This window comes from Ruegeria sp. SAZA006, from assembly GCF_059613465.1.
Map to the genome: position 1 here is coordinate 1 of NZ_JBXWSO010000003.1, position 55,310 is coordinate 55,310.

A 55,310-nucleotide genomic window follows, 5' to 3' on the forward strand; every position below is an offset into this window, starting at 1 on the left:
CTCTGGGCAGGACGGGCCACAGGTCGCGGGAATGAAGGTCCCCTTTTGCGATCTCATCTGTTACACGCTGCACGGCCACGAATTCACACTTTCCGCCCTTTTTCAGTGCCCATCCATCTTCGGGCTGGATCTATGGCTTCGAAGTCTTTGTCCGGGTTGCCCCGAACCCGTGGTTCCTTCGGCACCGGGAACGGATAGTTTAGGTGCGTGGGCGACCTCAGATCGAGCACCGCTGCGCGGGGTCGGTTACTCGGACGGGATGAATGTATGTCGCTTATGTATGCTGCCATTGATCCTCTGTAGGAAAACTCTTCCAGGGCGGTGCCTTCAATGCAGCAAGGGGCGCATCGCCAGCGCCTCGGCGCGGTCGAGCATCCGGGCGACGGTGCGCAGGCTCAGGCGGCGGTGGGCCATTGCACCGGTCTCGAAGATGGCAGCGAGGGCGTCGACAGCAGGCGCGGGAAGGCCACGCCGGGCGGCTTCGTTCATTGCGAAGTCCCGTAGCTGCCCCGTGGTCAGATCCGGCAGGTCCAGCACCACGCAGCGGCTCTGGAATGGTTCCGGCAAACCCTGCCGGCTGTTCGCCGTCATCACCCAGTTCACCCAGGACATGTCCATCTTGACCTGAAAGAACGGGCATTCCCAGGTCGCTGCCGTCATCCGCTCCAGCAGCGGCAGCAGGGCGTCAGTGAGCGTATGGCGCGAGCCTTTGTTGGAGTGAACCTCGTCGGCCTTCTCGATCTCGTCGATGATCACCAGCGGCCCGGCATGCCGGCTGTTCAGGACCGTGTTGACCAGCTTGCCCGCATGGGCGCTGCCCCAGCCGCGCTGGGATCCGGTGAGCGCGAACGACGCCGGCTCCCCGGTTGCGTCTATCTTGGTCGCGGGCACTTCCAGATGATGCGCCAGCCGCCGGGCCCAGAAACTCTTGCCGATGCCGGGCGGGCCGTTCAGCACCAGCGGGGTGAAACGGACACTGGGCAGGCGCTCGCGTGCCGAGGCCCGCAGCCCGTGCCAGACAGCTTCGGTGGCGGGCGCCATCCAGGGCATCTCGGCGTGCAGCGCAGCGGCGATCTCGTCCGCCTCGTGTTCGGTGGTGACGCGGATGACCGGCAGTCCGCCGCGCAAGGGCGTCAGCTTCGCTCGATTTTCCTCGCTGAGGTGAGACAGGCCGGACAGGGCGTCCAGCCGCTGCACGTACCGGTGCGCTCGACGCCGGATCTTCCGCCGCTCGGCCTCATTCAGATAGTCGAAGAACTGGTCCATCTTGTCGCGGTCGCCTTCATCGTCACCGATCTGCGCCGCCTGGTGTTGCCTGCGGAGGGCGCGCAGGAATGTCTTCAGGCGCCGCTCGACCTCGTGCAGTGTCGGCAGGTCGTCTTCGAACCGCAGCGCATGAAATGGAATCGTGGTCGTGGCACGGGGCATCGCAGAATCCTTTCGTGGCGCGACGGGGCTTGCCGCGCTGGTGTCCACACCGCCGGGGCGGGCGGGGCTGATGGGTGTGAAAGGTTCCGGAACCTATGGAACGATTAGGGAACAACTAACGTGCTGCGTGTCAACGCATCCTGGTTGGGTTGCGCCATCGAACCCGGCCGGAGTGAAAGAACCGCTACACGACACACAAGTTGTTGAAAGAACTGCGCTAAAAGGAAGGTAGATTCGAGGGCAATTCAAAAAACCGCTTTTTGTCGTAAAAACGGACTTTGGATGTCGAACGTCACTAGGATCAGGAACTGGCGATCCCGGAAGGACTCGAACCCTCAACCTGCTGATTAGAAGTCAGCTGCTCTATCCAGTTGAGCTACGGGACCGCTGGGCCCTTCTTGATCGGTTTACAGCCGGGGTTCAAGAGCCAAGCGCATGAACGCGCTGTTGGGATCGTCGTGATACCCAAAGATCGGACCGCAATAGCTGTATCCCAACGCTTCATAGAGTTTGCGTGCGGCGTCGTACTCGGCCAGATGGGCCGCGCCGGTTTCCAGAACCAGAGCAGAGATTCCATCGGCGCGTGCGCATTCGGCCAGGTGGTTCATCATCGTCCGCGCCAAACCGCGCCCGCGCGCCTTGGCCAGGATATGGACCGACTTCACCTCGGCCGTCCCGTCCGGCAAAGCCTTCAATGCGCCGCACCCCAAAGGCTCGTCGTCGTCAAACAGAGCCCAGAACCGAATATCCGGCCCAGAGAGCGCCTCGGCATCCATTGTGTGATTGCTTTCGGCGGGTCCCGCAGCTTCGCTGTGCGCGAAATGCGCCTCGACCACCGGCCGCAGCGCGGCCGAAGTCGGATCCGCCTCGCGGATGTCAATCATTCAGTGGGTCCAGGGACCGCGGCGGTCTGTTGCAAAGTTTTCGCCGTACCCGCGCTGGCGCAGGTTGGGTTTGCGCTTGTGCGGTTCGCTGACCAGAACTTCGATGCCATGATCCTTGGCGTAGTCCAACGCTTCTTCCTTGGTGTCGAACTTCAGGCGAACCTGGGATTGCGTGTCCGAGGACGACGTCCAGCCCATCAGCGGATCAACCTCGCGCGCCGACGCAGGCGCGAATTCCAAAACCCATTTGCGGGTCTTGGCCATACCCGACGTCATCGCATTTCTTGCAGGCTGGTAAATCCGTGCGCGCATGTCGCCTCTCCATACTCGGTTGGTCGCGACCGTTTATGCGTCAGAGTGCGGGCGGGGACAAGATTGCAAATGCCGCAGGGCCATGCAAATGACCGGTGCTGCAGGGGTTGCATGCGGACAAAATAAGAACAAATGTAAGAAGCCCAAGCGGAGCCTGCCGATGCCCTATGCACATTCTGACAAAACCCAGCTGACCGTCGACGATGTCCGCGCCCGCCTGAAGCTTGAGGGCGGCAAGCGGTTCGTCATGCATACGGAGTTTGCACCGGCCGGGGATCAGCCAACGGCCATCAAGGAACTCGCCGCCGGTGTCCTGGACGGCGAACGCGATCAGGTGCTGCTGGGCGCCACCGGCACCGGTAAGACCTTCACCATGGCCAAGGTGATCGAGGAAACCCAACGCCCCGCCATCATCCTCGCCCCCAACAAGACGCTGGCGGCCCAGCTTTACGGCGAGTTCAAGGGCTTCTTCCCGGACAACGCGGTCGAGTATTTCGTCTCGTACTACGACTACTACCAGCCCGAGGCCTATGTGCCGCGTAGCGATACCTATATCGAGAAGGAGTCGCAGATCAACGAACAGATCGACCGGATGCGCCACTCGGCCACCCGCGCGCTGCTCGAGCGTGACGACGTGATCATCGTGGCCTCGGTCTCGTGCATCTACGGCATCGGCTCGGTCGAGACCTACGGGGCGATGACGCAGGATCTGAAGGTCGGGAACGAATACGACCAGCGGCAGGTGATGGCCGATCTGGTGGCCCAGCAATATCGCCGCAACGATCAGGCCTTCCAGCGCGGCAGCTTCCGGGTGCGGGGCGATTCCCTGGAGATCTGGCCCGCCCACCTGGAAGACCGCGCTTGGAAACTCTCGTTCTTCGGCGAAGAACTTGAGGCCATCACCGAATTCGACCCCCTGACCGGCGAGCGCACTGACACGATGGAGCAGATCCGGGTCTATGCGAACTCGCACTACGTGACGCCGAAACCGACGATGCAGCAGGCAATCCTCGGCATCAAAAAGGAACTGCGCCAGCGGTTGGATCAGCTGGTGGGCGAGGGCAAGCTGCTCGAAGCACAACGGCTCGAACAGCGCACCAATTTCGATCTGGAGATGCTGGAGGCGACAGGCGTCTGCAACGGGATCGAGAACTACTCGCGCTACCTCACCGGCCGCGCACCGGGCGAGCCGCCGCCGACCCTGTTCGAATTCATCCCCGACAACGCCATCGTCTTTGCCGATGAAAGCCACGTCAGCGTGCCTCAGATTGGCGGCATGTATCGCGGCGACTACCGGCGCAAGTTCACGCTGGCCGAACACGGGTTCCGACTGCCCTCCTGCATGGACAACCGTCCCCTGAAGTTCGAGGAGTGGGACGCCATGCGCCCGCAGTCGGTCTTCGTCAGCGCCACCCCGGCCAAGTGGGAACTGGAGCAGACCGGCGGCGTCTTTACGGAACAGGTGATCCGCCCCACGGGTCTGCTGGACCCCGAGGTCGAAATCCGCCCGGTGGAGATGCAGGTCGACGACCTGTTGGACGAGGTGCGCAAGGTCTCGGCCAAGGGGTTCCGCACGCTGGTCACCACGCTGACCAAACGCATGGCCGAGGACCTGACCGAATACATGCACGAACAGGGCATTAAGGTCCGCTACATGCATTCCGACATCGACACGATCGAGCGGATCGAGATCCTGCGCGACCTCCGGCTGGGGGCGTTCGACGTGCTGGTGGGCATCAACCTGCTGCGCGAGGGGCTCGACATTCCCGAATGCGGGCTGGTCGCCATTCTGGACGCCGACAAAGAGGGCTTCTTGCGCTCGGAAACCTCACTGATCCAGACCATCGGCCGCGCCGCCCGCAACGCCGAGGGCCGCGTGATCATGTATGCCGACCGCATCACCGGCAGCATGGAGCGCGCGCTGGAGGAAACCAACCGCCGCCGCGCCAAGCAGATCGCCTATAACGAGGAACACGGCATCACGCCCGAGACGGTGAAGAAGAATGTCGATGACGTCTTGGCCGGTCTCTATCAGGGCGACGTGGACATGAACCGCGTCACCGCCACGATCGACAAGCCGATGCACGGCGCCAATCTCGAGGCCCATCTGGACGGGCTGCGCGATCAGATGCGCAAAGCGGCCGAGAACCTGGAATTCGAAGAAGCCGCCCGCATCCGGGATGAGATCAAACGTCTGGAAGCGGTCGATCTGGCCGTCGCCGACGACCCCATGGCGCGGCAATGGGCGGTCGAGAAAGCCTCGGAAGACGCAGTGAAATCACGTGGACGGTCAACGGCCGGCCGGCCGGGGCAGCGGGGTGGTAATGTCAAGCGACGGAAGCGGTGAATTTATCTGAACTCTACACGGTTGTCCTTTATTTTGCCTCGCACGAAGACATCCTTCTGAGATATATTCGGGAACTGCTGTTCCCAATCCCTATATCTGTCGTTTGATACTATCCGCGCGTTCAGTTTTTGAGCATCCGTAATCAACAGCGGATCAGCAGGCGTTCCTTTCGGCGCAACCCAAATACGACGTGCGGGAAACCGAAGTGCTTTGGACAGCTTCGCGGGATCTAGGTAACGGCCGGCAACCAAATAACCGATATTTGCATCAAACCAGATTACAGGTTCAAGCCCTTCCGAGATCAACTCGTCAATTACTATTCTCACAGAGTCCAGGTCCGGTTTGTCGTTATTCCAATACAGAACATTTGACCCGTCTATCACGACCCAATTGGCTTGTTTGCGCAGCTTGGTTCTAAATAATAGTAAAATTGCCAGAACTGAACCGACGACCCCGGCCAACATTGGAAGTGTTATGACCGGACCGAAAGCCGTCACCGACAATAACACCGCTGCTAAGGAAAAAATTAACAAGAAAGCAAACCCAATCATACAGAGATTGATAGCAAGTTTTGCACACCCCGCAATAGAGGTGACTTTGCTTCCGTAAAGAGCCCTTTCTTTAGAATTTCTGTTATTGCGTTTTGTCCGCCCCTTAGTTTACGCCCCTCACTCATCCCTTGCCACGCACCCCTCCCTCCTCCACGTTTGAAATCACAAATTGTGATTCCAAACGGGTGCCATGACGAACGCCAAGAACCTGCCCTCCACGCATGCGGTCCAAAGCGCCATTCACCGGGTGCGTGGCACCCGCGTGGTGCTGGCCGAGGATCTGGCGCGGTTCTACGGAAAATCCGTCAGCGCCTTCAATCAGGCCGTCTCGCGCAACAAGGACCTGTTCGAGGGCTACCGCTTTCAACTGACCGACGACGAGGTGGCCGATTTGATATCACGGAATGTGATTTCAAAGCCCAAAGGCCGCGGTGGGCGGCGGGTCAACCCTTGGGTCTATACCGATTACGGCGTGGCCATCGCCTCGACCCTGTTCAAGGACCCGCGCGCGATCAAGATCACCCGGATGATCACCGAGGCCTTCGTCGACGGCGCCAACGCCCTGGCTGAAACCCCGCGTAGCGCGCCCGAGATCCTGCCGCCCGAAGGCACCCCCGCCCCGCTGCTGCCGAATGGCGAACAGTTGCGAGCGCTGGCCGAAAACATCCTCGATTCCGGGCAGCAGAGCCTGGTCGACTACATCGCCAACCCCACCACCAAGCGCCAGCAGGCGGTGGCGACGATCATGAAGACCCTGGCCGAAACCGCAGGCGAAGAGGTGCGCACCCAGCACGAGCGTCTGCGCCTGCGCATCGCTGAACGGTTGGCCGCGGGCGATTACGCCGATGACGATGACCGCAAGCGGCTGATCGAACTGCTGCAGGCGATGAAGGGTTAAAGCCCCAGTTCCGCCCGCATCTTTTTCGTCAGCTTGGCCACGACCATCTCGTAGGACGTCACGATGTGGTCGCGCAGGGACGCATCGCTCATCCCGCGTTCGTCGTAAACCTGCAACCATTTCATGCCGCGCGAGGCCAGATAAGGCGCGGGGCGGATGCCGGGCTGATCCTGCAGCACCTCATAGGCCAGATCGGTGGCCTTGAAGGTAAAGGCGTCCTTGCCGTCGTTCCAGCCGCAGATCGCGAACACCTTGCCGCCCACTTTCCATACATCCGCATTGCCCCACTGCACGACGTGGCTTGTGGCCTTGAGAGAGGCGCAGAAGGCGTTGAATTCGTCTCGGGTCATGACGCCGATCCTGACCGGCCGGCAAGGATTTCGCAAGCAAGCATGACCTGTCGGGCCTAACCGAACAGGTCTTGCAGAACGTCGCCGATCTGCACCGTCGCCGCGCTGGACCAGTCTGGCCGATAGGACGGTTTTCGCACCTGATACTCGGTTCCGGTGCCGGTGCCCGACCATACGCCATCGAAGAACAGAGCGCGCTCCTTGCGCCGCCGCGGGCGTATTTCAGGTGGCCGCCGCCAATACATGATCGCGCGTCGAGCACCGGCCACATCCCCGGCCTTCCACCTGCGCACCCATACGGCCCGGTCTATGGCCCCGGTGTTGTAGTGAAAGGACAAGGCCGCGCCCAACTGCGCCTCGGTCAGGGCGTGGCCGGCAAAGGCCGTTTCCACAGCAGGCAGATAGTTGGTGCGGATAGCCCACTCATACACTTCAAAACAGCGCCGCAAGGTCTGAGGGTTGTCCAGATAGCGCGGCCAGACCGTGTGGCCCGAGGCCGACGTGATCCCCACGCTCCAGGTCCAGACATCAACGGAATCCAGATAGGCCTCGCGCACGATCGCTTCGTGCGAGATAAGCTCGGCGGCAATTCGTGGCGTGATCTTGTAAGGCATCAGGCCTTCCCCGAGTGGCGGCCAATATCACCCCTTGTCCCAATGGGCGATGACATCATAGCCCATCGGCGTCGGAGCTCCTTCAAGATACTCGGCAAACTGGCCCCACAACTCGGCAACCTTGGGGGCGTTTGCGTTTGATGTCGCCTCGCTTTCGACGACCGAGATCACATAGCCGCTGCCATCCTCGTTCATCACATTCGTAAAGCAGTGCATACCGGGCATGCCCATGATCTGATCCTTAAGATCGTTCATTCGGGCCGTGGCGGCCTCACGGGTGCCGGGCTTCATCTTGAACTGGGTAACGCGTGCAAACATGGTTGTCCTCCCTCGCATGGGGTCCAGACCCCGAACCGCGGCAAACTGCCAGCGGACGGTATGATCCTACCACGTCCTGCCCAAATCACGCAGGGACACAGGCAACGCGGTCATCTGCGAGAAAAGGTTCAACCATGAAGATAGGCGTCTTCAAGGACCGTCAGGGGCGGACAAATTTGGCGTTTCCGACAGCCCGGGGTTTGGGCACCGCGCTTTGCGTGGACGCAGGTGCCTGGACCGGCACAGCCGACCGCGTCGCGGCCCGGACACTGGACTCGCATGCGATCCCGTCGCCGTCAGGGTCGTTGCGTTTGTGGTACCCAAGCTGTCCCTCGCGCATCGGTCCAAGACCAACGGAGCGAGCCGCATCGCAACCAGCCAGCGCCACAAGGTGAATCACGGCTTCGGTCCGCTCCAGATCCGAGGTCCGGAGATATACGCCCAGCGCGATCATCCCCGTCGTCAGCGGCAGGGCCAGCACCATCAGCAGAATGCGCAGCGGGGACAGCGCATGTCGGCGCAGGGCATCAGCCTTGCGCTGTCGACGTGCCAAGCGCGGATCTTGCGCGGGTTCGTTGTAAACGGTTGTCTTCAGCTTCATAAGCTTGGCGATACACCAACTATGTGGCAAAGCCGAGGCATCGGAATGACGCAATCCAGCGAGGGCGCCACGTGAACACACGAAACCCATTTCGCCCGGTCGACGAGACTGCGCGGGAACTGGCCCTTGATCTTATCGCGCAGGCCCGTTTTGCCGCCCTGGCCGTGGTACATCCAGACAACGGACTGCCGTCGATAAGCCGCATCGCATTGGCCACCGACAGTGCTGGATGGCCGCTCACCCTGATCTCGGATCTGGCGGAGCACTCACGCGCGTTGGAGGCAAATCCGGCCTGCGCGTTGCTGATCGGCGAGCCCGCTGACAAAGGTGATCCACTGACCCATCCCCGGCTGACCCTGCACTGTACGGCGCGCCCGATCCCACGGGCGACCGAGGAGCATACCGCGCTTCGGGCACGCTACTTGTCACAGCGTCCGAAGGCCGGGCTATATGTCGACTTCGCGGATTTCCGTTTTGTGCGTTTTGAGATTGTCGATGGGCTTCTCAATGGCGGGTTCGGCAAAGCGTGGAAGATGACACGCGAAGACCTTTGCCCACCATCAGATCAGCGAACGACGTGAACTGCGCAGCTGGCGTGGCGCACCACATGTGTCGCGGTCGAGCCGAGCAACAGATCCTGCATCCCCGGTCGGTGCGAAGCCATGATGATCAGGTCAGGTTTGTTGGTTTCCGCCCAATCCAGAATCGTGCGCCCCGAATGGCCCTCGACCACAACGCCTTTGGCGTTCGGCAGCTTGGCAGCCAGAATTTTCAATTCATCCTGGATCGCGCGCCGCGCCTCGGTCAGGTATTCGGCCGGCATGTAAGAGATTGCGTAGTCCGGAATATGCTCGACAACATGCAACAGGGTCACTTTGGCATCTGGCGTCGCCAACAGCTTGGCCAGCTTCAGCGGCCCCGACGTGTCACGCTCGGCATCGAAGGAAATCGGGACAAGAATATTGTGATACATGGCTGGCGCCTCCTTGAGTTTCGCGTTCAGATAGCAGTAGCCAAAGTCTTCTGACCTTGATTCAGGTCAGGATCAGTCAAATGTTTCGGCCACGTCGTACATCACCGGCTCGAAGCTTTTGCACAATTCGTTGATCTTGCGGTTACGCTCGCGCATTTCAGGCGTTCGCAGCATGGCCAGAAAGTCTTCCCGCCGCTCCCACTGCGAATAGTTCGCGATGCGGGTCTGGGCATCGTTGACATGCAGTCCGGCCGCGACAAAACCGGGCTGCTTGGAAATGAAGTTCGCATAGGCGTCGGTCAACGCTTCCAGCAGGTCCTGGCAGGTTCCGGGGGTCATTTCGAAAGTGGTGATAACGGTCTGAACACTGGCGTCTTTTGATATCTTCGGCATCGGTCATCTCCCTTGTCTGACCCAAGCCTAGCACAGGTTTTTCAAACGTCCTGCCTTTCGTTGAGCTGGCGCGAAAAAGTTTCCGAAAAATGAACCGAGCGCTAACCTTCCGTTAACCAAGGTTGATGATCCTGCGCCAATGGCCCGCCTAATCGCCTTCCTGTGTGCAAGCCTTGTGTTTTCGACTCCGGCCGTCGCCGGGGCGTGGCTGCGTGAAAAAGGCGCCTCGTTCACCTCGTTGGCCCTGACGGTGTTTTCCGAGCCCGGGAAGGACATCCGCTTCAAGTCCTCGCTCTATGGGGAATGGGGCATGCGCCCAAACCTGACGCTGGGTTTGGACGCGGAAGAGCATCAGGACCTCTACGGTCATGCCGTGGTGTTTGCGCGCCTACCGGTTGCCGAATTTTCCAACGGTGGGCGGCTGGCGGCCGAGTTGGGTGTCGGCGCGCATCACCGTGAAACCCGCGCATGGGCGATGTACAAGGCAACCCTGTCTTGGGGCAAAGGATTTCAGGCCCGATACGGCAGTGGTTGGCTGGCGGCTGATGCCGCGCTGGAATACCGAAGCCATGACGCTCTGATCCACAAACTGGACCTGACAGTGGGTTTGTCGTCGCACCGTCGGGTCAATCCCCTGCTCCAGATCGAAACGTCCTATGTACCTGGCCGCCCGCTCTATTGGAGCGCGCGGCCCTCGGCGATGTTTCGATCCGAAAGCGGCCCAAACACCTGGATAATCGGGGTCGAGCGTAACGCCGCCGAGGACAGGCCAGGCCTGAGATTCGCGCTGTGGCGCGAGTTCTGAATGCAGCGAGCCGGCCGCTCCAAAAGCGACCGGCCGACCCGGATCAGACCTCGATCCGCATGATCACCGAAACTTCACCGCTCAAGGCCTCGGACCAACGCAACTTGATCTGGTCCTGGTTTGTCCCCTGCTGCAACTGAACATAGGGGGCCGAATAGCGCAGGGTTCCAAAGGCGGTTCTCAGCCCGTCCAAAACGACGACGCTGTCACAGCTGCGGGCCTGCCCGCCAAAGGGGAATGCACCATCCGAGTCCACCGTCCAGGCAGAGGCCGCCGTATTCTGTTCGTGTCGGACCCGCAGCGGGTTCGCGGTTTTGATTGTCACGTTGTGATACGTGTTGTCTGCGAACGTGACATTCACATGCCGATCAGGATTCAGATCGGCAAAAGTTGTATCAACCTTGTCCACGCGGTCGATTGACCCGTTCGCCGTTCGGAACTTGTTGCCCGTGACCGTCATTCCGTTCAGGAAATGCCCGACGCCATGCGGGCGCACGACGATATAGGCGAACCACGGGGCAACGTCACTTGAATAGAAGATGTTGTCGGTGATGCTCATGGCGCTGAAGGAATAGCCCGAGGTGTAGTCGGGTTCGGCATCGCGCTCATTGCTCCACTCAATGAAGCAGTTGTCGACATAATTGTCGGCGATCGAAGAACTGTTGTAGGCCCCGATCATCACCAAACCCGCATTGCGCACACCGTTCGACACGCTGTCGCCCTGAAAGAAATGGTTGCCCAGAACCAGGTTGTTGTCTCCGCCCAGAACCGCGAAGTGGTGGAAACGAACGGCGCGGTTGTGGCGCAGCTTGACGTCGTTGGCATTGGCGTTGATGGCAATCGAACTGCGGTCGGGCACGTCCCGAGACTCCTCACTGGACAGGAACTGGCAACCGTCGATCAACATGCCCTGGCACCCCACGCCGATCGAGGTGATGCCGCGATCCAACGGACGGCTGACAAAGCAGTTCTTCAAAACGAACGTGTTCCCGCCCGGCGACAGGCGGATGGCGCTGCAGCGCTCGTTGCATTGAAACTCGATGTCTTCCATCGCGAATTTCTGCAGCGCACTGAAGCCCGAGAAATCCAACAGGTACTTGAAATCAACGAACGTGAAGGTCTGAGTGCCAGCCGCATCGTAGATGGGTGCGTTCAAGGTGATCTCACCGGCACCTTCATCCTTGGACCGAACATAGATCTCACGTCCAACGCCGCTGCCCTGAACCAACGACCCAAGCGGGATATTGGCCACGTTGGCCACACCGGACAACTTGTAAGGATCCGCCGGATCGTATGTTGCGACAGAGGTAAAGGTCTCGGTGTCCCATGAGGCGCTGCTCTTGACGTCGAACTGCCCGTTGCGGATCACGCGGCGAGTGGAGTAGCTGCCGCGATTGGGCACGGCGGCCTGCATGTCGATCGGCTCGGACACCGAGATCTTGCGGCCGCCCAGGTCCAGCGATTCATGATCCGAGTTGTTCAGCAGCGCCTGAAACGCCTTTTTGAAGGCCAGGGCCTCGTCGCCGAAGGCGGAGATGTAAGTCGGCAGATCGAAATTCTTGGTCAGAAGAAGCATCTTGTCATCAGGCATCGTGACCGTGCCCTCAAAGTCGACCTCCGCGTCCAGCCCAACATCCTGTGCCAAGTGGTAGGTTCCCTGCGGCACATAGATGCGGCGACCTCCCGCGGCTTGGTCTGCCGCCTCGAACGCTGCCGAGTCGTCGGTCACACCATCCCCCAACGCGCCATAGTCCCGCACGTCCACAAGGCTGATCATGTCGCGCAAGAAAACCCCGGTGACATCGGTAATTTCGATATCATCGATCCGAACGAGCGCGCCGTTTGCCCCCTCGATATCGAGGCCGAAATGCCCGTATAGCGCCGAAATTCCCCAAGGCATGTCCACGCAAGGCCGCTGCCCAATCCCGACGATGGCGGTGACCTCGTGCACCACGCCATAGCCCGACAGCTGAATGGCCGGGCCCTGTTCGGTCAGTCCGGAAAGGTGCACGTCGCCGGCCCCTCCGGCCCATCCAGCGATCCGGACCTGCGGCAATGGCCCGCTGATCGCTTTGACCCGCGCCTTGATCTGCAAATAGCAGCCCGGCAGAAGCGGCGTCTGCCCCATGTACCGCAGTTGCTGCGTGGCATTGACCTTCAGTATCTCAAGACAACCGCCAAACTCCGCATCTGCAGGCACGAACACTCCAGTTCCCGATCCGTCATAGGTCGGTGAGCCCGGAGTGCCGTCGCCGCTGGACCAAACATCCAGACCATTCGCGAATTGCGGCGGCGTGAAAACGATGCCGTCGGTGATCGCCTTGTTCATTGAATACCCTTTCCCAAACGCGCCCACTCTTCAGGCTATGGCGCATGCCAAATTCCGGATCCGGAAGCCGCCCGGACACGCTGGTCTGAGTATCGGAAAGGGATTAACCGTCGCTCATATCATCGTAACGGTGGGTGTTGCATCAGGCCGATGGGTCGGAGTTGCCAAGCAGCTGCACTCCGTTGATCTTCCAGCCGTTTTCCAGCTGGACCATCTGATAGTCCAGGATGTGAACCCGGCCGTTCGCATCCACCACCATCACTTTCTGCCACCAGAAACCAGAAATCTGCCGCAATTCCAGAAATCGGATCTCAGCTGGGCGCCAGACCATTGGATAGCCGTTGCGCACCATCGCGCCAAAATTCTCAGGCGTGCGGAACATTGTCTGGATGTTGGGGCTGGCGAAGGTGAAGGCCGTGGCGAAGTCATCGGCCTTGAAGGCTTCAATCTGCGCAGCAATATTGGCTTCGATGTCGCCACTTTGGGCAACTGCGGCTGTTGCCAAACCGGCGCTCAAGGAAACTGCAAGCAAAAGTCGACGCATGGGGCCACCTCCTGCCGGAAAGGTAGCCCCATGCAGTATGTGGTCAAATCAGGCCAGGTCTCCGGCCAAGGCCTTGTCGATCAGTGCAATCGTTTCGGGGACGCCATAAAGGGCGATGAACCCGCCGAACCGAGGGCCTTGGCTGGCGCCCAACAACACCTCGTAAAGGGCTGTGAACCAGCCGCGCATCGGGTCAAAGCGCTCGCGGCCGATGGAATAGACCACCGATTGTAGAGCTTCGTCCTCGACCGGACCGTCATAGGCTTCAAGCGCGGACTTCAGGGCCTCAAGCGCCTCGCGCTCTTGCTCCGTCGGCGCCCGATGCTTGCGTGTCGGCTTCACGAAGTCGTTGAAGTAGCGCACTGCAAAACCGGCGGCTTTGTCGAGGTCCGGGTGGCTTTCGGCCGTGGCTTCGGGCGCATAGCGGCGGATGAAGCCCCACAGCGTCTCCTTGTCCTCGGCACCTGAAACCGACGCGAGGTTCAGCAGCATTGCAAAGGGTACGATCAACGTCGATTCCGGCACGTCACCGCCGTGAATGTGCCAGACCGGGTTGTTCAACTGAGCCTTCAGATCCTGCCCGGGGTAGGCACGCAACTGCTGATGGTACTCATCATACGCCTTTGGGATGACGTCAAAGTGCATCCGCTTTGCCGTCTTCGGCTTTTGATACATGAAATAGGCCAGACTCTCGGTCGGTGCATAGGTCAGCCACTCGTCGATCGAAACACCGTTTCCGGACGATTTCGAGATTTTCTGCCCGTTTTCATCGAGGAATAGTTCATACGAGAAATGCTCGGGCGCACGGCCGCCCAGCGCGCGGCAGATCGCGTCATAGATCTTTTCGTTGGTCGCATGTTCCTTGCCATACATCTCGAAATCGACGCCCAACGCCGCCCAGCGCGCTCCGAAATCCGGCTTCCACTGCAACTTCACATTGCCGCCGGTCACGGGCAGCGTCCACTCCTTGCCATCTTCATCATCGAAGGTGACCGTGTAGGTCTCGGCGCACACCTTTTTCATCGGGACATAAAGGACCCGGCCCGTTTCCGGATGGATCGGCAGGAAGATCGAATAGGTCTGCTGACGCTCCTCCCGCAGGCTTTTCAGCATGATGGCCATGATGTCGTCATAACGTTCGACTGCACGCTTCAGGATCTCGTCGAACTGACCCGAACGATAAAAGTCGCGCGCCGAATAGAACTCGTATTCGAACCCGAATGTATCCAGAAAACGACGCAGCATGGCGTTGTTGTGTTCACCAAAGCTGGGATACTCACCGAACGGATCAGGGACCGAAGTCAGTGGCTGCTGCAGATAGGCTTCCAGGGCCTCTGGGTTCGGCACGTTGCTGGGGACCTTGCGCATCCCGTCCAGATCGTCCGAAAAGCAGATCAGCTTGGTGGGAATGTCCGACAAGGCCTCGAAGGCGCGCTTGACCATCGTGGTCCGCGCCACCTCACCGAAAGTGCCGATATGCGGCAGGCCGGACGGGCCATATCCCGTTTCGAACAGAACGAAGCCCTTTTCCGGTGGAGACTTCTGATAGCGTTTGAGCAACCGGCGCGCCTCTTCGAAAGGCCAGGCCTTTGACGTCATGGCGGTTTCACGCAGTTCAGACATTTCGTTCGTTCTCCATCGGGAAATCAGCGACGGTCGCGCAATGCGACCGATCGGCATCTCCTATTGTGCAGATGCAGCGTGAGTCAATGACCGCAGGCGAGAAACGCCGCCCCTGCTACGATTTCAGACGGTTGCTCGTGACCAGAAACACGGCAAAATCTGATCAGGGCACAAGCAGACATCGGTATGTATTGGAAAACAAGATATTGAACCCTTTGCCACACCTCAATAACGTGCGGCACGATACCAATCGCAGGACGTTCCCATGACCCAACCCGTTTCCCACCCGATGTCGCCGCAGGATTGCCTTGTGGCGATCATGGTGGCCGTTTCAGCCTCGGACGAGAACATCCGCACCGTGGAACTGGTCAAGATCGAGACAGCTGTGAACATGCTGCCTGTTTTTGCCGACTACGATATTGACCGTATGCGCCGGGTTTCGCAGATCGTGTTTGACCTGTTCGAGCAGGAAGATGGTCTGGACGCATTGTTTGGCCTGATCCGGGACAACCTGCCTGAGCGGTTGAACGAAACGGCCTATGCTCTGGCCTGCGATGTCGCCGCTGCCGATGGCTCGCTCGCCGAGACCGAACTGCGGCTGCTGGAAGAGATCCGATATGAGTTGGAGATCGATCGGCTGCACGCCGCAGCGATCGAGCGCGGCGCACGGGCGCGTCACACCGTCTGATTGGATTCAGCTGCCGTAAAGCGCGCCCCAGCGCTCGATGAGGGCCTGCTGCAGTTTGCGGGACCTGCGATTCCAGCTGCGCGCGCCTTCCGGGCGTTCGCGGCTTTCACGCGCGATGGTCGCCCGATGCGGAAGATCGGCAGTGAATATCGCAAAGGCCAGTTCTGATCCCCCAGCGGTGGTCAGATACCCGCCCAAGCCAGATACAAAGTTAAGGGTCCCGGTCTTGGCGTCGACCTTGATCGGGTGCCCTTGGATCCGCTGGCCTTTGGCGTCGGTCAAGGTAAACGGCTTCAACAAATGCCGTAGCGTTTCATGCTGCTGTGCGGCCACCAGAACCTTGACCAGACCAGACGGTACCATTCGCGAAGCATCGCCCAACCCCGAATGATCCACCATCGCAATACCGGACGCGCCATAGGTCTGAGCCGACCAGCGATTCATCTCATCCGCGGACTCTGCCAGTGTTTGCGGTTGCCTACCCCGCGCAACGGTCGCAGCCAGCCCCACCATCTCGGCCGTCAGGTTGGTCGAATATTTCAGCATCCCTTTCACTATGCCGGTCAGTTCATCGCTCTGATGCGTGACCAGAACGGTGCCGCTGGGGACCTCGCGCGTGACTTGAACCCACCCCAGGACGATGCCGTTGACCCGGGCCAGAGTGCGGAACACATCCCCGGCGTACAAGCCCGGTTTGCGCACGGGCAACCACCTGGCGCCACCATTACCCAGCGCGCCCTTGGCAACTGTCCAACGGTCCTGCCGCGCGCTGGGTTGATAGCTGTAGACCGGAAGGTTGCGGTTTTCGATCCGCATCGCGGCCATGTCCACCGACGGCGTATAACTGGCACTGCGTGCGTCCATGGTCACGTCATAGCTGGCCCCCTGGCGCTTCCACTCGAAATGCACACGGTTGAAGTTCAGGGAAATTCCACTGATCGCAGGGCTATAGCCTACATGATCAGGCTGACCGGGGTCTATGCTGAATACAAAGGGCAATGCGCCGCTGTACACTTTGAATGCCCCACGAACCTCGGTCAGTCCGGCCTTGCGCAGGTTGGCGGCCATCGTGGCCAAAGCATCGGTATCCAATACCGGATCGCCGCCTCCGACCAGTATCAGATCACCCTTGAGGATCCCGTTTTCGATCGGACCATCTGCGATCAGCTTTGTTTCGAACCGATGGTCCGGGCCCAGAACGTCCAGCGCGTAAAGCGCGGTGAGGGCTTTGGCGACACTGGCCGGCGGCAAGCCGCTGGCTCCGCCGAATTCCTCCAGTTGCACGCCGGTTTTCACGTCGGCCACGGCGAAGACCACTTCGCCTTTCAATCGCGCCGCCTGAATGATGCGTTCGGCACCGCTCAACTCGGCGCCACGGGCAACGGGCCGCAACGAGACCGTTGGCGCCCCGGCAAAACCCGCGGTGGGGATCAGAAGCGAACCGGCGCCGGCCAGAAAGAAACGTCTCGAAATACGATCAGTCATGGGTCAAATAAAATCCCAGAGATCACAGGCAAACAACCATGCACCAGAATTATGTGCCCATCGGGGCTGTTCAGGCAACACCTGTCAGGTCCAGCCGCCTTTGGAGCGTATCTGAGTCGAGCTGACGTCGACCATCGGCACGTTCACGAAACACCAGGCAGGCGCATCGGCCCGACCCAAAAGATGCCGCGCCGTTCCGTCAATCCGGTATTTGGCATAGACACGCGCCGCCGGTGACATGCGGGCCGAAATCCGATCTCCGGGGCGCGCCACCACGCCCACAGGAACGGTGTCCATGATCAACCGCCAGTCCTTCCATTTGTGAAACTGGGCCAGGTTGTCAGCCCCCATCAGCCAAACGAACCGAACCTGCGGATAGAGCCGCCGCAAGGCAGCAAGTGTGTCAGCCGTGGCGCGGGTGCCGGTCAGATCCTCTATGTCAGTCACCTCAACCTTGGGATGCCGCATGATGGACCGTGCGGCCTCGACACGCTGATCGATCGGAGCCGGGCCGCGAGATTTCAGCGGATTCCCCGGCGACACCAACCACCAGACCCGATCCAACCCAAAAGCCTTCATCGCCTCCAGTGTAACGTGCACATGCCCCTGATGCGGTGGATCGAACGATCCCCCGAACAGTCCCACGACCTGACCGGGCCGCGCATATGGTATCGCGCTTCGCAACATCCCCTGCTGTAGTCCAGAACTCGGCAGCCTTGTCAATCAACAGGTTGCACAGCATCGCCCAAACCGACCGCCCCCGATCGCACCACTTCGGCACACCAGCCGCCATGCCCACGCACGGCAGAGTACCCCCCGCTGCCCAACGCCTCTTCCATCCTGCTGCAAGGCGCGCAGATAACCGTGATCCGCAAAATGGCTGTGCCGACCTGAACCTCGCGCCCTTTGAGAGCGCCCAGATTGATGCCGGAAACCACCAGATTGCGCCGCAGCACGTCCGGTGTGACCGGACCTTGTCCCAAATAGCTGCCGATCGCGGCAAGATGCTCGTGCTGAATCAGGGTCACCGCACGCTTCCCCGGGCGACTCCGATCGCCCTCAACCCCGTCTTCCCGGATCATCGCCTGACCCAGCGCCATCATGTCCAATCGTCGCCCCGGTCTGACGCCGATCCATTCGATCCGTCCCGCCTTGGCCCAACCCGATACCAATTGCGCAAGTTCCGGCATTCCCAGCATCCTTCCCAGTCCGGTCCGGCCGGCGCATAAGGCCAGCCAGAAATTCGCCAAAGCACCAGCTTGCCCCGCCCGTCCCGCTTGGCTATCAAGCGGGTCAACCTGAATTCCCCGACCCAGAGGACGCGACATGGCCGCCTATCAATATGTCTACCACATGCAGGGTGTCTCGAAGACCTATCCCGGTGGCAAGAAGTGCTTTGAAAACATTCACCTGAGCTTTCTGCCCGGCGTAAAGATCGGTGTCGTCGGCGTGAACGGCGCAGGTAAGTCGACCCTGATGAAGATCATGGCCGGCCTCGATACCGATTTCACCGGCGAGGCGTGGGCCGCCGAGGGCGCAAAGGTCGGCTATCTGCCACAAGAACCTCAGTTGGACGAATCCCTGACCGTCCGCGAAAACGTCATGCTGGGCGTGGCCGAAAAAAAGGCCAAGGTCGACCGCTTCAACGAAATCGCGATGGAGATTGCCGAGAACTACTCGGACGAGTTGATGGAGGAGATGACCGCCCTGCAGGACGCGATCGACGCGGAAAACCTGTGGGACCTCGACAGTCAGATCGACGTGTCGATGGAGGCACTGCGCTGCCCGCCGGACGATGCCAACATCGCCAACCTCTCAGGCGGTGAGAAACGCCGCGTGGCACTGTGCAAGCTGCTGCTGGAAGCGCCCGACATGCTTCTCTTGGACGAACCGACCAACCACCTGGACGCCGAGACTATCGCCTGGCTGCAACAGCACCTGATCGACTACAAGGGCACCATCCTGATCGTCACGCACGACCGCTACTTCCTTGATGACATCACCGGCTGGATTCTCGAGCTGGACCGCGGCCGTGGCATTCCGTACGAGGGCAACTATTCCTCGTGGCTGGAACAAAAGGCCAAGCGCCTGGAGCAGGAAGCCCGCGAGGACAAGTCCAAGCAGAAGACCCTGCAGCGCGAACTGGAATGGATGCGTCAGGGGCAAAAGGCGCGTCAGGCCAAATCCAAGGCCCGCATCAACGCCTACAACGAGCTGGCGGAACAGTCCGAGCGCGAAAAGCTGACCCGCGCCCAGATCGTCATACCCAACGGCCCGCGCCTGGGCAGCAAGGTGATCGAGGTCAACGGGCTGGCCAAGCATATGGGCGACAAGCAATTGATCGAGAACCTGTCCTTCAGCCTTCCGCCGGGCGGCATCGTCGGCGTCATCGGTCCCAACGGCGCCGGTAAATCGACCCTGTTCAAGATGCTCACCGGCCAGGAAAAACCCGATGCGGGCACCATTGAATACGGCGACACGGTAGAACTGTCCTATGTCGATCAGTCGCGCGACGACCTCAACGACAACGACACCGTGTGGGAGGCGATCACCGGCGGTGCCGAAATCATCCAACTGGGTGACGCGCAGGTCAATTCCCGCGCCTATTGCTCGTCCTTCAACTTCAAGGGCGGCGACCAGCAGAAAAAGGTCTCGCTGCTGTCAGGGGGTGAGCGCAACCGCGTCCACATGGCCCGCCTGCTGAAAGAGGGCGGCAACGTCCTGCTGCTGGACGAACCGACCAACGACCTGGACGTCGAAACCCTGCGCGCGCTGGAAGACGCGCTGGTCGATTTCGCCGGCTGCGCCGTGGTCATCTCGCACGACCGTTTCTTCCTCGACCGGATCTGTACGCACATCCTGGCCTTCGAGGGCGATGCGCATGTGGAATGGTTCGAGGGCAACTTCGAGGACTACGAAGAAGACAAGAAGCGCCGCCTTGGACCGGACGCGCTGGAGCCCAAGCGGTTGAAGCACAAGAAATTTGCGCGGTAGCACCCCTGACACATCTCCGGATGGATAGTGTGGGCAGAAATCAGCCCATACTATCACCGGGATGATGGACAGTTGGAGAACGGTATGGCGGAAGCGCTACTGTTGCTTGGCTTCTTTGTGCTCGCAAGCATTTCGGCGTGGGTGTCTTCGCTGATCTTGGCGTCTGTGTTTCCATTCTTCAACTTCAAGACAGAGTATACCAAGTATCTATTGAGGGTAAGCGGCGCACCGCCCACCCGTCTTCGTCTGCTTCTGACGGTTTACGGGGCTAACAGCTATTTCTTTAAGATAGATTGGGGGCACGACTCACCTGCACCGGGTGCACTCAAAACCACTCCAAATCGCAACCTTTTTCGCATGCTTCTCCTGGCACTTGCGACCTTGATTTTTACCGTGTTCCTGTGGATCGCTGCATTCGCGATGCTCAACATCATCTCTGCACGAATCTAGAAAACGACATCCCAGCATCTGGCTGATTGCTTGTGCGATACGGGCTCTCGGGCGTCCGAATGCCATTGACTGGAGTCGACTATCAAACAGGTGACCGATCCTATTTCTTGGCCGATTCGATATTGGATTCGTGTCCGTTCTGCCCGGATGGGACGCGATAATCTGACACCGAAAAGTCCGTAGCAGATTCGAGTTCAGTTCGGCGGATTTATGTTCAAAACGCCCGCTGGCCCCTGAAAGCACAACACATTCTGCCCAACTGACCCTTGCCATATGGCCCTCTCAGTGCCATATGCAAAGAGCTTACGTTATTCTACTTCGACCTACTGTCTCCGTTTTCGGCGTTCAGTCTATCGATCCAGACAACGACGCCGGGCTGCCGCAATTCCGTGGGCAGCACTAAAAACAGGAGATACGGATATGCCCGCAGGCACCGTAAAATGGTTCAACACCACCAAAGGTTTCGGCTTCATCGCACCCGAAGAGGGCGGCAAAGACGTGTTCGTGCACATTTCGTCCGTCGAGCGTTCGGGCCTGACCGGCCTGGCCGACAACCAGAAAGTCACCTATGAACTGCGCGCTGGTCGCGACGGTCGCGAAAGCGCCGACAACATCGAACTGGCCTAAACCAGGTCTCTGGGGGCGACGGATGGCCGTCGCCCCCATTTTTTTGCCCGGTTTCCGATCGCGCTTTCCAGACCCGGTGGGGCAGGAAAACAACATCACTTTCCGGTGAAACCCGCGCGGGAATTGACCCGATCGGCTATTCTGAACAGACTGCTACCCTGTTTTCTTTGTTGATTAGCCGAGTATTGCCATGTTCTCACGCCGCAATTTTCTGATCTCTGCCGCCGCTATCAGTGCCGTGCCTGGCACGGCCCACGCGAAGAAGAAGCCGGTCGAGTACGACCCGACTCCGCAAATCGTTCGGATCAAGAAGCAGTTTTTGCCCGGGCAATTGTTGGTCGCGCCACGTTCGTTCTACCTGTATTTCGTGACCGAGCCTCGCAAAGCCATTCGTTACGGCTGTGGCGTCGGCAAGGCCGGGCTGGAATTTACCGGAACTGCGACGATCGACGTGAAAAAGGAATGGCCCACCTGGCGCCCCACCGAAGAGATGATCGAGCGGGACCCCATTGCCTATGCCAAATTCAAGGACAATGACTATGTCCAGCCCGGTGGAGGAGACAACCCGCTTGGCGCCCGTGCCCTGTATCTGTTTCAGAATGGCGTCGACACGTATTTCCGCATCCATGGAACGACCCAGCCGCAGACCATTGGACGAGCCGTGTCGAACGGGTGCATCAGAATGCTGAATGAGCACGTGATCGACCTGTACAACCGCGTCCCGATCGGAACGGTCGTCACCGTCGTCTAAGACAGCGGTCAAGGCCCCGACCAATCCACCCCTTCGGCTTTTTCAATCTTCAGCCGTCCGTTTGGCCACGGTACACAAAGGCTTGCTGCTTGCTTGTCTGATCCGTTCAGCCAGGTCCGGACGTCTTCGGGCCGCAACAGGACACCCATACGGTGGTGGATCGGCCGCAGATCATCGTTCGGTTCGCAGGTCACTGCGGCGAACTGATCGACATGCTGACCACCGGGTGCAGTCCACCTGTCCGTAGTCGCGGCGAACAACAAAGGGGTCCCGTCGGCGGATTCAATCCGCCACGCGGTTTTGTGGCGCTTTTCGCCGGTCCACTCGTACCAGCCATCAACCGGAACAACCGCGCGACCGACACCTTGAAAAGCAGATTTGTCAAAAACCGTTTCCGACCGCGCATTGATGATCGTTTCCATGACCGGTCGCCCCCGGGCATTGACGCGCCCCACGGGAATCATGCCCCACCGCATGGGCCCGGCGCCTTCAGCGGTCAGAACGATCACTTCCTGACCGGGCTGTATGTTCTGGCGCGGCTGTTCATCCGGCCAAACAGTTTCTCGACCCAGGAATTCGGAAATCTGGGAAAACGGCCGCGTCAGAAAGAACCGCCCGGGCACGGTTTACTGCCGCTGTTTTGCGGCGGCGATCAGATCAAGGACGGCGGGTCCCAGATCATCCACGATCAGCGCAACGCCGCGCGCATTGGGGTGGATCCCGTCTGGTTGCATGTAAGTCTGCACGGCTCCGGGGTCGCCACCCGCCTGCAACCCGGAAAAAAAGCTGGGGGCGTAAAGTGTGCCGAACTGGGTGGCCAGATCCGGATACATCGCATCAAACGCCTGTTTGTAGTCCACGCCATAATTGCCCGGGGCCTGCATGCCGATCAGCAGAACCGGAACCTTGGCTATTCGCGCCTCTGTCAGAATTTTTTCCAGATCCGACTTCGAGACCGCCGGGTCGATCCCACGAAGAACGTCGTTTCCGCCCAGCGCCACGATCATCCCGTCCACCTCTGGTGTCAGGGTCCAACCCACACGCGCTGCCCCGCCAGCCGTGGTGTCTCCGGAAACACCGGCGTTGATTATCTTCACCTCGACGCCTTGCGCATCCAGCCACTGGGTTAGTTGAGGGACGAACCCGTCTTCCTCAACAAGGCCGTAGCCTTGAGTCAGCGAGTCTCCGAGAGCGGCCAGGACCACCGGCTCGGCTGTGGCAGCAATGCCGCAGAGCGACAACAGCCCTGCCGCCAGAGCCTTGCGCAAGTTCCTGACCGCTCCATATCCCAAATGATTGCCCCTTTCGGAAAGACTAATGACTGAACCCGTTCTGACACTCCAAAATGCCGCTTTGTCGCTGGATGGCAATGCCGGACCCGTCGAAATCTTGCGGGACATCAATCTGACCGTCAAAGAGGGAGAGACGCTGGGCCTCGTCGGTCCGTCAGGTTCGGGCAAATCCTCGCTGTTGATGCTGATGGGCGGACTAGAGCAGACGACCGCGGGTCGCATCACTGCATTGGGACAAGACCTGACTTCGATGAGTGAGGATGCGCTTGCCCGGCTTCGGCGCGACGCGATGGGAGTCGTTTTCCAGAATTTCCATCTGATCCCGACCATGACGGCGCTTGAAAACGTTGCCACTCCGCTGGAACTGGCCGGTCACCGCGATGCCTTCGAGCGGGCCGAGGCCGAATTGACGGCGGTGGGGCTTTCGCATCGGCGCGATCACTACCCGGCGCAACTGTCGGGCGGCGAACAACAGCGGGTCGCGCTGGCCCGCGCTTCGGCCCCGCGGCCTCGGATCCTGTTGGCGGACGAACCGACCGGCAATCTGGATGAGGCGAATGGCGCGGCTATCGTTGATTTGCTGTTCGGCCTGCGTGACCGGCACGGGGCAACGCTGGTTCTGGTCACACACAGCCACTCGCTGGCCCGAAGATGCGACCGGGTTGTCCGATTGCGCGACGGCCGCATCACCGAAGAGGCCAGCCAAGAGGCAGCGGAATGAGCTTGCGCCTGGCGACGCGCCTGGCCCGACGTGAACTCAGGGGTGGTCTGCGCGGTTTTCGGGTTTTTCTGGCCTGCCTGACCCTGGGGGTTGCCGCCATTGCAGCGGTTGGATCGGTGCGGCAAGCAATCATGACCGGCCTTGCGCAAGAGGGGGCGGCCTTGCTGGGCGGCGATGCCCAGATCGAGCTGACCTATCGCTTTGCGGACGAAGCAGAAAACGCATGGATGGAGCAAAACGCCGATCGCGTGTCCGAAGTCGTCGATTTCCGCTCGATGGCCGTGACCCGCAGCGACGCACCGCAACGTGGACTTACTCAGGTCAAGGCCATCGATGAGGCCTATCCTCTGATCGGTGCCGTCCGGTTGAACCCCGAAATCTCGCTGTCCGAGGCGTTGGACGGAAATGCCACCCTTCCCGGGGCAGTGATGGACCCGGTTCTGATCGAGCGTCTGGGGCTGGACATCGGCGACAGTTTTGCACTGGGCACGCAGGACTTTGTGTTGTCCGCCGCCCTGATATCCGAACCCGACGCGGCCGGAGATGGGTTCACCTTGGGGCCGCGCACATTGGTTCGCACAGCCGATCTGAAGGACTCGGGCCTATTGCAGCCCGGCACGCTGTTTTCCACCAAATACCGTATGGACCTGCCGGTCGGGGCCGACCTCGCAGACCTCTCAGAACAGGCAGAGAGCGTTCTGCAGGGTTCGGGGCTGCGCTGGACCGATGCGCGCAACGGCGCACCCGGAATTGCCGAATTCGTCTCGCGCCTCGGCGCGTTCCTGGTGTTGGTGGGCCTCTCGGGTCTGGCTGTGGGCGGCATCGGCGTGTCCGCGGCCGTACGCGCCTATCTCGCCCGAAAAACCGAAACCATCGCCACACTGCGCACCTTGGGCGCAGACCGCGCCACGATCTTTCAGACCTATCTGATCCAGATCGGCGTTCTTTCGGTTGTCGGGATCGCCGCCGGTGTAGCCCTTGGCGGGCTGGCCCCGATTCTCCTGGCACCCCTGATTGAAAGCCGTCTTCCCGTACCGGCCGTTTTTTCTGTCTACCCGCAACCGCTGTTCGAGGCGGCACTGTATGGCCTGCTGACCGCCTTGCTGTTCACTCTGTGGCCCCTTGCCCGGGCAGAGGACGTCCGGGCAGCAACCCTGTTCCGCGATGCGCTGAGCAGTGCCCGCAGGTTGCCCCGCGCCGCTTACCTGTTGGCGACAGGCCTAGCCCTGGCGACACTGATCGCCACCGCCGCTTGGTTCAGCGGTTCCCCGTGGCTGACCCTCTGGACCGGTGGGGGATTTGTCGGCGCATTGGTGCTGTTGGCGCTGTCGGCCCATGGCATCCGCTATGTGGCAAAAAGGGCCGCAACACGCGCCCGTGGCCGCCCGGCATTGCGTTGGGCACTTGCCGCAATTTCCGACCCCCGCGAAGGTGCCGCATCGGTGGTCCTGTCTCTGGGATTGGGGCTGTCGGTTCTGGCTGCGGTCGGACAGATCGACGGCACTCTGCGCAATGCGATATCCGGGAACCTGCCGGACGTGGCGCCGTCGTACTTTTTCGTGGACATCCAAAAAGACCAGATGCCCGGCTTCAGCAGCCGGCTTGAAAACGACCCCGGTGTCACACGTGTAGAAAGCGCACCAATGCTGCGCGGAATCATCTCGCAGATCAACGGCCAGCCGGCACATCAGGTTGCGGGCGATCATTGGGTTCTGGAAGGCGATCGCGGCGTGACCTATTCGGACAACGCGCCACAAAACGCCCGCATCACCGCCGGAGAATGGTGGCCGGAGGACTATTCAGGTCTGCCCCAGATCAGCTTTGCAGCGGAAGAGGCCGAGGAAATGGGTCTCAAGCTTGGTGACGAGCTGACGGTGAATATTCTCGGGCGTGATATCACCGCGACCATAACATCGCTGCGCGAGGTGGATTTCTCGAACGCGGGCATGGGATTCATCATGTCGATGAATCCGTCCGCGCTGGCCGGCGCCCCTCATAGTTTCATTGCGACGGTCTACGCCGAGGAAGAGGCCGAGGCAGCCATCCTTCAAGACCTTGCGACCCAGTTCCCCAACATCACCGCGATCCGGGTTCGGGACGCGATCGACCGTGTCTCGGGCCTGCTTGCCGGTTTGGCCTCGGCCACCTCCTACGGCGCCGGTGTGTCTTTGCTGACCGGTTTTCTGGTTCTGATCGGCGCTGCGGCCGCGGGAGAGCCCGCGCGTCGCTACGAGGCCGCAATCCTCAAGACGATCGGCGCAGATCGCCGACGGATACTTCTCAGCTTTGGTTTGCGCTCGGCGCTTCTGGGTGCGGCCGCCGGCTGCGTGGCGCTGCTGGCCGGCATCCTTGGCGGCTGGGCGGTGGCGACATTCATTTTCGATACCAGCTTTGCGGTGATATGGCCTTCGGCATTGGGTATCGTCGCTGCCGGGCTGGCCGTCACGCTGCTGGCGGGGCTGTTCTTCGCCCTCCGCCCCCTATCCGTCAGCCCGGCCCGCGTCCTGCGGGCCAGCGATTGAATTCAACGCGCGCAGGTTACGGGTTGCAGAATTTTCAGCAGCGGATCGTTGTCACAAACCAAAGCATCCAACGATATTTCATCCAGCGACGCAAAGAAGACCTCGGCCGCGTCCTGCAGCGCCAGACGCAGGCGGCAGGCATCGGTCAACGGACAGGTGTTGTCGGCATCCGCAAAACACTCGGCGATCGGCAAACTGCCCTCGACATGGCGAAAGACGGATCCGATCCGGATCTGGTCCGCCGGCCGACCCAGAGTCATGCCACCGTTGCGACCGCGCTGCGTGCTCAGATACCCCAGCTGACCCAGCTGGTTGATTACTTGCGCCAGATGGTTTTCCGAAATGTTGCAGACATCCGCAATCTCGGATTTCGTGACGAGCCGGTCGGGATGTGCAGCGCAATACATCAACAGCCGTACGGCGATATTTGTTCGTTTGGTGATCCGCATCAGATCCTCCCCCCGAATTTCAAGATGCAGCCTTATTGCACAGGCCGCAAAAAAACGGTTTGACATACATCAATCGTCAAGAAGGACAGCACGCGAAATGGCAGAGCCCTATTTCTTTGGCTATGGCAGCCTCGTAAACCTTGCCACGCATGACTTTCCCGACCCGCGACCGGCGCGGCTCAAGGGCTGGCGCCGGGCGTGGCGGCATACCGATCTGCGCCCGGTTGCCTTCTTGACCGCGGTGCCGGATCCCGACTGCGAGATCGACGGCATGATCGCACATGTCCCCAAAAACGACTGGGCGGCACTGGATGAACGGGAGTGGGCCTATGATCGGATCCCCGCCACCCACGCCATAACTCATCCTCTGAAGACAGAGGTCGAGATTGCGGTCTATGCGGTTCCGGAACAGCACCGCAAGGACCCGACGCACAGCCACCCGGTTTTGCTCAGCTATATAGACGTTGTGGTGCAGGGGTACTTGCGCGCCTTCGGCTTGCCGGGTGTCGAGCGTTTCTTCGCCACGACCGACGGGTGGGACGCGCCGATCCTGAATGACCGGCACGAGCCGCGTTATCCGCGCCACCAACAGCTTCACCCCGACGAAACAGCCTTGGTCGATGAGCACCTGTCCCGGGTCTCGGCCCGGATCGTTCAAACCGCGTGAGAAAGGCGGGCGCTTGCAGCACCCGCCTCTGGTTCTTGTTCAGATCAAAGGCGGCACCGCCGCGCGGTGACTTATTTTCGCGCCCGCACGACCTGCAGCAACGGCAGAAAGGTCGCCATCTCGGGGCCACGCTCCATCCCGGTCAGCGCCTTGCGCAACGGCATGAACAGGCCCTTGCCCTTGCGCCCGGTCGCTTCCTTCACGGCCGCCGTCCACTTGCCCCAGGTCTCGCCGTCAAACGGCCCCTCGGGCAGCAGTCCCATCGCCTGCGCAACGAATTCGCGGTCTTCCTCGTCGATCAGCGGCTCGGCCCCGTCGCGGCACAGCTCCCACCAGCCTTTCAGGTCGTTCAGCGTGGTGATGTTCTCACGCGCCATCATCCAGAACGGTTCGGCCAGTTCATCGGGCACACCGGCCGCGGCCACCGCGTCGGCAACCTTCTCCAGCGGCAGCGTCTGCAGATACCGGGCCGTCAGCGGGAACAGGTCCTGCACATCAAACTTGGTCGGCGCCGACCCGAACCGGGTCACGTCGAAACCTTCAATCAACTCGGCCATGTCGGTGCGCAGTTCCACCGGGTCGGACGAGCCCAACCGCGCCATCAGGCTCAGCAGCGCCATCGGCTGCACACCCTGCTCGCGCAGATCGCGCAGCGCCAGCGTGCCAAGGCGCTTGGACAACGCCTCACCTTGCGGGCCGGTCAGCAACGAGTGATGGGCAAAACGCGGGACGGTTCCGCCCAGCGCCTTGATGATCTGGATCTGGGTCGCCGTGTTGGTCACGTGGTCAGCGCCGCGCACCACGTCGGTCACGCCCATCTCGGTGTCGTCCACGACCGAGGCCAGCGTGTACAACACCTGCCCGTCGCCGCGGATCAGCACCGGATCCGATACCGAGGCCGCGTCGATCGACACGTCACCCAGAATGCCGTCCGTCCACTCGATGCGCTCATGATCCAGTTTGAACCGCCACACGCCATTGCCGCGTTCGGCCCGCAGCGCCTCTATTCCCGCCTCCGACAGGTTCAGGGCAGCGCGGTCATAAACCGGCGGCTTGCCCATATTCAGCTGCTTCTTGCGCTTGAGGTCCAGCTCGGTCGGGGTTTCAAAGGCTTCGTAGAACCGGCTGATCTCGCGCAGCTTGTCGGCGGCTTCCGCATAGCGGTCCAGCCGGTCCGACTGACGTTCGACCCGATCCCAGTGCAGACCCAGCCACTCGAGATCCTGCTTGATCGCATCAACATATTCTTCCTTCGACCGCTCGGGGTCGGTGTCGTCGATGCGCAGGATGAATGTGCCGCCGGCCTTGCGGGCGATCAGATAGTTCATCAGCGCGGTGCGCAGGTTGCCCACATGAATATAACCGGTGGGCGAAGGGGCGAAACGGGTGGTTGTCATGGATGTCTCCTGTTGGCGCGGCTCATGTCACATGAGCGCGTTTTTGTCCAGAAGGCGGTGCGAATGCTTGCCGTTTACTCGGACTTGATCGGCCAACGTGATGACAGGTCATCCAACCCTGCGCGGATCAATTCGGCCAGCACGTCCTCGACTATGTCCGACAGCTTGTTCACGTACAGACATGACTTGCCGGTCTTGTGCTTGCCCAGGCGCGCCAGAATACTGCCGAAATCGGAGTAGCCCGGCATGATATAGATCGAAAACGCGGCCTTGCGTGGGGAAAACCCGGTGGCAAGAAACGTGCCTTCCCGCCCGGACTTGTAGCGGTAGTCATACCGCCCGTATCCAACGATGGATGGCCCCCACATGACTGGCCGAAACCCGGTGACGGTTTCAAACAGGGTGTTCAGCCTCTGCGCCTCCGCAGCGCGCGCGGCCGGCAGGATCGCCGCCAAGAATTCGTGGACGCTTTGATCCGTCGGAACGGTTTTGTTTCCTGAGCGGGACATGAACAAGATTTAACATGCGATCGGCCAACGCGCAGCCCATATGGTAGAGTTGAAAAGTGGCAATTATCCGAAAGCGTTCTAATTCGTCGCACGTAATCTGACAGGGAGACTTTGAAATGACCATGAAACTGACCCGCCGGGCCGCTTTGGGCACCGCCGCTGCGCTACCTTTTGCATCTATCGCGACACAGTCACTGGCTGCCGGGGCCGAAACCAAGGCCAACTCGACCGTCGCCCGCAGCTTTCAACTGGGCGATTTCACGGTCACGACCCTCTTGGATGGCAGCCTGCCGCGAGACGGCGCCCAAGAGATTTTCGGCGGTGGCGCGTCAGACGAGGAGTTTGCCAAGGTATCGGCCGACAATTTCATCTCGCCCGACATTGCCCAGTTCTTCTTCACGCCAACGCTCGTCAATACCGGATCCGAACTGATCCTGTTTGACACGGGATTGGGCCAAGGCGGTATCCAGAAGGCTTTGGCCGATGCGGGCGTTGGTCCCGAGGCGATCAACGTTGTCGTGCTGACCCACATGCACCCCGACCACATTGGCGGCATGACGACCAACGATGCCGCGACCTTTCCGAACGCACGCTATGTGACCGCCGCGGCCGAGTATGATTTCTGGTCAGCACAGGAGGCCGGCAACCGCGTCGGCGACCTTGTGGCAGCCAAGGTCACCCCGATGGCTGAAAAGATGTCGTTCATCGAGGACGGTGGCGAGGTCGCATCCGGCGTGACCGCCATGGCGGCCTTCGGGCATACGCCTGGCCATATGATCTATCATCTCGAAAGCAACGGTCAGCGGCTGATCCTGACCGCCGATCTTGCCAATCACTATGTCTGGTCCTTCGCGCATCCGGAATGGGAAGTCCGGTTTGACATGGACAAGGCGGCGGCCACCGCATCGCGTCGGAACGTGTTGGGTATGCTGGCCGCCGACAAGGTCCCGATGATCGGCTACCACATGCCTTTCCCGGCCGCCGGCTATGTCGAGCCGCGCGGCGAAGGCTTCCGCTTTGTACCCGTCAGCTATCAGATGATGGGCTGATCAATACCCCGGGTCCGGCCGTACTTTCGTACCGTCCGAAAACCGCGACAGTCGAAAGGCGGCCGGGTCCACACAAGGCGCTGTGTTCGTCACCAGATCGGCCACCAGGCGGCCGGCACCAGGGCCAATGCCAAATCCATGTCCCGAAAATCCGGTTGCGATCACCAGTCCCGGGATTTCCTGCACGTTCGAGATGACCGGGATTGAATCCGGGGTCACATCGATCATCCCGGCCCAGCTCTGCACGATCTCGGCACCAACCAGTGCCGGAAGCGCCTGACGGGCCTTGGCCCATGACTTGCGGAGCGCCTTCTGCGACGGCTCGGGGTCCAGTATCCGACAGAGTTCGAACGGGGTTACGTCGGTGGGCGCCCATGACCGGCGCTGACGCGCCTCAATGGTCCAGCGGTGCGACAGGCGGAATCTCAGCGATTTCCATTCCTGCGCGAATGCCGGCAGGAATTTCGCGGCCAACCGAAAGCTGTCGGGCACGATATCCACCGTGTTTTCATGGCCCGAGGCGATCGTGTACCCGCCGTCGGCACGTTTTCGAATGGCAAAATCATCCGACCAAAGAGCTGTTTCCGGACCCGGTTCCACAGGCGAGGTCCGCAGAACCGTGTTCAGCACCTTCAGCTGTGGCAGGGCGATTCCTTCGTTACCCGCAAACAACCGCGACCAAGCCCCCCCGGCCAGAACCACTTGATCGCAAGCGACCCGCCCCCGTTCCGTGCAAACCCCGGCAACACGACCAGCTTGCAGGTCGAGGCAGCGTACCGCGCAATTCGCCATGATGACCGCGCCCTGGTCGCGCGCCGCCTCGGCCAACGCCGGAGCAACCCATTGCGGCTCGGCCCGTCCGTCCTGCGGCGTGAAAAGCGCGGCCTTCAGCTTGGTCTTGAGGCCGGGCATGTGCTGTTCCAACTCGGATCCGGAAACCATGCGCGCTCCGGTCTGGTAGCCTTCGAGGTTTCGCAACCAGCGTTCCATATCAGCTGCGGACCGGTCGGTCCGCGCACCGAACAGAATGCCGGATTGCAAATAGCCGGTTTTGCGTCCGATCCGCTCATCAAGCGATTGCCAGATCCTGAGCGACGCGGTCATCAACGGTATTTCGCGCGGGTCGCGCAGCCCCAAGCGGACCCAGCCCCAGTTCCTTGAACTCTGTTCGGCGCCGATCTGGCCCTTTTCACACAAGAGGACGGAATTGCCACGTTCCGCCAGTTCCAGCGCGGTTGAGACACCGATAATCCCTCCGCCGACGATCACAACGTCAACGGATCTGGGCAGGCAAAGATCGGATTCAACAGGGTTGGGCTTGGGGCCGGGCATCAACGGAACTTGCTAGTCAGACACGAGCTTCATCGAGCCTTGGCAAACGTCATCCGGCAATCCTGAATAACAGAAAAAGCATCACTTTGTTCGGCTGTGTGGCGTCGATGCAAACGCCACAATGGAACCAGACCGGCACGCGGTTCAGGCCGCGCCCGAGAACTCGGCCCATTTCTGACGCAACAAAGCTGCGACACCCGAGTTTTGGGTCTCTGTCTCGGTCTCGTCGGGTTGAAGCTCGGGCAATTCCGGGTGTTTGGCTGAGAACTCTTCGGACGGTTCTTCGCTGTCTGCGTCAGCCTCAGCCAACACACCGGCGATTGCCGCTTCCAGACGCGCCTCATCCAATTCGCGCGCCGGCGTCTCCATTGTCTTGTACCTCAACGCCGCATGCAGCGGTTTGTCATATCCATCAACCATCGGACCACCTAAACCTTATAACCGGCACCCCACCACGGATGCGTCACCAGAAAACTTGGTCTTCAACTGCGCTTCGGCCGACAGATCAATGCCCGGCCCCCGCGCGCCGATCTTTCAAAATATGTGGCAAGATCGGCCCTAAACTATGGCAAAAAAATGTCCAAAAAACAAGGATGCGACCAAGCGCTGTCAGCAATACCGCCCCACCCGCAGAACAGTCAGAGTGGAGCCCCGTCATTACTGCCGATTTGCAAACAAACACCCGGGCCCGGACAAAGGGCGCTCAGCCGCAGTTTCCGTCAGCTCGGATCGCGCCAGCGATTCACGATCGGATAGCGCCGATCCAACCAGAAGGCCCGAGGTGTCAGGCGCGTGCCCGGCGCGGACTGAAAGCGTTTGTATTCGCTGATATAGATCAGGTGCTCGACACGTCGGGCATCAGCCTCGTCGTACCCGGCTGCCACACAATCCGCGATCGAGCCATCCTGATCAACCAGGATGTCGAGAATACCATCCAGAACCGGATAGTCTGGCAGGCTGTCGCTGTCTTTCTGATCCTCGCGCAGCTCGGCACTGGGCGGTTTGTCGATGACCGAGGGGCGAATGACCTCGCCGGCCGGTCCTTTCATCCAGTCGCGGTGATTGGCATTGCGCCAGCGGCAGGTTTCGAACACCCGGGTCTTGTACAGATCCTTGATCGGATTGTAGCCGCCATTCATGTCGCCATAGATCGTGGCATAGCCGACCGCCACTTCGGATTTGTTGCCGGTGGTCAGCAGCATCTCGCCAAACTTGTTGGACATCGCCATCAACAGCAGACCGCGTAGACGGGACTGGATGTTCTCCTCGGTAATGTCGGCCTGAAGACCGTCAAACAGCGGCGCCAGGGTCTCGGTGACGGCGGCGCGGGACTGGCTGATCGGAACGTAGTCGTATCGCACACCCAGCGCCTTGGCGACGGCTTCGGCATCCTCCAGCGACTCGGCGCTGGTGTATTCCGACGGCAGCATCACACAACGCACATTGTCTGCTCCGAGAGCGTCAACCGCGATGGCGGCAACAAGCGCGGAATCAACCCCTCCGGACAGTCCCAGCAACGCTTTGGAAAACCCGGTCTTGCCCATATAGTCGCGCAGCGACTGCACCATGGCGCGATAGTCCTGCTCCCACGCGTCAGGCTGCTCGGCGATTTCGGCGGGGACGATGGCCAATCCTTCATCACCGCGCCGCAGATCGATCTGCATCACCGCCTCGTCGAAGACCGGCATTCGAAAGGCCAGTTCGCCGCCGGGATTCAGGCCAAATGTCCCACCATCGAAAACCTGATCGTCCTGACCGCCCACCATGTTGAGGTAAATCACCGGCAGCCCGGTTTCGACCACACGGGCCACCATCTGGTTCAGGCGCACATCGTGCTTGTCGCGAAAATAGGGTGATCCGTTGGGGATCAGAAGAAACTCGGCGCCCGTCTCCTGCAGCGTCTCGGCGACATCCTCGTGCCAGCCATCCTCGCAGATCGGACTGCCGATGCGGGTGTTGCCCACCGCATAGGGGCCACCCAACGGCCCGGCGTCGAACAACCGAACCTCGTCGAACACAGTCTCGTTGGGCAAATGGTGTTTCAACACCTTGCTGACGATCCGCCCCCGGCTGAGGATCAGATAGGCGTTGTAGAGGTTGCCACCCTCGACCCAAGGCCCACCGATGGCCATCGCCGGACCATCCGCGCAGGATTCCGCCAACTGCTGCACAGCCGCCATGGCAGCCCTGTGAAACGACGGCTTCAGAACCAGGTCCTGAGTGTTGTAGCCGGTGATGAACATCTCGGGCAGAGCGACCAGATCGGCCCCCGCAGCGCGGCCCTGCTCCCATGCGGAACGGGCTTTTTTGGCGTTGCCTGCAATGTCGCCCACCGTCGGGTTCAGCTGCGCCAGCGTGATGCGGAAATGGTCGGCCATCTTTGCCCTCTTGCCCTCGTCACCTGAAAAGGCATTTAGCAGATCAGGCCGCAAGTGAAAGGCCAATGCGGCAAAACCCGTTGCCCGACCTTCATCAGTGTCATAGTTTTGCACGAACCAATGCACCACGGGACAATCGGGCAGGCAGGGACCACCATGAACGCTTTTCGTACAACGATTGCCGTTGCCGCAATGGGCATCGCCGCACAGACCGCGTCCGCGCAGCAGGGCCAGATCATCACCGCGGATGACGATGTGGGCGGAGTCTACGAAGGCACCTTTGAAAACGGGCTGCGTCACGGAACGGGCACCTATCGCCTGCCCGACGGCTTTGAATACACCGGCGAGTGGGTCGAAGGAGAAATTCAGGGCAAGGGCGTGGCGCGTTACGCCAATGGATCGGTCTACGAGGGCGATTTCGTCAAAGGTCGCCCGCACGGCAAGGGTAAGATCACCTTTGCCGACGGCGGCACCTATGAGGGCGACTGGACCGACGGCGCGATAAACGGAACCGGCATCGCGCAATACGCAAACGGAATGCGCTACGAAGGTGGCTTCAAGAACGCCCAGCATGACGGCAAAGGCGTCATGACCGACCCCGGCGGCTATGTCTATGATGGCGACTGGGTGGACGGCGTTCGCCAGGGCAAGGCCAAGATCACCTATTCGGACGGCGCGGTATACGAAGGCGACATCGTTGCTGGCCAGCGCCAGGGCAACGGATCGCTGACCTTGCCCGACGGCATGATCTATTCCGGCGAATGGACCGAGGACCGGATCACCGGAACCGGCGTACTGAAACAGGCCAACGGTGACGTTTACGAAGGCGCCTTGGTGGACGGGCGCCGGCAGGGCAAGGGAAAGGCGACCTACGCGAACGGCGATACCTACGAAGGCGATTTCGTCGACGACCGCCGACACGGCAAGGGTACGTTCACTGGCACCGATGGCTATGTCTACACCGGAGACTGGAAAAACGGTCAGATTGAAGGGTTGGGCGAACTGACCTATCCCGACGGCTCGGTCTATGTCGGTGACTTCAAGGCGGACCTCGCCGATGGCAAAGGCCGGATTACCTATCCCGACGGCTCGTCCTATGACGGCGACTGGGTTGCGGGGGTGATCGAAGGTCAGGGCACCGCGACCTACACGAATGGCACGATCTACAAAGGGCAGTTCAAGAATGCCCGAACGCATGGCACCGGCGTTCTGACCCGGGCCGACGGCTCTCGCTACGATGGCGAGTGGGTAGACGGCGTGCGTCAAGGCAAGGGTACCGCCACCTACGCGGATGGGACGGTCTATACCGGTGATTTCCAGAACGGTCAGCGCCATGGCCAGGGCGAGGTCGTGATGGCGAACGGCTTCAAGTATTCCGGCCAGTGGACCGAGGGCAAAATCACCGGCTCGGGTGTCGCGACATATGCAAATGGCGATGTTTATGAAGGCAACTTCGTGAACGGCAAACGTCAGGGCTCTGGAACAATGCGCTATGCCAATGGCGAAGAGGAAAGCGGCACCTGGGAAAACGGCGCTCTGTCGGAAGCAGGCGCGGCGCAACCATCGGGCAACGAGCCGCAGGCGCCGGAGGCCGAACAGGACCCGGAAGTCACCCCATCGGACGGATAGCCCGCTACCAGGGAACCGGTTGGCCGGCCCAGTCGAAAAACTGGCCGGTCTGATCAGCCGTAAGACCATCCACAACCCGCAGAAGGTTTTGGGCGGCGTCACTCGGCTCGACCGCGGGATGGCGGCCCAGGTATTTCTGCGTGAACGGGGTCTTGACCGTTCCGGGGTGCAGGGCGACGCAGATCGCATCCTTGTGGGTCCGGGCCAGTTCTATTGCGGCCGTATGCACGATCTGGTTCACCGCCGCCTTGGCCGCGCGATAGCTGACCCAACCGCCCAGACGATTGTCCCCGATCGAACCCACACGCGCAGACAGCACGGCAAACACCGATCGGCCATTGCGCGGCAACAGGCGATGCGCGTGTTTCAGCACCAGGGCCGGTCCCACCGCGTTCAAGGCGAACTGATCCATCATGGCCTTGGCCGAAACCGCCCGAATGGTCTTTTCCGGTTCCGCCCCGTCGATCTCGAGCGCGCCGGACGCGACCAGAACAAGGTCGAACGGTCCTTCGATCCGGCCCAGCATCTCATCGGCCAGTTCCGGCTGCATCAGATCCAGCCCGTTTTCCGACCGCGACAGACCGACCACATGAACCGACCGCGACAGAAGCTCATTGCAGACGGCCCGGCCGATCCCGCCGCTTGCACCTAAGACCAAAGCATTTCTCATCTCCCTCCAGCTAGCGGAGTTGCCCACGCAATCAATCCCCGTTTCCGATCCTTTCGCGAAATCGGACAGCCGCGCATTTTCCTTCTTTTCATTCCCGGTTCGGGGTGTATAACCTCGGACCCATGATCATCCGCGCAGATATCCCTTTTGCTTTCGCCGCGTCCGCCGGCGCTGCTCTGCGTGGCCTACTGATCCTAATCCGCCTCTGAGCGTGCCATCCGGCGCGCCCGCTCAGAGGAGGACGCCTGCGCGCCAATGGCTTTAGGACAGACAAGAAAGTGACTCCCATGACCAACGTGACCGACCAAGACCGCGTCTTGATCTTTGACACCACTTTGCGCGACGGCGAGCAAAGCCCCGGCGCAACAATGACCCATGACGAAAAGCTGGAAATCGCCGAGCTTCTGGATGACATGGGCGTCGACATCATCGAGGCCGGCTTTCCGATCGCCTCCGAGGGTGATTTCAAGGCCGTTTCGGAAATCGCGCAGCGCGCCAAGAACGCCCGCATCTGCGGCCTGGCTCGTGCGAATTTCGCCGATATCGACCGCTGCTGGGAGGCGGTGAAACACGCCGAAAAGAACCGGATCCACACCTTTATCGGCACCTCGCCGCTGCACCGGGCGATTCCGAACCTGACGCAGGACGAGATGGCCGAAAAGATCCACGAGACCGTCAGCCACGCCCGCAATCTGTGCGAAGATGTGCAATGGTCGCCGATGGACGCGACCCGGACCGAATGGGACTATCTGTGCCGCGTGATCGAGATTGCGATCAAGGCCGGCGCGACCACGATCAACATACCCGATACGGTAGGCTACACCGCGCCGATTGAAAGCGCGGACCTGATCAAACGTCTGATCGAAACCGTTCCGGGCGCAGACGAAGTGATTTTCGCCACCCATTGCCACAACGACCTTGGCATGGCGACCGCCAACTCACTGGCCGCCGTTGCAGGCGGGGCCCGGCAGATCGAATGCACGATCAATGGCCTGGGCGAACGCGCGGGCAATACCGCGCTGGAAGAGGTCGTGATGGCCCTGCGCACCCGCAACGACATCATGCCGTGGAAGACGGGCATCGACACCACCAAGATCATGCACATCTCGCGTCGGGTGGCGACGGTTTCGGGCTTTCCGGTGCAGTTCAATAAGGCGATCGTCGGCAAGAACGCCTTCGCGCATGAAAGCGGCATCCATCAGGATGGCATGCTGAAGAACCGCGAGAATTTCGAGATCATGCGCCCCGAGGATATCGGCCTTTCGGGCACCTCGCTTCCGTTGGGAAAGCATTCCGGGCGGGCCGCGCTCCGCGACAAGCTGGAAACGCTGGGCTACGAGATCGGAGACAACCAGCTCAAGGACATCTTCGTGCGGTTCAAGGATCTGGCCGACCGCAAGAAAGAGGTGTTTGACGACGACCTGATCGCGTTGATGAGTGCAGATGATGAGGCTAACGACCACCTGCAACTGGTCTCGATGAAAGTCACCTGCGGCACCGGCGGTCAGGCCGAAGCGACGGTCGAACTGGAGGTCGACGGCAGGGATGTGATCGCCACCGAGCACGGCGACGGACCGGTCGACGCCACCTTCAAGGCGATCCGGGCCATCTACCCGAACAAGGCGCATCTGCAGCTGTACCAGGTGCATGCCGTGACCGAAGGCACCGACGCACAGGCCACCGTTTCCGTCCGTTTGGAGGAAGACGGCATGATCGCCACGGGCCAATCCGCGAACACGGATACCGTGGTGGCGTCGGCCAAGGCCTATATCAGCGCACTGAACCGTTTGATCATGCGCCGCGAAAAGGCCGGCCCCGGCGCGGATGCCCGCGAGATCAGCTACAAGGATCTGACCTGATCAGAAATGGCAGGCAGGTCTCCCGCGCCCGCGGCAGCCCGGCTTCGCCGCGCAGCCTGACGGCCTTGGGCCCGGCACCGCGCCAAGGCGCGGTGCCGGGCCCAACACGTTTGGCGGCATCTTTGATGCTGTCAAACGGGGCGGGAGGCCATCGCCCCCTGAAGCGCCGTCAGATCTTTGCGAACAGGTCGGAAAGACGCGCCGCCTCGTCTTCGATCCCGAAGGGTGCGTTGACCACGAACATGCCCGAACCGATCATCCGGTGACCCTCACGCGCCGGCGGAAACCGAACTTCGTGCACAAACGTTTTGGGCAGGTCCAAGCCCTTCAGTGCCGACACCATCGAAACGTGCCGATCGTCCGTCAGGATCGGGTACCACAGGGCAATGAGACCCACGTTCCACTTGCGGTGCAACTTGGCGATCAGCCCCGGCAGGCGGCCATAATCCGCCTTTACCTCGTAGCTGGGGTCAATCAGCATCATCCCGCGCCGAGGTGTGGGCGGCAGGACAGACTGGGCGAGTTCGAACCCGTCCTGCCTGTAGGTCCTGGCCCCACGCCCGGTCAGCGCTTTTTTCAACGCCGCGTATTCCTGCGGATGAAGCTCGGCGAAATGCAGACTGTCCTGCGGACGCAGCAGGCTTGCCGCAATCAGCGGCGAGCCCGGGTAGGCCGTTTCGCCAAACTGCGCCTGCACCGAGCGCAACGCGCGAGCCAGCGGGTGATCGTCGGCAAACCACCCGTTGCTCAGCGCGCGTCCGATCCCTGCCGCCGCCTCGCCGGTCTGCACGGCCTCGGCCGCATCGAGGTGGTACAGACCACGCCCCGAATGGGTCTCGAGATAGCTGATCGGCTTGTCCTTGCGGGTCATGTAGTCCAGCATCCATGCCAGCAAAGCGTGCTTTTGCACGTCCGCCAGATTTCCCGCGTGGTAAATGTGTTGATATGAGAGCATGTTGCCTTCTAAAGTCCCTGTCAAAGAGGCGGAAAGGTGCTGATTTACGCGGAATCAGGCCTTTAACCGGGCGTCATGGCACCCTATAAGTCATCCGTCCCGGAACCGTCGAGTCGCGGGCAGTAGAAAACATCTGACAGACAGGATCAGGGGAATATGGGCATCTTTGACAGTTTGGGCGGCCTGTTCACAGCGGATATGGCCATCGACCTCGGGACGGCCAACACGCTGGTCTACGTCAAGGGGCGCGGCGTGATCCTGTCTGAACCCTCGGTTGTAGCCTACCATGTCAAGGACGGCGTCAAGAAGGTTCTGGCCGTGGGCGAGGATGCCAAGCTGATGCTGGGCCGCACCCCTGGCTCGATCGAGGCCATCCGCCCAATGCGCGAGGGCGTGATCGCCGATTTCGACACCGCGGAGGAAATGATCAAGCACTTCATCCGCAAGGTGCACAAGCGCTCGACCTTCTCGAAGCCCAAGATCATCGTCTGCGTACCGCATGGTGCAACGCCGGTTGAGAAACGCGCGATCCGCCAGTCGGTTCTGTCCGCCGGAGCACGCCGTGCTGGCCTGATCGCCGAGCCGATCGCCGCCGCCATCGGCGCTGGGATGCCCATCACCGACCCGACAGGCAACATGGTCGTGGATATCGGCGGCGGCACCACCGAGGTGGCCGTTCTGTCACTGGGCGACATCGTCTATGCCCGCTCGGTCCGCGTGGGTGGCGACCGCATGGACGAGGCGATCATCTCGTACCTGCGCCGTCAGCAAAACCTGCTGGTCGGGGAATCCACCGCCGAGCGGATCAAGACCACGATCGGAACCGCCCGGATGCCCGATGACGGGCGCGGGCAGTCAATGCACATCCGCGGACGCGACCTGCTGAACGGTGTTCCCAAAGAAATCGAGATCAGCCAGGCCCAGGTGGCCGAGGCTCTGTCGGAACCCGTCCAGCAGATCTGCGAGGCGGTGATGACCGCACTGGAAACCACCCCGCCGGATCTGGCCGCGGACATTGTGGACCGAGGCGTGATGCTGACCGGTGGCGGCGCGCTGCTGGGTGATCTGGACCTGGCCCTGCGCGAACAGACCGGATTGGCCGTGTCGATTGCCGACGAAAGCCTGAATTGTGTGGCTTTGGGCACTGGCAAGGCACTGGAATACGAAAAACAGCTGCGCCACGCGATTGACTACGAAAGCTAAGGCGCGCACCCTCTGATCTGAGGGTTCAAGATCGGGCACGAGCAGCACGGGAAGGAGTCCTGTGGCAAAAGACCGAGCACAGCGCGACGACTACACCACCCCCCTGCGCCGCTTGTTCATGGGGATCGTTGTTCTGTGCCTGCTTGGCATATTCCTGATTTGGCGCATCGACAGCCCGCGGGTCGAAAGGTTCCGGGCCCAAGTGGTGGATGCCGTTGTGCCCTCGATGGAATGGGCGATGGTTCCGGTCACGGCCGCCATAAACCTTGTACGGGATTTCCAAAGCTACCAAAGGCTGAGCGAGCAGAACCAGGAACTGCGCAGTGAACTGCGCCGCATGCGCGCCTGGAAAGAGGCGGCCCTGCAGTTGGAGCAGGAAAACGCGCGGCTTCTGGACCTGAACAATGTTCGGTTGGATCCCCGTCTGACTTATATAACCGGGGTCGTCATGGCCGACAGCGGCTCGCCGTTTCGGCAATCTGTTTTGCTGAATGTCGGCGAGCGTGACGGGATCGTCGACGGATGGGCCGCCATGGACGGCATCGGGCTGGTGGGCCGGATATCTGGCGTTGGTCCGGATACCGCGCGGGTCATCCTGTTGACCGACGCCTCAAGCGCGATTCCCGCCACCATCCAGCCCTCCGGCCAGACCGCGTTGATTACCGGTGACAATACCCCTGCCCCAGCCGTCGAGTTTCTGGAAAGTCGCGAACTGGTGCGGCCCGGCGACCGTGTGGTGACCTCAGGCGATGGCGGCGTATTTCCTGCGGGCCTTCTGATCGGCCAGATCGCCGCCGATCCGGGGGGGCGTCTGCGCGTCCGACTGTCCGCGGATTTCGAGCGTTTGGAATTCCTGCGCGTCCTGCGCTACCACTCGGCCGCCCCGATCCGAGACCCGGGCGGCATCGTCGGACCTCCGCGCCCCGAGGCTCTTCTCCCGACCGAGGAGGCCGCCGATGGATAGTGCCACGTCACGTCTGTGGCTGATGAGGGGCCTGTACCTGTTCCTCGCTCTGACGGTGATGTTCTTTCACCTGTTGCCTCTGAACACGCAACCGGGTCGTCTCCCCTTTCCTGACTTCCTGATCTGCCTGACCTTTGCATGGGTCCTCAGGCGGCCCGAATATGTACCGACACTCAGCATCGCGGCGGTCATGCTGATGGCCGACCTGCTGCTGCAACGGCCGCCGGGGCTGCTGGCGGCATCCGTCGTCATCGGTTCCGCCTATCTGCGGTCGGCAGGCCCCGGAATGCGCGACGTCGGATTTGTAGGCGAGTGGACGACGGTGGGCGTCGTCATCGCGGCGATCTTTACCTTCAACCGGACGGTTCTGGCCCTGCTGTCCGTCAGTCAGGCCAGCATTGGCCCGGTGTTTGTGCAAGTGGTCTTCACGGTCCTCGCCTACCCGCTTGTTGTTGCATTCAGCCAAACCATATTTGGCGTCCGCAGGCCATCTGCGGTAGATGTTGCCACTGTGGGAACACGCTCATGAAACGCACACCCAAAACACAAGGTGCCGCATACAAAAGGCTGACCCGGCGCGCGCTGGTGCTGGGGGGTATGCAATTCGCATTTGTCGGCGGCCTGGCGGCCCGCATGCGTTACATGCAGGTCGATCAGGCCGACCAATACCGCCTGTTGGCCGAAGAAAACCGCATCAACATCCGGCTCATTCCGCCGACCCGAGGACGCATCTATGACCGCAATGGTCAGATTATCGGGCAGAATGCGCCGTCCTACCGCATCGTGATCGTGCGCGAGGATGCGGGCGACGTCGACAAGGTCATTGCCAATCTGTCACAGCTGATCCCGCTGAACGAAGACGAGATCGAGCGGGCCAAAGCCGAGATGAAACGCACGGCGCCGTTTCTGCCCGTTACGCTGGCCGACCAGGTCACCTGGGAAGATATCTCGAAGGTGGCGATCAATGCCCCGGCCCTTCCCGGCGTCACGCCCGAGGTCGGCCTGACCCGCCAGTATCCGCGCTACGAGGATTTCGCCCATGTGGTCGGGTATGTGGGTCCGGTAAGCGACTACGACTTGAGCAAGATGGAAGACCCCGAGCCGGTTCTGATGATCCCGCGCTTTCAGATCGGCAAGGTCGGGCTTGAGGCCAAGAAGGAAGACCTGCTGCGCGGCAAGGCGGGCGCCAAGCGAGTCGAGGTCAACGCGACTGGCCGGGTGATGCGGGAACTTGACCGCCGCGAAGGCCAGCCCGGCGCTGACCTGCAATTGACCATCGACGCCGACCTGCAGGAATACGCGCAGGCCCGGCTGGCCGGCGAAAGCGCCGCCGTGGTCGTGATCGACTGTGAGACGGGCGACCTGCGGGCCATCAGTTCGACCCCCAGCTTCGACCCCAATCTGTTCGTGCGTGGGATCTCGGTCGCGGACTACCAGGCTCTGACCCAGGACAACCACCGCCCGCTGGCCAACAAGACGGTTCAGGGCACCTACCCGCCCGGTTCGACCTTCAAGATGATCACCGCGCTGGCCGCGCTCGAGGCCGGCGTGGTCGGTCCGGGCAACACCGTCTATTGTCCCGGCTACCTGAAGGTGGGCAGCCGGCGGTTCCACTGCTGGAAACGCGGCGGACACGGGATGGTCGATCTGGAGACCTCGTTGAAGCGCAGTTGCGACGTCTACTATTACGACGTGGCCCTGCGGGTCGGGATCGACAAGATTTCGGACATGGCGCGCAAGTTCGGTTTGGGCATCAAACACGACCTGCCGATGTCTGCCGTGGCGGCCGGTCTGGCGCCGAACCAGGAATGGAAACAGACCACCCACGGACAGGACTGGCTGGTCGGCGACACGGCAAATGCCTCGATTGGGCAGGGCTTCATGTTGGCCTCGCCAATGCAACTGGCCGTCATGACTGCGCGCATCGCGACCGGCCGATCGGTGACACCGCGTCTGATCCGCAGTGTCGACGGGGTCGAACAGCCTTCGGGCGCGGGCGAGCCGCTGGACGTCAATCCGGCCAACTTGGATCAGGTGCGCAAGGCGATGTACAAGGTCTCGAACGACCGTCGCGGAACCGCTTATCGCAGCCGGATCATCGCAGACGAATTCCGGATGGCCGGCAAGACCGGCACCAGCCAGGTGCGCAACATCACCAAGGCCGAACGGGCCGCCGGGGTCATCCGCAACGAAGACCTGCCCTGGGAACGGCGGGACCACGCGCTGTATGTCAGCTTTGCCCCTTACGACAACCCGAAATATGCGGTGGCCGTCGTGGTCGAACATGGCGGCGGCGGTTCGAAGGCTGCAGCCCCCGTGGCTCGGGACGTGATGCTGCAGGCTCTGTACAACGGCACCCCGCCGCTGGAAGCATATCCCGTGGCCGACCGCGACCGCATCAAGGAACAGCAGAAACGTCTGGAAGGCGATCGCCGCCCGAAAGCGCGCCCTGACGAAAAGGACCGCGCATGAGCTATCTTGAATATGCGGTCAAGACCACGCCGACGGGGATCCGCAAGGTTCTGTACATGAACTGGCCACTGACGCTTTTGCTGATCAGCGTCGCAAGTGCCGGTTTTCTGATGCTGTATTCGGTGGCCGGCGGCTCGTGGTCGCCATGGGCGGAACCACAGATGGAACGGTTTGGCCTGGGCCTGACGGTCATGTTCATCGTCGCATTGGTTCCGATCTGGTTCTGGCGCAACATGTCCGTCGTCGCCTATCTTGTATCTTTGGGGCTTCTGCTGTTCGTCGAGCTGTTCGGCACCATCGGCATGGGCGCGCAACGCTGGATCGACCTGGGCTTCATGCGCCTGCAGCCCTCCGAACTGGCAAAGGTGACTTTGGTCATGTTGCTGGCGGCCTACTACGATTGGCTTCCCTCCTACAAAACCTCGCGCCCGGTTTGGGTCTTGATCCCGGTTGTCCTGATCCTGATCCCGACCTTCATGGTGCTGCGCCAGCCCGACCTGGGAACTGCAATCCTGCTGTTGGCGGCCGGAGGAGGCCTGATGTTTCTGGCGGGCGTGCATTGGGCCTATTTCGCAGCGGTCATCGCGGCGGGTGTCGGCTTGATTTCAACGGTGTTCAAAAGCCGTGGCACCGATTGGCAATTGCTAAAGGACTATCAATTCCGGCGCATCGACACATTCCTTGACCCCTCGACCGATCCGCTGGGCGCGGGGTATCACATCACCCAGTCCAAGATTGCCTTGGGATCCGGCGGCTGGAACGGTCGAGGTTTCATGCAAGGCACCCAGTCGCGCCTGAACTTCCTGCCCGAAAAGCACACCGACTTCATCTTCACGACGCTGGCCGAAGAGTTCGGTTTTGTCGGGGGCACAACCTTGTTGCTGCTTTACGGACTGATCCTGATCTTCTGCCTCGTCACGGCGCTGTCGACCAAGGACAGGTACTCGTCATTGGTGACACTGGGTATTTCGCTGAACTTCTTCCTGTTCTTCGCCGTCAACATGTCGATGGTCATGGGGCTGGCACCGGTGGTCGGTGTCCCGTTGCCGATGGTCAGCTATGGGGGCTCGGCCATGTTGGTTCTGATGGCCGCCTTCGGCATCGTGCAAAGCGCTCATATTCACCGTCCTCGTTGATCCGAAAGGCCGACCATGTCCGTGAACGTCCTGTTTTCCGCTCGCCCGGCACTTTGGCCGGTTTACGAGCCCTTGCTGAACACCGGGCTGGCCGATGCAGGGATCAAAGCCACTATCGCCACCGACCTGCCGCCCGATCGGGTGGATTACATCGTCTATGCACCCAATGGCGGGCTGCTTGATTTCACGCCCTTCACGCGCGCAAAGGCCGTGCTCAGCCTATGGGCCGGTGTCGAGAAGATAGCCTCGAACGACACGCTGACCGTACCGCTGGCCCGGATGGTCGACCACGGTCTGACCCAGGGCATGACCGAATGGGTCGTGGGGCACGTTCTGCGCTACCATCTGGGCATGGATCAACACATCACGGTCCAGGATGGGGTATGGGCCCCGGATCCGCCTCCGCTTGCCACACAGCGATCGGTCTGCGTTCTGGGGCTTGGCGCCCTGGGTCAGGCTGCGGCACAGGCGCTGGCGGCGTTAAACTTCAACGTGACAGGGTGGAGCCGTTCGGCCAAGGACGTGTCTGGTGTCACGTGCCTGCACGGACCGGACGGGCTGCGCGTGGCCTTGAGCCAGGCTGAGTTACTCGTCCTGCTGCTGCCTGAAACGGCAGCCACGGAAAACACTCTGAACGCGGACACTCTGGCACTTCTGCCAAAAGGTGCGCGCATTCTGAACCCCGGCCGCGGCCCACTGATTGACGACGAAGCGCTGTTGCGGGCACTGAACACCGGCCAAGTGGGGCATGCCACGCTGGATGTGTTCCGCACCGAGCCGCTGCCCCCCGATCATCCGTACTGGGCGCATCCGAATGTGACCGTCACGCCGCATATCGCGTCGGAAACCCGGCCCGACACGGCTGCGCAGGTGATCTGCGAAAACATCCAGCGCAGCGAAGCCGGACGACCGCTGCTGCATCTCGTCGACCGCGCACTCGGGTACTAGGGCCATCGGGAGCTGCCGCCCCCGTCTTGCCGAGCGCAATTCGACCGCTACGCTTCCACCAGTCCCCGACCTTTCAGCAAGGCTTCGACACCCGGCAACCGGCCCCGGAACGCCAGGTACAGATCCTCGGCCTCCTTCGAGCCTCCTTTGGACAGAATGTTGTCCTCCAGAGCCTGCGCCCGCTCGGGATCAAACGCGCCTCCTGCCTCTTCGAAGGCAGCAAATGCGTCGGCATCCATCACTTCGGACCACATGTAACTGTAGTAACCCGAGCTGTAGCCATCACCCGCAAACACGTGGGCGAAATGCGGCGTCGCGTGGCGCATGCCGATGGCATGCGGCATCCCGATCTCGGCCAGAACCTCAGCCTGCTTCGCCATGGGGTCAGCCGGGGCCGGACCGTCGTGGAAGGCCAGATCGACCAGCGCTGAGGCGACGTATTCGACCGTCTGAAAACCCTGATCGAAATTGGCGGCACCCAGAACCTTGTCCAGCAGTTCCGGTGGCATCGGAGCTCCGGTTTCGGCATGAGTTGCGAACTCGGCCAGAACCTCCGGCACTTCCAGCCAATGCTCATACAGTTGGCTGGGCAGCTCCACGAAATCCCGCGCAACGCTGGTCCCCGAGATGCTGTCATAGGTCACATCCGACAGCATCTGGTGCAGTGCGTGCCCGAATTCATGAAACAGGGTCCGTGCGTCGTCATATGACAGCAGCGCCGGATCGCCCTTGGCAAAGTTGCAAACATTGATGACGATTGGCGTCTGGACCTTGGGAAACTTGGCCTGCGCCCGCATCGCGCTGCACCATGCGCCCGACCGTTTCGATCCGCGCGCAAAATAATCTCCGATGAATACGGCAACATGTTTGCCGCGCCGGGTCACCTCCCAGGCTCGGCAATCCGGGTGGTACAGCGGCACGTCCAGCGGCGCGAACTCCAACCCGAACAAGCGGTTGGCGCAGGTAAAGGCGGCTTCGGTCATGCGCTCTAGCTGAAGGTAGGGTTTGAGTTCTGCCTCATCCAGATCATGCTCGGCCTTGCGCCGTTTTGCGGCATAGTACCGCCAGTCCCAAGGTTCGAGCGGACCATTGACGCCATCCTCCTGCATCATCCGCGTCAGGATCTCCGCGTCGGCCTCGGCCCGGGCTTTGGCGGGTGCCCAGACCTGCATCAGCAAGTCGCGCACCCGTTCGGGGGTTCGGGCCATCTCGGTCTCGAGCTTGAAGGCCGCAAAGCTGTCATAGCCCAACAACTTGGCCCGTTCTTCGCGCAGTTGAAGGATTTCGGCGGCAATCGCGCGGTTGTCGGTCTCGCCTCCGTTTGCCCCGCGTGACGCCCAGGCGCGGTAAGCCTTTTCCCGCAGGTCGCGACGTGGCGAGAACTGCAGGAACGGCACGATCAGAGACCGCGACAGCGTGACAACCGGCCCCTTGGCTCCTTTTTCCCGACCGGCCGCGTGTGCCGCATCGACAACGAAACCCGGCAGTCCCGCCAGATCATCTTCGGTCAGCTCCATGAACCAGCCACGCTCGTCCGCCAGCAGGTTTTGCGTGAACGCGGTGCCCAATGACGCCAGACGCGCCTTGATCTCCTGCATCCGGGCATCTTCCGCCCCGTGCAGCGCCGCGCCCGAGCGGACGAACCCGCGATGGGTGAGCATCAAAACCCGATCCTGTTCCTCGGTCAAATCCAGCGTATCTCGTTTCGCCCAAAGGTCGTCCACACGCTGGAACAGCGCCTTGTTCGAGGAAATCGCGGCGAAATGGGCTGCAAGCTTGGGCGAAAATTCCCGCTGCAACGCTTCGCGCTTCGGGTTGCTGTCTGCGCCAGCGACCGTGAAGAACACCGACAGAACCTTGTTCACGGCCTCGCCCGCCGCTTCCAGCGCTTCGATCGTGTTGGCAAAACTCGCGGGCTGGGTATTCGTCGCGATGGTGTCGATCTCGTCGGCATGGGCCTGCAGAGCAGCTTCCAGTGCCGGGGCAAAATCGTCATCCGAGATTTCGGCAAAGGGCGCGATTTCGAACGGGGTCGTCCAGTCGGACAGGATCGGATTGGTCATTGGGGTCTCCTTCAAGCGTCAAGCTAGGAATGCCAGGCAAGATCGTCCAGTGGCCGCGATCAAACGGGTTGCCCGCAAACAGGGCAATCGTCCCGCCGGGTCAGGGTGATCTTGCGGCTTTCGCCATAAAGCGCGTCATAGATCAGCATCTCGCCACGCAAGGCCTGACCTGCACCCGTGACTACCTTGACCGCCTCAACCGCCATCATCGCCCCCACCACGCCCGGCAGTGGCCCGAGCACCCCAGCCTCAGCACATGAGGGCGCTAGCCCCGGAGCAGGCGCTTCGGGAAAAATGCATTGGTAGCAGGGCGCGTTCCTGGCGGGGTCAAACACGCTCAGTTGGCCTTCCCATTGGGACAGCGCGCCTGAGATAAGGGGCTTGCCCAAAGCCACCGCGGTGCGGTTGGCCAGATACCGTGTTTCAAAATTGTCGGTGCCGTCGAGGATCAGATCATAATCCGCGAACAGGTCGGCCGCGATGTCGTCCGTCAGGCGGCGGTGATAGGGGCGAACGATGACATTGGGGTTCTGCGCCTCCATTGCTTGCTGCGCAGAAAAGACTTTAGGCATTCCGATGTCTGCATCCCGATGGATGACCTGCCGCTGCAGATTGGCATTCTCGACGACATCATCGTCAATGACGCCAATCGTGCCCACGCCGGCGGCTGCAAGGTACTGCAGCGCCGGTGCGCCCAATCCACCTGCCCCGATCACCAATACACGAGCGGCCTTCATCCGTTTTTGCCCGGGTCCACCAAGCTCGCGCAGGACGATGTGACGGGCATAGCGCTCCAGTTCGGCTTCGCTGAACTGGTCAGGTGGGCTGTTCGGTCGAATATCCGACGGTGGGTTGGCCCGGCGCCTCAGGGCTTTCACCACAGCGCCATAACCCATGGCCAGCAGAACGAAACCACCCAGAATCAGCCACATCGCGGCCGAGCCGCCTGTGGCCTCGCGCAGTGGGTTCCCGTCGGGCAAAACCAGATGAGACAGAACCACCCCTGCCAGCAAAACCAAAACCGACACCCAACGGGCAGTACGCGAGGCACCAGCGAGGTAGCCAAGCCCCCAAAGCCCCGCTGCCAGTGCCAGTACCAGAACCATCAGGCACGCCCCGTGGATCCGAACCCACCGGAACCGCGCCGCGACTCCTGCAGGCTGTCCGTCATCTCGAACCGCGCCTGGATCACCGGGGCCACGACCAACTGCGCAATCCTGTCGCCATGTCCGATTTCAAAGGCTTCCTGCCCCGCATTCAGCACGATCACCCCCAAGGGACCGCGATAGTCGCTGTCAATCGTGCCTGGTGCGTTCGGCAGCATGATCCCGTGTTTCAACGCAAGTCCCGAGCGCGGACGCACCTGGATCTCATATCCATCCGGAATTTCTACCCGCAGGCCGGTCGGGACCAAGGCGCGCTCACCGGGTTGAAGGGTAATCGACCCCCGATCAGGCAGGTTGGCGCGTATGTCAGCGCCGGCTGCCCCGGCCGTTTCATAGGACGGCAATGCAACGGCCGGATCGGCCCCGTCTTCTCGGATCACCCGGATTGCCACCATCAGCGCATCCCAACCTTCATCTTCTGTCAAACAGCCGCATCACCGCGCCAGCGCGGCTGCGATCTTTTCCGCCAGCCGCGCGGCCACTGCGTCCTTGCCCATGCGCGGCCACTCCTCGGCACCCGCATCCGATATCAGCACGACCGCATTTTCGGCCCCACCCATGATGCCGGTCACCGGACTGACATCATTGGCCAGGATCCAATCGCACCCTTTACGCGCCCGCTTGGCGGTTGCGTGGGCGATCACATCATCCGTTTCAGCGGCGAAACCCACGACTAAGGAGGGTCGGCCGGTCTCCAGATGCGAAATCCGTTTGAGGATGTCAGGGTTCTCGGCAAATTGCAGGGCAGGCATCCCATCGCGGCTTTTCTTCAACTTGCGGTCTGATGCCCCGTCTATCCGCCAATCGGCCACGGCTGCGGCAAACACGCCCGCATCCACCGGCAGAGCCGCGTCCACCGCATCCGACATTTGTTGCGCAGTCTCAACCTGCACAACCTGGACCCCTTGGGGCGGTGGCACATCCGCAGGGCCGGTTACGAAAACGACTTCGGCCCCCAGGGCCGCCAAAGCGTTGGCAATCGCCGTCCCCTGCGCCCCCGAGGATCGGTTTGCAATGTACCGAACCGGATCAATCGGCTCATGCGTCGGCCCCGACGTCACGAGAATCCGCTTTCCCTTCAGTGGGCCATCCGACAAGGCAGACTCGACCGCCGCCACGATCTCGAGAGGTTCCGACATGCGGCCGGGACCGAACTCGCCACAAGCCATGTCACCGTCATTGGGTCCGACAAACCGGACGCCGTCCGCGATCAGCTGCTTGTGGTTCCGGCGTGTTGCCGGATGGTTCCACATCCGCACGTTCATCGCCGGGGCACATAAAACAGGGGTATCCGTGGCCATCAACAGGGTGGATGCCAGATCATTGGCCAGACCCCCGGCCATCTTGCCCATCAAGTCTGCGGTCGCCGGGGCCACGACGATCAGATCAGCTGAACGCGACAGTTGGATATGCCCCATCTCGGCCTCGTCCGTCAGGTCGAACAGATCACGATAAGCTTTTTCACCGGCCAGAGCAGAGACGGACAAGGGGGTTACGAATTCCTCGGCAGCGCGGGTCAGGACCGGGGTCACCGCCGCCCCGCGCTCCTTCAACCTTCGGATCAGATCCAGCGATTTGTAGGCCGCGATCCCACCGCCAAGGATCAAGAGGATCCGTTTGGATGCCAGCATGTTCAGCCCTTCCCGGTCGTGCTCGGCCTCGACACTATGCAACCCATGTCCCGAGTTCCAGCGCTTAATTCTGAGTCTCGAAGGCCTTGCAAGGGTCTTCGCGTTCGGCCGCAGGGCTGTCAATCACCGCGTCAAATTCACCCGTCACGACACCGTCTTCGGACTGACCGAGAACAAAGACCTTCAGGCCCGGACGCAGGCGCGACAGAAAGGTCGGAATGCCCTGATCCTTGCGCGCGTGCCCGTTTCCGGTAATCACCGCCACCGGACCGCCGGTTTCATCAATTGCACGCAGAATGGCCCGGGTCAGAACAGCATCGCGCAAACGCTGGATCGCCACCAGTTGCGGCAAGGCCTCCGCCGGAAGTGCGTTGCAATGCGCCGCCAATTGCTCGGCCTCGCGCGCCGCTTGATCCTCGGGAGCCAACGGAATGTTCAACCCGTACCGCGCCGCATCCGCGCCCAGAGTCGTTGCGGCACCGCGTTCCATCGCCGCCCGCGCAGCCGCGCGCGGCACCATCGCTCCGTATACCGGAGCCTCTGATGCTTGGAAAACAGGGTAATACATGCTGAGCGGAGGCCATCCCGTTTCGGCCCATCTCAGGATGCGTGACAGCTCCTCGGGATTCGAGGCGGCAGTCTGCGCCAGTCTCTGAGCCCCTTCCTCGGTCACCATTTCCCAGACCATCGCAGACGGGTCGATGTCCGCAATCGCTTCGGTCTGGACCAAGTGATGCAGCGGGTTGTCGTGAACTTCGCCAAGGATCACGACATCGGCGTCCCTCATCTGTGCCAGTATATCGTCGGGGATAAGGTCCCCGGCCAGAACTGGCCGGGTCAAAAGTGTCAGCGACAGCACAGCCGCCGTCAGAATCGCAAGATGTCTCATGCGAAGAAGTGTTGCACCTCGCGCGATTGAGCTTCAAGGTTCTTGCGCATCTTCACGAACGCCGCTGCCTCAAGCTGTCGCACGCGTTCCTTGGACAAACCCAGTTCCTGACCCAGGCTTTCCAATGTACGCGCCGGCTCGCGCAGCTTGCGCTCGCGCACAATGAACCGCTCCCGATCGTTGAGCGCCTGCATCGCCGTGATCAACCATTCCCGCAATTGGCGGGTATCGTGGCTGTTCTCTACAGTTTCAGCAGCCTGCTCGCGATCATCCTCCAACGCGTCGATCCACTCCCGACCATCCTCGTCAGCCGATTGAACGGCGTTCAGGGAAAAGTCTGAGCCGGCCAGCCGGCCGTGCATCATTTCCACATCGCGCAGCGGAACACCGATCTCGGCCGCGATCATCTGGTGCAGCTGATGACGGTCCAATTCTACACCATCGGTCGCGGCTTCGCGCTCCAGCCGGGCCTGAACGCGACGCATGTTGAAGAAAAGGGATTTCTGGGACGATGTGGAACCGGTCCGTACCATCGACCAGTTGCGCATCACGTAGTCCTGAATGCTGGCTTTGATCCACCACACCGCATAGGTCGAAAAGCGGACCCCGCGATCCGGGTCGAACTTGTCAGCGGCCTTCATCAGGCCCAGCCCGGCCTCTTGGATCAGGTCATTCATCGGCGCGCCATAGCGTTTGAACTTGGCCGCCATTGAAATTGCCAGCCGCATATAAGCCGTTATCAACCGGTGAAGGGCCTGTTCGTCGCGTTCGTCGCGCCAAGCATACGCCAGGCGCAATTCGGTTTCCGCATCCAGCAATTCGGCTTTCATAGCCTGCCGGGACATCGAGAAGTCGTTCGGGTTATCCAGTGCCATGCAGCTCTCCCATCTGTCGTAGGCGCCGCCGGTCTTGCCTTGCCGACGTATGGTCGATACGCAAGGGCGCACCGGGTGGATCACTGTAAAGGTAGTAAAAAATGCATCCCGATTTAACCTTTGTCCTGGGTGGCGCGGCATCGGGAAAATCTGCATTTTCCGAGCAACTCGTCGTTTCAACAGGAAAAACCCGCGTCTACCTGGCAACATCACAAGTGTTTGATGATGAGATGCGCCTAAAAATCAGGCGCCATGTGGACCAAAGAGGCGACGGCTGGGCCACGATCGAAGCCCCGATGGACCTGCGCCCGGCGCTGGCGGGGCTGAGCCCGGATCAGGTCTGTCTGATCGATTGCGCAACGATGTGGCTCAGCAATCACCTGCTGGCAGGCAGCGATCTTGAACAGGAACAGGCCGCCCTTTTGGCCGCGCTACGGACCTGCCCCGCGCAGGTCGTGATCGTCTCGAACGAGGTGGGGCACGGTATCGTTCCCGACAATGCGCTGGCCCGCAAATTCCGCGAGGCGCAGGGGCGGTTGAACATCGCCCTCGCCGCCCAAGCCGACCTTGTGGTTCAGGTCATCGCGGGACTGCCGCAGGTTTTGAAAGGTCAGTTGCCGTGACCCGGCTGCATCTTGTCCGCCACGGCCCGACCCATGCCAAAACGATGGTGGGCTGGTCCGATATTCCCGCCGACCTGAGCGACCACGCAACCCTCGCGCGCCTGCACGATCACCTGCCGCGGGATGCGCTGGTCATTTCATCGGACCTGTCGCGCGCCGCGGATACGGCCACGGCCATTCAGGGCAGGCGCCGCCGGCTGCCGCACCATCCCGATCTGCGCGAGATCCATTTCGGGACATGGGAGATGCGCGCCTTCGCCGAGATCGAGGCCGAAGACCCCGGACTGGCCTTTGCCTATTGGGACAGCCCCGGCGACGTGCGCCCGCCCAACGGCGAAAGCTGGAACGCGGTCCGCGCCCGGGTCGACACGGCGATCGACGGGTTGATCGGTATGCATACAGGCGCCGATCTGGTCATCGTGGCCCATTTCGGCGTGATCCTGACTCAGGTGCAGCGCGCCCTTGACCTGGACGCGCAACAGACCTTCGCCCATCGCATCGACAACCTCTCGGTGACCGAGTTGGCCTTTAACGGCAAAACCTGGTCGGCCGGCCGGATCAATCATCTTCCGTGAACACGGCGCGCACAATTCAGCGTTTTACTGATATCAGGCGGTCGACCATCCTCGGGCCATGACATATGACCTTTTCATCGGGGACCGCCTGTTTTCAAGCTGGTCCATGCGCGGCTGGCTGATGCTGGAAAAATCCGGCCTGCCCCACACGACCCACATGATCGGCCTGTATTCGGGCACGATGGCCCGGGATATGCAGCCGCTGGCCCCGGCCCGTCTGGTCCCTGCGCTGCGCCTGCCCGACGGCACGGTGGTCGGCGAAAGCCTCGCCATGGCCGAGACGCTCGCCGAACGCCACCCCGATGCCGGGCTGTGGCCGCAAGACGCTGCCGCCCGCGCAACCGCCCGTTGGCTGTGTGCCGAGATGGTCGCCGGGTTCCACGCGCTGCGGTCGGCCTGCCCCATGCAACTCAAACACCGCTGGAAAGCGTTCGAGCCGACCAACGAAACCCGCGCCGATCTGACCCGGATCGAGACCCTGTGGGCGCATGCGCGCAAGATCTCGGGCACGACGTCCGGCCCGTTGTTTGGCAGCTATTCGCTGGCCGACGTGTTCTATACGCCGGTCGCGGCCCGGATCATCGGCTACGGTCTGCCCGTGTCCGAGCAGAACCACGACTACTGCATGGAATTGTTGTCGGACCCGGCGGTTCGACAATGGCGCGCGATGGGTCTGACGGTCGACTACGACTCGTTCCCCTATGACCAGCCGCTCGACGCCGAGCCATGGCCGATCGGCGGGGCCTCGACAGCCCGCGCAGTTGAGGCGGGGCCTTCGGTCAATGACCTCTGCCCCTATTCCGGCAAGCCGGTGACCGCTTTTCTGGAGTTGGATGGCAAACGATGGGGCTTCTGCAACACCTTCTGCCGCGACAAAACCGTGGCCGACCCCGGAGCGTGGCCGAAATTCACGCAAATGATCCGGCAAGCGGTGTGATCGTTAACCATTCTTAAACCGGCGCCATGGCAGCAAGGCCCTGTTAACCACGAACAGGATCGCCATGGTCGCCCGCGCTCATACCGTTGCCTTTCAGGGGGTCGAGGCCCGCCCGGTCGAGGTGCAATGCGCCGTCTCCCCCGGGCTGCCCGCCTTTTCAATCGTCGGTCTGCCGGACAAGGCCGTGTCCGAGGCCCGCGAACGCGTGCGCAGCGCGCTTAGCGCAATGGCCATCGCGCTGCCCTCCAAACGCATCACGATCAACCTGTCGCCCGCTGACCTGCCCAAGGAAGGCAGCCATTTCGACCTGCCGATCGCGCTGGCCCTGCTCTGTGCCATCGACATCCTGCCCGCCGACGCCGCAGAAGGCACCATGGCTCTGGGCGAGCTTTCGCTGGACGGCTCATTGGTACCCGTGGCCGGCGCCCTGCCCG

General features: G+C 61.3%; 57 protein-coding genes and 1 tRNA gene (1 of these 58 running past the window's edge). 25 read left to right on the top strand and 33 right to left on the bottom strand.

Annotation, left to right across the window (positions count from 1 at the left end; translation table 11 throughout):
- Positions 1–327: 327 nt before the first annotated feature.
- From AC2FNZ_RS00865 to AC2FNZ_RS00880, 4 genes are all read right to left on the bottom strand, one after another.
- On the bottom strand, positions 328–1,428 hold the full coding sequence (locus tag AC2FNZ_RS00865; RefSeq protein ID WP_496839223.1) for an AAA family ATPase: 1,101 nt from the start codon (positions 1,426–1,428) through the stop codon (positions 328–330).
- Positions 1,429–1,737: 309 nt separating this feature from the next.
- Positions 1,738–1,814 (bottom strand) — tRNA-Arg (locus tag AC2FNZ_RS00870).
- A 21-nt stretch (positions 1,815–1,835) separates the two neighbouring features.
- Positions 1,836–2,312, bottom strand: a complete 477-nt coding sequence (locus AC2FNZ_RS00875) for a GNAT family N-acetyltransferase (RefSeq protein ID WP_093963389.1) — start codon at positions 2,310–2,312, stop codon at positions 1,836–1,838.
- Positions 2,313–2,624, bottom strand: coding sequence for an ETC complex I subunit (locus AC2FNZ_RS00880; protein ID WP_093963390.1), 312 nt, complete (start codon positions 2,622–2,624; stop codon positions 2,313–2,315).
- A 160-nt stretch (positions 2,625–2,784) separates the two neighbouring features.
- Here AC2FNZ_RS00880 and uvrB point away from each other — a divergent pair, with 160 nt between their 5' ends.
- Entirely contained in the window at positions 2,785–4,971 is a 2,187-nt protein-coding gene (gene uvrB / locus AC2FNZ_RS00885) for an excinuclease ABC subunit UvrB (RefSeq protein ID WP_170373035.1), read from the top strand.
- A gap of 2 nt (positions 4,972–4,973) precedes the next feature.
- Here uvrB and AC2FNZ_RS00890 read toward each other — a convergent pair whose 3' ends face one another.
- Positions 4,974–5,522 (bottom strand): NYN domain-containing protein, encoded by a 549-nt coding sequence (locus AC2FNZ_RS00890; RefSeq protein ID WP_496839224.1) that lies wholly within the window; start codon positions 5,520–5,522, stop codon positions 4,974–4,976.
- Positions 5,523–5,712: 190 nt separating this feature from the next.
- Here AC2FNZ_RS00890 and AC2FNZ_RS00895 point away from each other — a divergent pair, with 190 nt between their 5' ends.
- A complete protein-coding gene (locus tag AC2FNZ_RS00895) occupies positions 5,713–6,420 on the top strand; it encodes an ORF6N domain-containing protein (protein ID WP_170342060.1) in 708 nt (235 codons plus the stop codon).
- On the opposite strand, the gene AC2FNZ_RS00900 is transcribed toward AC2FNZ_RS00895, so the two are convergent.
- The 4 genes from AC2FNZ_RS00900 to AC2FNZ_RS00915 form a co-directional block, all read right to left on the bottom strand.
- The gene (locus AC2FNZ_RS00900; protein ID WP_170342062.1) at positions 6,417–6,770 is read right to left on the bottom strand and encodes an MmcQ/YjbR family DNA-binding protein; all 354 of its coding nucleotides are present in this window, start codon (positions 6,768–6,770) and stop codon (positions 6,417–6,419) included. The two genes, AC2FNZ_RS00895 and AC2FNZ_RS00900, sit on opposite strands and share 4 nt — an antisense overlap.
- Before the next feature lie 56 nt (positions 6,771–6,826).
- The gene (locus AC2FNZ_RS00905) at positions 6,827–7,384 is read right to left on the bottom strand and encodes a lysozyme (RefSeq protein ID WP_170343256.1); all 558 of its coding nucleotides are present in this window, start codon (positions 7,382–7,384) and stop codon (positions 6,827–6,829) included.
- Between the two features lie 27 nt (positions 7,385–7,411).
- Positions 7,412–7,702, bottom strand: a complete 291-nt coding sequence (locus AC2FNZ_RS00910; protein WP_093963396.1) for a hypothetical protein — start codon at positions 7,700–7,702, stop codon at positions 7,412–7,414.
- A 160-nt stretch (positions 7,703–7,862) separates the two neighbouring features.
- The gene (locus tag AC2FNZ_RS00915; RefSeq protein WP_496839225.1) at positions 7,863–8,255 is read right to left on the bottom strand and encodes an excalibur calcium-binding domain-containing protein; all 393 of its coding nucleotides are present in this window, start codon (positions 8,253–8,255) and stop codon (positions 7,863–7,865) included.
- A gap of 119 nt (positions 8,256–8,374) precedes the next feature.
- Between AC2FNZ_RS00915 and AC2FNZ_RS00920 the strand changes: the two genes are divergently transcribed.
- A complete protein-coding gene (locus tag AC2FNZ_RS00920) occupies positions 8,375–8,884 on the top strand; it encodes a HugZ family pyridoxamine 5'-phosphate oxidase (protein WP_170460844.1) in 510 nt (169 codons plus the stop codon).
- Here the strand turns inward: AC2FNZ_RS00920 and AC2FNZ_RS00925 are convergent.
- The gene (locus AC2FNZ_RS00925) at positions 8,869–9,276 is read right to left on the bottom strand and encodes a universal stress protein (protein WP_496839226.1); all 408 of its coding nucleotides are present in this window, start codon (positions 9,274–9,276) and stop codon (positions 8,869–8,871) included. The two genes, AC2FNZ_RS00920 and AC2FNZ_RS00925, sit on opposite strands and share 16 nt — an antisense overlap.
- 72 nt (positions 9,277–9,348) lie before the next feature.
- Positions 9,349–9,669: an antibiotic biosynthesis monooxygenase family protein gene (locus tag AC2FNZ_RS00930; RefSeq protein WP_093963400.1), complete on the bottom strand. Its 321-nt coding sequence runs from the start codon at positions 9,667–9,669 to the stop codon at positions 9,349–9,351.
- Positions 9,670–9,808: 139 nt separating this feature from the next.
- Between AC2FNZ_RS00930 and AC2FNZ_RS00935 the strand changes: the two genes are divergently transcribed.
- Positions 9,809–10,474, top strand: a complete 666-nt coding sequence (locus tag AC2FNZ_RS00935; RefSeq protein ID WP_496839227.1) for a hypothetical protein — start codon at positions 9,809–9,811, stop codon at positions 10,472–10,474.
- 43 nt (positions 10,475–10,517) lie between these two features.
- Here the strand turns inward: AC2FNZ_RS00935 and AC2FNZ_RS00940 are convergent, their stop codons facing one another.
- The 3 genes from AC2FNZ_RS00940 to AC2FNZ_RS00950 form a co-directional block, all read right to left on the bottom strand.
- Positions 10,518–12,803 carry a glycosyl hydrolase family 28-related protein gene (locus AC2FNZ_RS00940; protein WP_496839228.1) on the bottom strand — a complete coding sequence of 762 codons (2,286 nt, stop codon included), beginning with the start codon at positions 12,801–12,803 and terminating at the stop codon, positions 10,518–10,520.
- A 142-nt stretch (positions 12,804–12,945) separates the two neighbouring features.
- A complete protein-coding gene (locus tag AC2FNZ_RS00945; protein WP_170343260.1) occupies positions 12,946–13,347 on the bottom strand; it encodes a DUF4864 domain-containing protein in 402 nt (133 codons plus the stop codon).
- A 48-nt stretch (positions 13,348–13,395) separates the two neighbouring features.
- The gene (locus AC2FNZ_RS00950; protein ID WP_170342077.1) at positions 13,396–14,970 is read right to left on the bottom strand and encodes a lysine--tRNA ligase; all 1,575 of its coding nucleotides are present in this window, start codon (positions 14,968–14,970) and stop codon (positions 13,396–13,398) included.
- 265 nt (positions 14,971–15,235) lie between these two features.
- Between AC2FNZ_RS00950 and AC2FNZ_RS00955 the strand changes: the two genes are divergently transcribed.
- Positions 15,236–15,658 carry a tellurite resistance TerB family protein gene (locus tag AC2FNZ_RS00955; protein ID WP_093963405.1) on the top strand — a complete coding sequence of 141 codons (423 nt, stop codon included), beginning with the start codon at positions 15,236–15,238 and terminating at the stop codon, positions 15,656–15,658.
- A gap of 6 nt (positions 15,659–15,664) precedes the next feature.
- Here AC2FNZ_RS00955 and dacB read toward each other — a convergent pair whose 3' ends face one another.
- The 3 genes from dacB to AC2FNZ_RS00970 all read right to left on the bottom strand — a co-directional run bounded on the left by dacB (position 15,665) and on the right by AC2FNZ_RS00970 (position 18,333).
- Positions 15,665–17,143 carry a D-alanyl-D-alanine carboxypeptidase/D-alanyl-D-alanine endopeptidase gene (dacB, locus tag AC2FNZ_RS00960; RefSeq protein ID WP_496839229.1) on the bottom strand — a complete coding sequence of 493 codons (1,479 nt, stop codon included), beginning with the start codon at positions 17,141–17,143 and terminating at the stop codon, positions 15,665–15,667.
- Positions 17,144–17,227: 84 nt separating this feature from the next.
- The gene (locus tag AC2FNZ_RS00965) at positions 17,228–17,830 is read right to left on the bottom strand and encodes a nicotinate-nucleotide adenylyltransferase (protein ID WP_437342522.1); all 603 of its coding nucleotides are present in this window, start codon (positions 17,828–17,830) and stop codon (positions 17,228–17,230) included.
- A gap of 32 nt (positions 17,831–17,862) precedes the next feature.
- Entirely contained in the window at positions 17,863–18,333 is a 471-nt protein-coding gene (locus AC2FNZ_RS00970; RefSeq protein ID WP_496839230.1) for an MOSC domain-containing protein, read from the bottom strand.
- Positions 18,334–18,469: 136 nt separating this feature from the next.
- Between AC2FNZ_RS00970 and ettA the strand changes: the two genes are divergently transcribed.
- From ettA to AC2FNZ_RS00990, 4 genes are all read left to right on the top strand, one after another.
- Entirely contained in the window at positions 18,470–20,137 is a 1,668-nt protein-coding gene (gene ettA / locus AC2FNZ_RS00975) for an energy-dependent translational throttle protein EttA (protein ID WP_093963407.1), read from the top strand.
- 84 nt (positions 20,138–20,221) lie between these two features.
- Entirely contained in the window at positions 20,222–20,587 is a 366-nt protein-coding gene (locus AC2FNZ_RS00980) for a hypothetical protein (protein WP_496839231.1), read from the top strand.
- A 420-nt stretch (positions 20,588–21,007) separates the two neighbouring features.
- Positions 21,008–21,214 carry a cold-shock protein gene (locus tag AC2FNZ_RS00985; RefSeq protein WP_093963409.1) on the top strand — a complete coding sequence of 69 codons (207 nt, stop codon included), beginning with the start codon at positions 21,008–21,010 and terminating at the stop codon, positions 21,212–21,214.
- Positions 21,215–21,404: 190 nt separating this feature from the next.
- Positions 21,405–21,965: a L,D-transpeptidase gene (locus AC2FNZ_RS00990; protein ID WP_170342085.1), complete on the top strand. Its 561-nt coding sequence runs from the start codon at positions 21,405–21,407 to the stop codon at positions 21,963–21,965.
- A gap of 8 nt (positions 21,966–21,973) precedes the next feature.
- Here the strand turns inward: AC2FNZ_RS00990 and AC2FNZ_RS00995 are convergent, their stop codons facing one another.
- Both AC2FNZ_RS00995 and AC2FNZ_RS01000 read right to left on the bottom strand, forming a co-directional pair.
- Positions 21,974–22,588, bottom strand: a complete 615-nt coding sequence (locus AC2FNZ_RS00995; protein WP_496839232.1) for an SOS response-associated peptidase — start codon at positions 22,586–22,588, stop codon at positions 21,974–21,976.
- 3 nt (positions 22,589–22,591) lie between these two features.
- Entirely contained in the window at positions 22,592–23,233 is a 642-nt protein-coding gene (locus AC2FNZ_RS01000; RefSeq protein ID WP_496839233.1) for an arylesterase, read from the bottom strand.
- Between the two features lie 49 nt (positions 23,234–23,282).
- Between AC2FNZ_RS01000 and AC2FNZ_RS01005 the strand changes: the two genes are divergently transcribed.
- Together AC2FNZ_RS01005 and AC2FNZ_RS01010 are read left to right on the top strand one after the other, a co-directional pair.
- The gene (locus tag AC2FNZ_RS01005; RefSeq protein ID WP_496839235.1) at positions 23,283–23,978 is read left to right on the top strand and encodes an ABC transporter ATP-binding protein; all 696 of its coding nucleotides are present in this window, start codon (positions 23,283–23,285) and stop codon (positions 23,976–23,978) included.
- The gene (locus tag AC2FNZ_RS01010) at positions 23,975–26,500 is read left to right on the top strand and encodes an ABC transporter permease (RefSeq protein ID WP_496839236.1); all 2,526 of its coding nucleotides are present in this window, start codon (positions 23,975–23,977) and stop codon (positions 26,498–26,500) included. Before AC2FNZ_RS01005 ends, AC2FNZ_RS01010 begins: the two co-directional genes overlap by 4 nt.
- 2 nt (positions 26,501–26,502) lie before the next feature.
- Here AC2FNZ_RS01010 and AC2FNZ_RS01015 read toward each other — a convergent pair whose 3' ends face one another.
- Entirely contained in the window at positions 26,503–26,949 is a 447-nt protein-coding gene (locus AC2FNZ_RS01015) for an RrF2 family transcriptional regulator (protein WP_093963764.1), read from the bottom strand.
- Positions 26,950–27,046: 97 nt separating this feature from the next.
- On the opposite strand from AC2FNZ_RS01015, the gene AC2FNZ_RS01020 reads away from it, so the two are divergent.
- Positions 27,047–27,616 carry a gamma-glutamylcyclotransferase family protein gene (locus tag AC2FNZ_RS01020; protein ID WP_496839237.1) on the top strand — a complete coding sequence of 190 codons (570 nt, stop codon included), beginning with the start codon at positions 27,047–27,049 and terminating at the stop codon, positions 27,614–27,616.
- A gap of 71 nt (positions 27,617–27,687) precedes the next feature.
- On the opposite strand, the gene gltX is transcribed toward AC2FNZ_RS01020, so the two are convergent.
- Entirely contained in the window at positions 27,688–29,013 is a 1,326-nt protein-coding gene (gltX, locus tag AC2FNZ_RS01025) for a glutamate--tRNA ligase (protein ID WP_496839239.1), read from the bottom strand.
- A gap of 74 nt (positions 29,014–29,087) precedes the next feature.
- Positions 29,088–29,522 carry a DUF1801 domain-containing protein gene (locus AC2FNZ_RS01030; RefSeq protein WP_170342098.1) on the bottom strand — a complete coding sequence of 145 codons (435 nt, stop codon included), beginning with the start codon at positions 29,520–29,522 and terminating at the stop codon, positions 29,088–29,090.
- A gap of 116 nt (positions 29,523–29,638) precedes the next feature.
- Here AC2FNZ_RS01030 and AC2FNZ_RS01035 point away from each other — a divergent pair, with 116 nt between their 5' ends.
- Positions 29,639–30,571, top strand: coding sequence for an MBL fold metallo-hydrolase (locus tag AC2FNZ_RS01035; RefSeq protein ID WP_170365310.1), 933 nt, complete (start codon positions 29,639–29,641; stop codon positions 30,569–30,571).
- Here the strand turns inward: AC2FNZ_RS01035 and AC2FNZ_RS01040 are convergent, their stop codons facing one another.
- The 3 genes from AC2FNZ_RS01040 to AC2FNZ_RS01050 all read right to left on the bottom strand — a co-directional run bounded on the left by AC2FNZ_RS01040 (position 30,572) and on the right by AC2FNZ_RS01050 (position 34,281).
- Positions 30,572–31,903: an NAD(P)/FAD-dependent oxidoreductase gene (locus AC2FNZ_RS01040; protein ID WP_496839241.1), complete on the bottom strand. Its 1,332-nt coding sequence runs from the start codon at positions 31,901–31,903 to the stop codon at positions 30,572–30,574.
- A 144-nt stretch (positions 31,904–32,047) separates the two neighbouring features.
- Entirely contained in the window at positions 32,048–32,323 is a 276-nt protein-coding gene (locus tag AC2FNZ_RS01045) for a hypothetical protein (RefSeq protein ID WP_496839242.1), read from the bottom strand.
- Between the two features lie 299 nt (positions 32,324–32,622).
- On the bottom strand, positions 32,623–34,281 hold the full coding sequence (locus AC2FNZ_RS01050; RefSeq protein WP_496839243.1) for an NAD+ synthase: 1,659 nt from the start codon (positions 34,279–34,281) through the stop codon (positions 32,623–32,625).
- Positions 34,282–34,437: 156 nt separating this feature from the next.
- Between AC2FNZ_RS01050 and AC2FNZ_RS01055 the strand changes: the two genes are divergently transcribed.
- Positions 34,438–35,910, top strand: a complete 1,473-nt coding sequence (locus AC2FNZ_RS01055; RefSeq protein WP_496839244.1) for an MORN repeat-containing protein — start codon at positions 34,438–34,440, stop codon at positions 35,908–35,910.
- Between the two features lie 4 nt (positions 35,911–35,914).
- Here AC2FNZ_RS01055 and AC2FNZ_RS01060 read toward each other — a convergent pair whose 3' ends face one another.
- The gene (locus tag AC2FNZ_RS01060) at positions 35,915–36,580 is read right to left on the bottom strand and encodes an SDR family NAD(P)-dependent oxidoreductase (protein WP_496839245.1); all 666 of its coding nucleotides are present in this window, start codon (positions 36,578–36,580) and stop codon (positions 35,915–35,917) included.
- Positions 36,581–36,867: 287 nt separating this feature from the next.
- Here AC2FNZ_RS01060 and AC2FNZ_RS01065 point away from each other — a divergent pair, with 287 nt between their 5' ends.
- Entirely contained in the window at positions 36,868–38,439 is a 1,572-nt protein-coding gene (locus AC2FNZ_RS01065) for a 2-isopropylmalate synthase (protein ID WP_093963421.1), read from the top strand.
- Between the two features lie 169 nt (positions 38,440–38,608).
- On the opposite strand, the gene AC2FNZ_RS01070 is transcribed toward AC2FNZ_RS01065, so the two are convergent.
- Positions 38,609–39,394: a 23S rRNA (adenine(2030)-N(6))-methyltransferase RlmJ gene (locus AC2FNZ_RS01070; RefSeq protein WP_496839246.1), complete on the bottom strand. Its 786-nt coding sequence runs from the start codon at positions 39,392–39,394 to the stop codon at positions 38,609–38,611.
- Between the two features lie 156 nt (positions 39,395–39,550).
- Between AC2FNZ_RS01070 and AC2FNZ_RS01075 the strand changes: the two genes are divergently transcribed.
- The 6 genes from AC2FNZ_RS01075 (at position 39,551) to AC2FNZ_RS01100 (ending at position 46,117) form a co-directional block, all read left to right on the top strand.
- Positions 39,551–40,597, top strand: a complete 1,047-nt coding sequence (locus AC2FNZ_RS01075) for a rod shape-determining protein (RefSeq protein WP_093963423.1) — start codon at positions 39,551–39,553, stop codon at positions 40,595–40,597.
- Between the two features lie 61 nt (positions 40,598–40,658).
- On the top strand, positions 40,659–41,561 hold the full coding sequence (gene mreC / locus AC2FNZ_RS01080; protein WP_093963424.1) for a rod shape-determining protein MreC: 903 nt from the start codon (positions 40,659–40,661) through the stop codon (positions 41,559–41,561).
- The gene (locus tag AC2FNZ_RS01085; RefSeq protein WP_093963425.1) at positions 41,554–42,090 is read left to right on the top strand and encodes a rod shape-determining protein MreD; all 537 of its coding nucleotides are present in this window, start codon (positions 41,554–41,556) and stop codon (positions 42,088–42,090) included. The genes mreC and AC2FNZ_RS01085 overlap by 8 nt, the downstream gene beginning before the upstream one ends.
- Positions 42,087–44,033: a penicillin-binding protein 2 gene (gene mrdA / locus AC2FNZ_RS01090; RefSeq protein ID WP_496839247.1), complete on the top strand. Its 1,947-nt coding sequence runs from the start codon at positions 42,087–42,089 to the stop codon at positions 44,031–44,033. The genes AC2FNZ_RS01085 and mrdA overlap by 4 nt, the downstream gene beginning before the upstream one ends.
- Positions 44,030–45,169, top strand: coding sequence for a rod shape-determining protein RodA (gene rodA / locus AC2FNZ_RS01095; protein ID WP_170342118.1), 1,140 nt, complete (start codon positions 44,030–44,032; stop codon positions 45,167–45,169). Before mrdA ends, rodA begins: the two co-directional genes overlap by 4 nt.
- Positions 45,170–45,184: 15 nt before the next feature.
- On the top strand, positions 45,185–46,117 hold the full coding sequence (locus AC2FNZ_RS01100) for a 2-hydroxyacid dehydrogenase (RefSeq protein WP_496839248.1): 933 nt from the start codon (positions 45,185–45,187) through the stop codon (positions 46,115–46,117).
- 47 nt (positions 46,118–46,164) lie between these two features.
- Here AC2FNZ_RS01100 and AC2FNZ_RS01105 read toward each other — a convergent pair whose 3' ends face one another.
- From AC2FNZ_RS01105 to AC2FNZ_RS01130, 6 genes are all read right to left on the bottom strand, one after another.
- Positions 46,165–48,180 (bottom strand): M3 family metallopeptidase, encoded by a 2,016-nt coding sequence (locus AC2FNZ_RS01105; protein WP_496839250.1) that lies wholly within the window; start codon positions 48,178–48,180, stop codon positions 46,165–46,167.
- 59 nt (positions 48,181–48,239) lie between these two features.
- Positions 48,240–49,286: a HesA/MoeB/ThiF family protein gene (locus AC2FNZ_RS01110; protein WP_496839252.1), complete on the bottom strand. Its 1,047-nt coding sequence runs from the start codon at positions 49,284–49,286 to the stop codon at positions 48,240–48,242.
- Positions 49,286–49,741, bottom strand: coding sequence for a dUTP diphosphatase (gene dut / locus AC2FNZ_RS01115; RefSeq protein ID WP_170461280.1), 456 nt, complete (start codon positions 49,739–49,741; stop codon positions 49,286–49,288). Before dut ends, AC2FNZ_RS01110 begins: the two co-directional genes overlap by 1 nt.
- Positions 49,742–49,780: 39 nt before the next feature.
- Entirely contained in the window at positions 49,781–50,977 is a 1,197-nt protein-coding gene (gene coaBC, locus AC2FNZ_RS01120; protein ID WP_496839443.1) for a bifunctional phosphopantothenoylcysteine decarboxylase/phosphopantothenate--cysteine ligase CoaBC, read from the bottom strand.
- A gap of 64 nt (positions 50,978–51,041) precedes the next feature.
- Entirely contained in the window at positions 51,042–51,866 is an 825-nt protein-coding gene (locus tag AC2FNZ_RS01125; RefSeq protein WP_496839254.1) for a ChaN family lipoprotein, read from the bottom strand.
- Entirely contained in the window at positions 51,863–52,741 is an 879-nt protein-coding gene (locus tag AC2FNZ_RS01130; protein WP_093963433.1) for an RNA polymerase factor sigma-32, read from the bottom strand. Before AC2FNZ_RS01130 ends, AC2FNZ_RS01125 begins: the two co-directional genes overlap by 4 nt.
- A gap of 101 nt (positions 52,742–52,842) precedes the next feature.
- Here AC2FNZ_RS01130 and cobU point away from each other — a divergent pair, with 101 nt between their 5' ends.
- The 4 genes from cobU to AC2FNZ_RS01150 form a co-directional block, all read left to right on the top strand.
- Positions 52,843–53,364 carry a bifunctional adenosylcobinamide kinase/adenosylcobinamide-phosphate guanylyltransferase gene (cobU, locus tag AC2FNZ_RS01135; RefSeq protein WP_496839256.1) on the top strand — a complete coding sequence of 174 codons (522 nt, stop codon included), beginning with the start codon at positions 52,843–52,845 and terminating at the stop codon, positions 53,362–53,364.
- On the top strand, positions 53,361–53,939 hold the full coding sequence (locus AC2FNZ_RS01140; RefSeq protein ID WP_496839258.1) for a histidine phosphatase family protein: 579 nt from the start codon (positions 53,361–53,363) through the stop codon (positions 53,937–53,939). Before cobU ends, AC2FNZ_RS01140 begins: the two co-directional genes overlap by 4 nt.
- 58 nt (positions 53,940–53,997) lie before the next feature.
- Positions 53,998–54,876 (top strand): glutathione S-transferase N-terminal domain-containing protein, encoded by an 879-nt coding sequence (locus AC2FNZ_RS01145; RefSeq protein WP_496839260.1) that lies wholly within the window; start codon positions 53,998–54,000, stop codon positions 54,874–54,876.
- A 64-nt stretch (positions 54,877–54,940) separates the two neighbouring features.
- Positions 54,941–55,310 carry the 5' end (the start) of a YifB family Mg chelatase-like AAA ATPase gene (locus AC2FNZ_RS01150; RefSeq protein WP_496839262.1) on the top strand. The gene runs 1,145 nt beyond the window's last position, so 370 of the gene's 1,515 nt are visible here — the first part of the coding sequence; it begins with the start codon at positions 54,941–54,943; the stop codon falls past the right edge of the window.

Coding starts and splice junctions, on each gene's coding strand:
- AC2FNZ_RS00865 (WP_496839223.1), bottom strand. CDS start 1,428: ATGCCCCGTGCCACGACCACGATTCCATTTCATGCGCTGCGGTTCGAA.
- AC2FNZ_RS00875 (WP_093963389.1), bottom strand. CDS start 2,312: ATGATTGACATCCGCGAGGCGGATCCGACTTCGGCCGCGCTGCGGCCG.
- AC2FNZ_RS00880 (WP_093963390.1), bottom strand. CDS start 2,624: ATGCGCGCACGGATTTACCAGCCTGCAAGAAATGCGATGACGTCGGGT.
- uvrB (WP_170373035.1), top strand. CDS start 2,785: ATGCCCTATGCACATTCTGACAAAACCCAGCTGACCGTCGACGATGTC.
- AC2FNZ_RS00890 (WP_496839224.1), bottom strand. CDS start 5,522: ATGATTGGGTTTGCTTTCTTGTTAATTTTTTCCTTAGCAGCGGTGTTA.
- AC2FNZ_RS00895 (WP_170342060.1), top strand. CDS start 5,713: ATGACGAACGCCAAGAACCTGCCCTCCACGCATGCGGTCCAAAGCGCC.
- AC2FNZ_RS00900 (WP_170342062.1), bottom strand. CDS start 6,770: ATGACCCGAGACGAATTCAACGCCTTCTGCGCCTCTCTCAAGGCCACA.
- AC2FNZ_RS00905 (WP_170343256.1), bottom strand. CDS start 7,384: ATGCCTTACAAGATCACGCCACGAATTGCCGCCGAGCTTATCTCGCAC.
- AC2FNZ_RS00910 (WP_093963396.1), bottom strand. CDS start 7,702: ATGTTTGCACGCGTTACCCAGTTCAAGATGAAGCCCGGCACCCGTGAG.
- AC2FNZ_RS00925 (WP_496839226.1), bottom strand. CDS start 9,276: ATGTATCACAATATTCTTGTCCCGATTTCCTTCGATGCCGAGCGTGAC.
- AC2FNZ_RS00930 (WP_093963400.1), bottom strand. CDS start 9,669: ATGCCGAAGATATCAAAAGACGCCAGTGTTCAGACCGTTATCACCACT.
- AC2FNZ_RS00935 (WP_496839227.1), top strand. CDS start 9,809: ATGGCCCGCCTAATCGCCTTCCTGTGTGCAAGCCTTGTGTTTTCGACT.
- AC2FNZ_RS00940 (WP_496839228.1), bottom strand. CDS start 12,803: ATGAACAAGGCGATCACCGACGGCATCGTTTTCACGCCGCCGCAATTC.
- AC2FNZ_RS00945 (WP_170343260.1), bottom strand. CDS start 13,347: ATGCGTCGACTTTTGCTTGCAGTTTCCTTGAGCGCCGGTTTGGCAACA.
- AC2FNZ_RS00950 (WP_170342077.1), bottom strand. CDS start 14,970: ATGTCTGAACTGCGTGAAACCGCCATGACGTCAAAGGCCTGGCCTTTC.
- AC2FNZ_RS00955 (WP_093963405.1), top strand. CDS start 15,236: ATGACCCAACCCGTTTCCCACCCGATGTCGCCGCAGGATTGCCTTGTG.
- dacB (WP_496839229.1), bottom strand. CDS start 17,143: ATGACTGATCGTATTTCGAGACGTTTCTTTCTGGCCGGCGCCGGTTCG.
- AC2FNZ_RS00965 (WP_437342522.1), bottom strand. CDS start 17,830: ATGTTGCGAAGCGCGATACCATATGCGCGGCCCGGTCAGGTCGTGGGA.
- AC2FNZ_RS00970 (WP_496839230.1), bottom strand. CDS start 18,333: ATGCCGGAACTTGCGCAATTGGTATCGGGTTGGGCCAAGGCGGGACGG.
- ettA (WP_093963407.1), top strand. CDS start 18,470: ATGGCCGCCTATCAATATGTCTACCACATGCAGGGTGTCTCGAAGACC.
- AC2FNZ_RS00980 (WP_496839231.1), top strand. CDS start 20,222: ATGGCGGAAGCGCTACTGTTGCTTGGCTTCTTTGTGCTCGCAAGCATT.
- AC2FNZ_RS00985 (WP_093963409.1), top strand. CDS start 21,008: ATGCCCGCAGGCACCGTAAAATGGTTCAACACCACCAAAGGTTTCGGC.
- AC2FNZ_RS00990 (WP_170342085.1), top strand. CDS start 21,405: ATGTTCTCACGCCGCAATTTTCTGATCTCTGCCGCCGCTATCAGTGCC.
- AC2FNZ_RS01005 (WP_496839235.1), top strand. CDS start 23,283: ATGACTGAACCCGTTCTGACACTCCAAAATGCCGCTTTGTCGCTGGAT.
- AC2FNZ_RS01010 (WP_496839236.1), top strand. CDS start 23,975: ATGAGCTTGCGCCTGGCGACGCGCCTGGCCCGACGTGAACTCAGGGGT.
- AC2FNZ_RS01015 (WP_093963764.1), bottom strand. CDS start 26,949: ATGCGGATCACCAAACGAACAAATATCGCCGTACGGCTGTTGATGTAT.
- AC2FNZ_RS01020 (WP_496839237.1), top strand. CDS start 27,047: ATGGCAGAGCCCTATTTCTTTGGCTATGGCAGCCTCGTAAACCTTGCC.
- gltX (WP_496839239.1), bottom strand. CDS start 29,013: ATGACAACCACCCGTTTCGCCCCTTCGCCCACCGGTTATATTCATGTG.
- AC2FNZ_RS01030 (WP_170342098.1), bottom strand. CDS start 29,522: ATGTCCCGCTCAGGAAACAAAACCGTTCCGACGGATCAAAGCGTCCAC.
- AC2FNZ_RS01035 (WP_170365310.1), top strand. CDS start 29,639: ATGACCATGAAACTGACCCGCCGGGCCGCTTTGGGCACCGCCGCTGCG.
- AC2FNZ_RS01040 (WP_496839241.1), bottom strand. CDS start 31,903: ATGCCCGGCCCCAAGCCCAACCCTGTTGAATCCGATCTTTGCCTGCCC.
- AC2FNZ_RS01045 (WP_496839242.1), bottom strand. CDS start 32,323: ATGGTTGATGGATATGACAAACCGCTGCATGCGGCGTTGAGGTACAAG.
- AC2FNZ_RS01050 (WP_496839243.1), bottom strand. CDS start 34,281: ATGGCCGACCATTTCCGCATCACGCTGGCGCAGCTGAACCCGACGGTG.
- AC2FNZ_RS01055 (WP_496839244.1), top strand. CDS start 34,438: ATGAACGCTTTTCGTACAACGATTGCCGTTGCCGCAATGGGCATCGCC.
- AC2FNZ_RS01060 (WP_496839245.1), bottom strand. CDS start 36,580: ATGAGAAATGCTTTGGTCTTAGGTGCAAGCGGCGGGATCGGCCGGGCC.
- AC2FNZ_RS01065 (WP_093963421.1), top strand. CDS start 36,868: ATGACCAACGTGACCGACCAAGACCGCGTCTTGATCTTTGACACCACT.
- AC2FNZ_RS01070 (WP_496839246.1), bottom strand. CDS start 39,394: ATGCTCTCATATCAACACATTTACCACGCGGGAAATCTGGCGGACGTG.
- AC2FNZ_RS01075 (WP_093963423.1), top strand. CDS start 39,551: ATGGGCATCTTTGACAGTTTGGGCGGCCTGTTCACAGCGGATATGGCC.
- AC2FNZ_RS01085 (WP_093963425.1), top strand. CDS start 41,554: ATGGATAGTGCCACGTCACGTCTGTGGCTGATGAGGGGCCTGTACCTG.
- mrdA (WP_496839247.1), top strand. CDS start 42,087: ATGAAACGCACACCCAAAACACAAGGTGCCGCATACAAAAGGCTGACC.
- rodA (WP_170342118.1), top strand. CDS start 44,030: ATGAGCTATCTTGAATATGCGGTCAAGACCACGCCGACGGGGATCCGC.
- AC2FNZ_RS01100 (WP_496839248.1), top strand. CDS start 45,185: ATGTCCGTGAACGTCCTGTTTTCCGCTCGCCCGGCACTTTGGCCGGTT.
- AC2FNZ_RS01105 (WP_496839250.1), bottom strand. CDS start 48,180: ATGACCAATCCGATCCTGTCCGACTGGACGACCCCGTTCGAAATCGCG.
- AC2FNZ_RS01110 (WP_496839252.1), bottom strand. CDS start 49,286: ATGGTTCTGGTACTGGCACTGGCAGCGGGGCTTTGGGGGCTTGGCTAC.
- dut (WP_170461280.1), bottom strand. CDS start 49,741: ATGGTGGCAATCCGGGTGATCCGAGAAGACGGGGCCGATCCGGCCGTT.
- coaBC (WP_496839443.1), bottom strand. CDS start 50,977: ATGCTGGCATCCAAACGGATCCTCTTGATCCTTGGCGGTGGGATCGCG.
- AC2FNZ_RS01125 (WP_496839254.1), bottom strand. CDS start 51,866: ATGAGACATCTTGCGATTCTGACGGCGGCTGTGCTGTCGCTGACACTT.
- AC2FNZ_RS01130 (WP_093963433.1), bottom strand. CDS start 52,741: ATGGCACTGGATAACCCGAACGACTTCTCGATGTCCCGGCAGGCTATG.
- cobU (WP_496839256.1), top strand. CDS start 52,843: ATGCATCCCGATTTAACCTTTGTCCTGGGTGGCGCGGCATCGGGAAAA.
- AC2FNZ_RS01145 (WP_496839260.1), top strand. CDS start 53,998: ATGACATATGACCTTTTCATCGGGGACCGCCTGTTTTCAAGCTGGTCC.